General features: G+C 62.0%; 54 protein-coding genes. 27 read left to right on the top strand and 27 right to left on the bottom strand.

The window, feature by feature from the left end:
• Window positions 1-642: 642 nt before the first annotated feature.
• Window positions 643-1470 carry an ABC transporter permease gene (locus tag PQQ52_RS25135; protein WP_408217240.1) on the bottom strand — a complete coding sequence of 276 codons (828 nt, stop codon included), beginning with the start codon at window positions 1468-1470 and terminating at the stop codon, window positions 643-645.
• A 77-nt stretch (window positions 1471-1547) separates the two neighbouring features.
• Window positions 1548-2462, bottom strand: a complete 915-nt coding sequence (gene nodI / locus PQQ52_RS25140; protein WP_408217242.1) for a nodulation factor ABC transporter ATP-binding protein NodI — start codon at window positions 2460-2462, stop codon at window positions 1548-1550.
• Window positions 2463-2748: 286 nt separating this feature from the next.
• Here nodI and PQQ52_RS25145 point away from each other — a divergent pair, with 286 nt between their 5' ends.
• Window positions 2749-3213, top strand: coding sequence for a universal stress protein (locus tag PQQ52_RS25145; RefSeq protein ID WP_074284336.1), 465 nt, complete (start codon window positions 2749-2751; stop codon window positions 3211-3213).
• A gap of 124 nt (window positions 3214-3337) precedes the next feature.
• Here the strand turns inward: PQQ52_RS25145 and PQQ52_RS25150 are convergent, their stop codons facing one another.
• From PQQ52_RS25150 to lexA, 3 genes are all read right to left on the bottom strand, one after another.
• Window positions 3338-3994 (bottom strand): DUF2939 domain-containing protein, encoded by a 657-nt coding sequence (locus PQQ52_RS25150; protein ID WP_408217245.1) that lies wholly within the window; start codon window positions 3992-3994, stop codon window positions 3338-3340.
• Window positions 3995-4155: 161 nt separating this feature from the next.
• Entirely contained in the window at window positions 4156-4500 is a 345-nt protein-coding gene (locus PQQ52_RS25155; RefSeq protein WP_325044081.1) for a hypothetical protein, read from the bottom strand.
• A 59-nt stretch (window positions 4501-4559) separates the two neighbouring features.
• The gene (lexA, locus tag PQQ52_RS25160) at window positions 4560-5210 is read right to left on the bottom strand and encodes a transcriptional repressor LexA (RefSeq protein ID WP_325044082.1); all 651 of its coding nucleotides are present in this window, start codon (window positions 5208-5210) and stop codon (window positions 4560-4562) included.
• Window positions 5211-5525: 315 nt separating this feature from the next.
• Here lexA and PQQ52_RS25165 point away from each other — a divergent pair, with 315 nt between their 5' ends.
• The 6 genes from PQQ52_RS25165 (at window position 5526) to PQQ52_RS25190 (ending at window position 11944) form a co-directional block, all read left to right on the top strand.
• Window positions 5526-6575, top strand: a complete 1050-nt coding sequence (locus PQQ52_RS25165) for a sulfate ABC transporter substrate-binding protein (protein WP_408217248.1) — start codon at window positions 5526-5528, stop codon at window positions 6573-6575.
• 135 nt (window positions 6576-6710) lie between these two features.
• Entirely contained in the window at window positions 6711-7613 is a 903-nt protein-coding gene (gene cysT / locus PQQ52_RS25170) for a sulfate ABC transporter permease subunit CysT (RefSeq protein ID WP_408217250.1), read from the top strand.
• Window positions 7610-8644 carry a sulfate ABC transporter permease subunit CysW gene (gene cysW, locus PQQ52_RS25175; protein WP_408217253.1) on the top strand — a complete coding sequence of 345 codons (1035 nt, stop codon included), beginning with the start codon at window positions 7610-7612 and terminating at the stop codon, window positions 8642-8644. Before cysT ends, cysW begins: the two co-directional genes overlap by 4 nt.
• On the top strand, window positions 8644-9702 hold the full coding sequence (locus tag PQQ52_RS25180) for a sulfate/molybdate ABC transporter ATP-binding protein (protein ID WP_408217255.1): 1059 nt from the start codon (window positions 8644-8646) through the stop codon (window positions 9700-9702). The genes cysW and PQQ52_RS25180 overlap by 1 nt, the downstream gene beginning before the upstream one ends.
• Window positions 9703-9797: 95 nt before the next feature.
• On the top strand, window positions 9798-10724 hold the full coding sequence (locus tag PQQ52_RS25185) for a CysB family HTH-type transcriptional regulator (RefSeq protein WP_408217258.1): 927 nt from the start codon (window positions 9798-9800) through the stop codon (window positions 10722-10724).
• 176 nt (window positions 10725-10900) lie between these two features.
• A complete protein-coding gene (locus PQQ52_RS25190) occupies window positions 10901-11944 on the top strand; it encodes an asparaginase (RefSeq protein WP_408217260.1) in 1044 nt (347 codons plus the stop codon).
• Between the two features lie 158 nt (window positions 11945-12102).
• Here PQQ52_RS25190 and PQQ52_RS25195 read toward each other — a convergent pair whose 3' ends face one another.
• The 4 genes from PQQ52_RS25195 to gcl form a co-directional block, all read right to left on the bottom strand.
• Window positions 12103-12504, bottom strand: coding sequence for a DUF3597 domain-containing protein (locus PQQ52_RS25195; RefSeq protein ID WP_408217262.1), 402 nt, complete (start codon window positions 12502-12504; stop codon window positions 12103-12105).
• 545 nt (window positions 12505-13049) lie between these two features.
• Window positions 13050-13958 carry a 2-hydroxy-3-oxopropionate reductase gene (locus tag PQQ52_RS25200; RefSeq protein WP_408217264.1) on the bottom strand — a complete coding sequence of 303 codons (909 nt, stop codon included), beginning with the start codon at window positions 13956-13958 and terminating at the stop codon, window positions 13050-13052.
• A gap of 95 nt (window positions 13959-14053) precedes the next feature.
• Entirely contained in the window at window positions 14054-14863 is an 810-nt protein-coding gene (gene hyi / locus PQQ52_RS25205; protein WP_408217267.1) for a hydroxypyruvate isomerase, read from the bottom strand.
• Between the two features lie 110 nt (window positions 14864-14973).
• Window positions 14974-16749 carry a glyoxylate carboligase gene (gcl, locus tag PQQ52_RS25210; protein WP_408217270.1) on the bottom strand — a complete coding sequence of 592 codons (1776 nt, stop codon included), beginning with the start codon at window positions 16747-16749 and terminating at the stop codon, window positions 14974-14976.
• 337 nt (window positions 16750-17086) lie between these two features.
• Here gcl and PQQ52_RS25215 point away from each other — a divergent pair, with 337 nt between their 5' ends.
• From PQQ52_RS25215 to PQQ52_RS25260, 10 genes are all read left to right on the top strand, one after another.
• The gene (locus tag PQQ52_RS25215) at window positions 17087-18001 is read left to right on the top strand and encodes a LysR family transcriptional regulator (protein ID WP_408217273.1); all 915 of its coding nucleotides are present in this window, start codon (window positions 17087-17089) and stop codon (window positions 17999-18001) included.
• 183 nt (window positions 18002-18184) lie between these two features.
• Window positions 18185-18934, top strand: a complete 750-nt coding sequence (locus tag PQQ52_RS25220) for an RNA polymerase sigma factor (protein WP_408217275.1) — start codon at window positions 18185-18187, stop codon at window positions 18932-18934.
• On the top strand, window positions 18924-19847 hold the full coding sequence (locus PQQ52_RS25225; RefSeq protein ID WP_408217278.1) for an anti-sigma factor family protein: 924 nt from the start codon (window positions 18924-18926) through the stop codon (window positions 19845-19847). The genes PQQ52_RS25220 and PQQ52_RS25225 overlap by 11 nt, the downstream gene beginning before the upstream one ends.
• 237 nt (window positions 19848-20084) lie before the next feature.
• Window positions 20085-20459, top strand: coding sequence for a 30S ribosomal protein S6 (gene rpsF / locus PQQ52_RS25230; protein ID WP_006048823.1), 375 nt, complete (start codon window positions 20085-20087; stop codon window positions 20457-20459).
• A gap of 51 nt (window positions 20460-20510) precedes the next feature.
• Window positions 20511-20810: a primosomal replication protein N gene (gene priB / locus PQQ52_RS25235; RefSeq protein ID WP_028196682.1), complete on the top strand. Its 300-nt coding sequence runs from the start codon at window positions 20511-20513 to the stop codon at window positions 20808-20810.
• 2 nt (window positions 20811-20812) lie between these two features.
• Window positions 20813-21088, top strand: a complete 276-nt coding sequence (gene rpsR, locus PQQ52_RS25240) for a 30S ribosomal protein S18 (RefSeq protein WP_012432802.1) — start codon at window positions 20813-20815, stop codon at window positions 21086-21088.
• Between the two features lie 27 nt (window positions 21089-21115).
• A complete protein-coding gene (rplI, locus tag PQQ52_RS25245; RefSeq protein WP_408217281.1) occupies window positions 21116-21568 on the top strand; it encodes a 50S ribosomal protein L9 in 453 nt (150 codons plus the stop codon).
• Between the two features lie 135 nt (window positions 21569-21703).
• The gene (locus PQQ52_RS25250) at window positions 21704-23092 is read left to right on the top strand and encodes a replicative DNA helicase (protein WP_408217284.1); all 1389 of its coding nucleotides are present in this window, start codon (window positions 21704-21706) and stop codon (window positions 23090-23092) included.
• A 116-nt stretch (window positions 23093-23208) separates the two neighbouring features.
• Window positions 23209-23835, top strand: a complete 627-nt coding sequence (locus PQQ52_RS25255) for a DUF47 domain-containing protein (RefSeq protein WP_408217287.1) — start codon at window positions 23209-23211, stop codon at window positions 23833-23835.
• The gene (locus PQQ52_RS25260) at window positions 23835-24845 is read left to right on the top strand and encodes an inorganic phosphate transporter (RefSeq protein ID WP_408217290.1); all 1011 of its coding nucleotides are present in this window, start codon (window positions 23835-23837) and stop codon (window positions 24843-24845) included. Before PQQ52_RS25255 ends, PQQ52_RS25260 begins: the two co-directional genes overlap by 1 nt.
• A 159-nt stretch (window positions 24846-25004) precedes the next feature.
• On the opposite strand, the gene PQQ52_RS25265 is transcribed toward PQQ52_RS25260, so the two are convergent.
• From PQQ52_RS25265 to PQQ52_RS25320, 12 genes are all read right to left on the bottom strand, one after another.
• Entirely contained in the window at window positions 25005-25811 is an 807-nt protein-coding gene (locus PQQ52_RS25265) for an SDR family oxidoreductase (RefSeq protein ID WP_408217555.1), read from the bottom strand.
• Between the two features lie 284 nt (window positions 25812-26095).
• A complete protein-coding gene (locus PQQ52_RS25270) occupies window positions 26096-27340 on the bottom strand; it encodes an NlpC/P60 family protein (protein ID WP_408217293.1) in 1245 nt (414 codons plus the stop codon).
• A 205-nt stretch (window positions 27341-27545) separates the two neighbouring features.
• Entirely contained in the window at window positions 27546-29420 is a 1875-nt protein-coding gene (locus PQQ52_RS25275) for a PhoH family protein (RefSeq protein WP_408217296.1), read from the bottom strand.
• A gap of 347 nt (window positions 29421-29767) precedes the next feature.
• Window positions 29768-30229, bottom strand: a complete 462-nt coding sequence (locus tag PQQ52_RS25280; protein WP_408217299.1) for a peroxiredoxin — start codon at window positions 30227-30229, stop codon at window positions 29768-29770.
• Between the two features lie 167 nt (window positions 30230-30396).
• Window positions 30397-31290, bottom strand: coding sequence for a polysaccharide deacetylase family protein (locus PQQ52_RS25285; RefSeq protein WP_408217302.1), 894 nt, complete (start codon window positions 31288-31290; stop codon window positions 30397-30399).
• A gap of 10 nt (window positions 31291-31300) precedes the next feature.
• Window positions 31301-32347, bottom strand: a complete 1047-nt coding sequence (locus PQQ52_RS25290; protein ID WP_097392326.1) for a bifunctional UDP-4-keto-pentose/UDP-xylose synthase — start codon at window positions 32345-32347, stop codon at window positions 31301-31303.
• Window positions 32344-33291: a formyltransferase gene (locus PQQ52_RS25295; RefSeq protein ID WP_408217305.1), complete on the bottom strand. Its 948-nt coding sequence runs from the start codon at window positions 33289-33291 to the stop codon at window positions 32344-32346. The genes PQQ52_RS25290 and PQQ52_RS25295 overlap by 4 nt, the downstream gene beginning before the upstream one ends.
• Window positions 33288-34331 (bottom strand): glycosyltransferase, encoded by a 1044-nt coding sequence (locus PQQ52_RS25300; protein ID WP_408217308.1) that lies wholly within the window; start codon window positions 34329-34331, stop codon window positions 33288-33290. Before PQQ52_RS25300 ends, PQQ52_RS25295 begins: the two co-directional genes overlap by 4 nt.
• A 6-nt stretch (window positions 34332-34337) precedes the next feature.
• A complete protein-coding gene (locus PQQ52_RS25305) occupies window positions 34338-35489 on the bottom strand; it encodes a DegT/DnrJ/EryC1/StrS family aminotransferase (protein WP_408217311.1) in 1152 nt (383 codons plus the stop codon).
• A 257-nt stretch (window positions 35490-35746) separates the two neighbouring features.
• On the bottom strand, window positions 35747-36118 hold the full coding sequence (locus PQQ52_RS25310) for a DMT family transporter (protein WP_408217314.1): 372 nt from the start codon (window positions 36116-36118) through the stop codon (window positions 35747-35749).
• Window positions 36119-36143: 25 nt separating this feature from the next.
• A complete protein-coding gene (locus tag PQQ52_RS25315) occupies window positions 36144-37898 on the bottom strand; it encodes a glycosyltransferase family 39 protein (RefSeq protein WP_408217317.1) in 1755 nt (584 codons plus the stop codon).
• Window positions 37899-38118: 220 nt separating this feature from the next.
• Window positions 38119-38493 carry an Mth938-like domain-containing protein gene (locus PQQ52_RS25320; RefSeq protein WP_408217320.1) on the bottom strand — a complete coding sequence of 125 codons (375 nt, stop codon included), beginning with the start codon at window positions 38491-38493 and terminating at the stop codon, window positions 38119-38121.
• A 582-nt stretch (window positions 38494-39075) separates the two neighbouring features.
• Between PQQ52_RS25320 and PQQ52_RS25325 the strand changes: the two genes are divergently transcribed.
• From PQQ52_RS25325 to PQQ52_RS25350, 6 genes are all read left to right on the top strand, one after another.
• Window positions 39076-40326 (top strand): pyridoxal phosphate-dependent aminotransferase, encoded by a 1251-nt coding sequence (locus PQQ52_RS25325; protein ID WP_408217322.1) that lies wholly within the window; start codon window positions 39076-39078, stop codon window positions 40324-40326.
• 73 nt (window positions 40327-40399) lie between these two features.
• Window positions 40400-41731 (top strand): homoserine dehydrogenase, encoded by a 1332-nt coding sequence (locus PQQ52_RS25330; RefSeq protein WP_408217325.1) that lies wholly within the window; start codon window positions 40400-40402, stop codon window positions 41729-41731.
• A gap of 7 nt (window positions 41732-41738) precedes the next feature.
• Window positions 41739-43190 carry a threonine synthase gene (gene thrC, locus PQQ52_RS25335; RefSeq protein WP_408217327.1) on the top strand — a complete coding sequence of 484 codons (1452 nt, stop codon included), beginning with the start codon at window positions 41739-41741 and terminating at the stop codon, window positions 43188-43190.
• A gap of 544 nt (window positions 43191-43734) precedes the next feature.
• Window positions 43735-44967, top strand: a complete 1233-nt coding sequence (locus PQQ52_RS25340) for a molybdopterin molybdotransferase MoeA (protein ID WP_408217557.1) — start codon at window positions 43735-43737, stop codon at window positions 44965-44967.
• 26 nt (window positions 44968-44993) lie between these two features.
• Window positions 44994-45251: a molybdopterin converting factor subunit 1 gene (gene moaD, locus PQQ52_RS25345; RefSeq protein ID WP_408217329.1), complete on the top strand. Its 258-nt coding sequence runs from the start codon at window positions 44994-44996 to the stop codon at window positions 45249-45251.
• 70 nt (window positions 45252-45321) lie between these two features.
• The gene (locus PQQ52_RS25350; RefSeq protein ID WP_408217332.1) at window positions 45322-45798 is read left to right on the top strand and encodes a molybdenum cofactor biosynthesis protein MoaE; all 477 of its coding nucleotides are present in this window, start codon (window positions 45322-45324) and stop codon (window positions 45796-45798) included.
• A gap of 174 nt (window positions 45799-45972) precedes the next feature.
• Here PQQ52_RS25350 and PQQ52_RS25355 read toward each other — a convergent pair whose 3' ends face one another.
• Window positions 45973-46515, bottom strand: coding sequence for a group III truncated hemoglobin (locus PQQ52_RS25355; protein WP_408217334.1), 543 nt, complete (start codon window positions 46513-46515; stop codon window positions 45973-45975).
• A gap of 304 nt (window positions 46516-46819) precedes the next feature.
• On the opposite strand from PQQ52_RS25355, the gene PQQ52_RS25360 reads away from it, so the two are divergent.
• Both PQQ52_RS25360 and clpB read left to right on the top strand, forming a co-directional pair.
• Window positions 46820-47317 (top strand): Rrf2 family transcriptional regulator, encoded by a 498-nt coding sequence (locus PQQ52_RS25360; RefSeq protein ID WP_408217337.1) that lies wholly within the window; start codon window positions 46820-46822, stop codon window positions 47315-47317.
• 120 nt (window positions 47318-47437) lie between these two features.
• Entirely contained in the window at window positions 47438-50035 is a 2598-nt protein-coding gene (clpB, locus tag PQQ52_RS25365; RefSeq protein WP_408217340.1) for an ATP-dependent chaperone ClpB, read from the top strand.
• A gap of 130 nt (window positions 50036-50165) precedes the next feature.
• Here clpB and PQQ52_RS25370 read toward each other — a convergent pair whose 3' ends face one another.
• Both PQQ52_RS25370 and PQQ52_RS25375 read right to left on the bottom strand, forming a co-directional pair.
• The gene (locus tag PQQ52_RS25370) at window positions 50166-50597 is read right to left on the bottom strand and encodes a YidB family protein (RefSeq protein WP_325045994.1); all 432 of its coding nucleotides are present in this window, start codon (window positions 50595-50597) and stop codon (window positions 50166-50168) included.
• A gap of 173 nt (window positions 50598-50770) precedes the next feature.
• The gene (locus PQQ52_RS25375; protein WP_408217342.1) at window positions 50771-51358 is read right to left on the bottom strand and encodes a ComEA family DNA-binding protein; all 588 of its coding nucleotides are present in this window, start codon (window positions 51356-51358) and stop codon (window positions 50771-50773) included.
• A gap of 312 nt (window positions 51359-51670) precedes the next feature.
• Here PQQ52_RS25375 and PQQ52_RS25380 point away from each other — a divergent pair, with 312 nt between their 5' ends.
• Window positions 51671-52165 carry a MerR family transcriptional regulator gene (locus tag PQQ52_RS25380; protein ID WP_408217345.1) on the top strand — a complete coding sequence of 165 codons (495 nt, stop codon included), beginning with the start codon at window positions 51671-51673 and terminating at the stop codon, window positions 52163-52165.
• Window positions 52117-52545, top strand: a complete 429-nt coding sequence (locus PQQ52_RS25385; RefSeq protein ID WP_408217348.1) for a carboxymuconolactone decarboxylase family protein — start codon at window positions 52117-52119, stop codon at window positions 52543-52545. The genes PQQ52_RS25380 and PQQ52_RS25385 overlap by 49 nt, the downstream gene beginning before the upstream one ends.
• 75 nt (window positions 52546-52620) lie before the next feature.
• Here the strand turns inward: PQQ52_RS25385 and PQQ52_RS25390 are convergent, their stop codons facing one another.
• From PQQ52_RS25390 to PQQ52_RS25400, 3 genes are read right to left on the bottom strand one after another with little or no spacing between them, the layout of a single operon-like run.
• Complete coding sequence (locus PQQ52_RS25390; protein ID WP_408217350.1) at window positions 52621-52839, bottom strand: hypothetical protein; 219 nt, start codon at window positions 52837-52839, stop codon at window positions 52621-52623.
• Between the two features lie 15 nt (window positions 52840-52854).
• Entirely contained in the window at window positions 52855-54234 is a 1380-nt protein-coding gene (locus PQQ52_RS25395) for an MATE family efflux transporter (protein ID WP_408217356.1), read from the bottom strand.
• Between the two features lie 2 nt (window positions 54235-54236).
• Window positions 54237-55994 carry an ArnT family glycosyltransferase gene (locus PQQ52_RS25400; protein WP_408217359.1) on the bottom strand — a complete coding sequence of 586 codons (1758 nt, stop codon included), beginning with the start codon at window positions 55992-55994 and terminating at the stop codon, window positions 54237-54239.
• Window positions 55995-56181 lie beyond the last annotated feature (187 nt).

Here is a 56181-nt window from a genome sequence, read left to right on the forward strand (position 1 = left end):
TGGGTCCCCTGGCTTGGAGGGGGCAGTGGTGCATCTGGAATCCGTGTCTTCGCGCATTCAACTTTGGTGACAAGGGCGTCATACTTCCGGCGGCGCTGCGCGCGCCGATGCGGTACTTCAGTGCATCCTCCGCCGTTTTTACGCCCAATAGTTGGCATTTCGCCGAGGCGAAGCCGATGGCTCCCACGGCGCCTCAACGAAGCCAGTGTTTCCCATGCATACCCATCCGCGACGCACGCAGTGCGGAGTGGGAGCTGATGACGCCTTGGTCCCTGACGCCGAATGTGCGGGGGCACGGATTCCAGATGCACCACTACCGCAACTGTGCGGGGGACCCGCTTAAGAATTAGCGGTGTGAGCCGCTTTCTTTGCTTATCTTTCTTTGCGGCGGCAAAGAAAGTAAGTGCCTGCCCCGCACAGGGGCGAACGCTAATAGACCAATATCAATTCAAGGAAAGGCCAACACCATAAAAACACAGACGAACAAGCACCGCACAGACAAACAAATCAGGAACAGACCAAAAAGCCAGATCAAGAAAAGCCCAACACCGCAGGCATAGAAATAACAAGCGCCGCAAAGCACAAAAAAACCAACTCACCCGCTGCACAAAAAACCGCCAGCCGCAGGCCAGCCCCAAACCCTTATTTCATCATCCTGCGCCGAAACAAAATCGCCGAAACAACAAACCCACCCACCGCATAAGCCACCAGCACGGCAACGTGCAAAACAGCCCCTTCAACAGGCCGCCCAAGCATAGCCGGCCGAATCAGATCGACAGCATGCGCCAAAGGCAAAAGCTCAGTCACGACCCGCGCCGCAGCAGGCAACTGTGAAACAGGAAAGAACACACCAGACAACAGCAACATCGGCGTCAACACCAACGTCTGGTAAAACATAAAGAAGTCATACGACGGCGCGAGCGCCGTCACCACCATCGCAATACTCGCGAAGGCGAGCCCCGTCAGCACGATCACCGGTAACGCCAGCAGCATCGACGGAAAACTCGCATAGCCCAGGCTACCCGCGACCAGCATGATCGCCGCGCCCGATAACATCGATTTGCTCCCCGCCCAGATCACCTCGCCGAGCACGATGTCGCCGAGCGTCAGCGGCGTATGCATGATCGCCTCCCACGTGCGCTGTACATGCATGCGCGAAAAGCCCGAATACATCGACTCGAAACTGGCCGACATCATCACGCTCGATGCCACCGTGCCCGCAGCGAGAAACGCGATATACGACACGCCGTCGACGTGCCCGACCATCAGGCCAAGCCCGAAGCCCAGGCCGAACAGATAGATCATCGGATCGGCAAGATTGCCGAACATCGAAGCAATCGCGAGCTTCCTCCAGACCAGATAGTTGCGGCGCCACACCGCAATCCAGTTCACGGCGTTGGCGGGGAATGCGGCGAACGTTTCCTGCTTCGACGGTGCCTCGCCGTGGGTTTCGTAAGTGCGTGCGTCCATTGCGTGTCTCTTGCCGTGTCCGTTATAGCTGTAGAGGATCTGTAGAGGATTGCGAGCTGAGCCAGGGTCGATTCGCGTCAGTCCTGCATCTCCCGCCCGGTCAGACGCAGGAACACATCTTCCAGATTCGCCGGGCGATGCAGATAGCGCAGATCGGCGCGTTGTTTGAGCCGGGCATGGACCGGCTGGGCGTCGTTCACATAGCAGAAGAGCGTCTCACCGCTGATCTCGGTGCGCTCGACAAGCGGCGCCAATTCATCGCGCAATGCAACCGGATCGGGTCCGAAGATTTCGATCACGTCACAGCCGATCTCGGATGCGATCAACGCGCTCGGCGCGCCTTCGGCGATCTTGCGTCCTTCCTCGATCACGCAGAGGCGATGGCACAGCCGTTCGGCTTCTTCCATGAAGTGCGTGGTGAGCAGGATGGTCTTGCCGCGGGCGAGCAGCGAACGCAGCCGCTCCCAGATCAGATGGCGCGCTTGCGGATCGAGGCCGGTGGTCGGTTCGTCCATGATCAGCACGTCAGGGTCGTTGACGAGTGCGCGAGCCAGCGTGAGGCGCCGCTTCATGCCACCCGACAGCTCGCTCACACGTGCATCCGCCTTGCTCTCGAGGCGCGCGAATTCGAGTAGCGACGGTACCATCTCGCGGCATTGCGCGGCACTCAGACCGAAGTAGCGGCCGAACACCAGCAGGTTTTCGCGGACTGTGAAATCGGGATCGAGATTGTCGAACTGCGGCACTACACCGACACGCGCTCGCGCCACGCATGCGCGGCTGGGAATCGGCTCGCCGCACAGGCGGATCGTGCCGGCGTCCGGCGCGGCGATGCCGAGCAGCATGCGCAACGTGGTGGTTTTGCCCGCGCCGTTCGGGCCGAGCAGGCCGAAACATTCCCCGGCGTTGACATGAAACGACAGCCCGTCAACGACCGTCTTTTCGCCGTAGCTCTTTTTAACCTGCTGGAATTCAATGGCGAGTTCAGACATGGATCGATTGAGGCTCCGGGAAAAGACGCAAATGGCCGGTAAGGTCGCTCATTCTATGGCATCGGCAGGCCGGTGTTGACCGTCGCCGGATGTGCCGGACGGCGTTTCTTGCGCTGCGGCATAGGCTCCCGTGCAATCCAGACTCGACCCGGGCCGGCTTAAACCCGCTCGGAGTCCATCACGCACCTGTTTAGGGCGCACTTAGCGTTTTCCATCCCTTGCAACCTGAATTGCGGCGCACCATGATTCATTCAGACCGCGTTCCTCGCGGGATGGGAGAAAAATCATGGCGAGCTACCAAAAAATCCTGCTGTGCTACGACGGCTCGCGCGAAGGCCGCAAAGCGTTACGTTGCGGCGCCGACCTGGCCTTGGATCTGAAGGCGGAAACACACTTATTGTCAGTGGTCGACATGCGTTCGAGCATTGCACAAAGCGCGGGCCTGCTGACCGATGTGGCCTGTGGCAGTTTCGAAAAAACAGCCCGCGACATCCTGCAGGAAGGGGTGGACTGGCTCACCGAACGCGGCGTGACCGCGCAAGGGCATTTTGCGTTTGGCCATCCGATCGACGAGATCGCTAACCTCGCCAACGAATTGCATGTCGATCTCGTGGTGGTCGGCCACCGTTGCCGCACCGGCCTGTCACGATGGTGGATGGGCGCCGGAAATACGCCGCTGCTCGACCGGATCTCGTGCAGCATTCTGGTGGCATGCTCTTCCGCGCAGGAGCAGCAGCAAGCGGCGGCTTGACGCACCGCGGTGTGCGAGGGCGTGGACCGAGTTGAATGGCCCACGTGGGCCGAACGGTCGCTCGTTCAAAGCGCCCGTTCGGCCAAATCGCGATTCGCTCAAGCTGATAGCGCATGCCAGGCGATCACTGGTTCAGATCGACCGCGGCCAGCTTCCATGTGAACAGACCTTCGCGCCGCAAGATTGCCGAGTAACGCGCGTCACCAGCGCCATGTTGATAGTTGACGACGAACTCATTGAGACCACGATAGCCCGCGGAGGTTTGCGGCGGTTGTGGCGGTGTGGCGTCGTTCCCGTTGTTCGCTGCGCCGTTATTCGTATTGCCGGCAACAGGGGGTTGCGGCGCGGGCGCCGCTGCGCTCGGCGGATTTTCAGCGGCGGGCGGCACCGGCGGCCGTTCGCCCGGGTTGCCGCGCGGCGGCATGCCATTCAGTAGCGCTGCGACGCCGTCGGGTGTTGCATAAGCGTCGACCAGCGGGCCGATCAAGGCCACGCCGATCATTGCGCCAATTGCCGCGAACGGATTGCCGTTGCCATGCGCGTCGAGCCGACGTGTTAACAATCCGGTGACCTGTTGCTTCAGGCTCTCGCGCAATGCGGGAAAGTCGACGTATTCGTTGACGGTTTGCGCATCACGCGCATCCGCCGCGCGCTTGAGGTTGTTTAGCGCCATGTAGGGGGACGCGTAAGCGAACCCCAACATGGCGACCACCACAATCACAATCAAAGTGACGATCAGTGGCCGGGTGGCATTGCGCCTCGTACGTGTTGAATCTGCCATCGAGTGGGACTCTCCATCAGGTGTGATCTAACGTGGACCATGGCCACGCGAAAACGATCCCAGGCGATGCGATATCCGAGAAGTATCCGAGAAGGCGCGGGGCAGGCGAAAAGCCTTTACGTGCGCCGCACTGCTGCAGCGGATTGTCTGTGCCGTGCCGCTTAAGACTCGAACACCGCGCCGTGCACGTTGGCTTCGTCGGCGATGCAGCGATCGATCATGCGGCACACGGCGTCTACCGTGCCGACCATGATCAGCCGCGACGGTCCGTGATAGACGCGCACCGGCGCACGACGTGCCGGTTCAGCCGTATTCAGCCCCGAATTCAACGACACGCGAGCGAAAGCCGGCAGCGAGGAAGGCAAGCTCGATACGCTGGCGGGCTCGTCGAACAGCGATGGAGCGCTGGCCGTGGACGCCTCGATCAGTGAGCAGGGCACCAGCTTGCGCAGGTGGCGCAAACGACCGAACTGGCGAAAAGGCAGCAGGCGGGCAAAGCGTTCCATGAGTCTCTCCAGGCGATTCAACGTTGGGGCAGCTTCGGTTTGGCGGACGAGCGGGGTAGTCAGAACTCACCGGGGCGGATCAGCCCAACGGCGATACCCTCCAGCGCGAACTCCGCACTGCCGGTTTCAACGAAGATGTTTTCGTAATCAGGGTTCTCAGCGATCAGTTCGAGACCGTTCGGGCGGCGCTTCAGCCGCTTGACCGTTACGTCGTCGCCGAGACGCGCGATGATGATCTGGCCGTCGTTGGCTTCGCTTTTCTTCTGCACCGCGAGCAGGTCGCCGTCGAAAATGCCCGCGTCGCGCATGGACAGCCCGCGCACCTTCAGCAGGTAGTCCGGCTTGCTCGAGAACAGCGCCGGGTCGCACGCGTAGTGCTGCGAGATATGTTCCTGCGCGAGGATCGGGCTACCCGCGGCCACCCGGCCGATCAGCGGCAACGACAGTTGCATGATGCTGGCGTGCGGCAGCGTGAACTGGTACGGCGAATCTTCCGGGCCCGTTAGCAGGCGAATGCCACGCGATGCGCCGGCCGCGAGTTCAATCACGCCCTTGCGAGCCAGCGCCCGCAAATGTTCTTCTGCCGAGTTGGCGGAGCTGAAGCCCAGTTCGGCGGCGATCTCCGCGCGGGTAGGCGGAAAGCCGGTGCGTTCGATGGCCCGGCGGATCAGATCGAAAACCTGCTGCTGTCGTGCGGTGAGTTTGGTCATGGGGCCACTGTATGTATGAACAGGTGCCTGTATTTTTATACAGTATTCCGCGCAATTCAAGCTTTACTTTAAGTTCGTGGTCCGGGGCGGCGTTCTGACGCCGTAAACGGACGCTCCAACACCCGTTTTCGTGTCGCAACGCCTTATCCAGCCGTCATTACCACTTTTGCGTATTAAAGAATGAAGAAACATTATTTTTAATGATGAAAGCTCTTCGATAGACTGCCCTTCGAGTTGGCGCTCATGTGCACGTGACCGCGACGTAAAAGAACACCACACGCTGTTTCAGCGGACCACAACGCGGAGAAAGTTGGCATGAACCATCAAGGTACGGGGCTGGCAGGCAGGACCAGAAAATTCGTCGCGGCGCTCGCATTTGGCGCAGTCGGCACGATCACTGCGTTCGGCGTCATGACGCCGGCACATGCGGCCGACGCAACGCTGCTGAACGTGTCGTATGACCCGACCCGCGAGTTGTACCAGGACGTCAACCAGGCATTCGGCAAGGAATGGAAGGCCAAAACGGGCGAGACGATCACGTTCAAACAGTCGCATGGCGGCTCGGGGGCGCAAGCGCGCTCGGTGCTGGACGGTTTGCAGGCGGACGTCGTGACCCTGGCTCTCGCCTACGACATTGACGCGCTGGCCAGCAAGGGTTTGCTCGACAAGGGCTGGCAAAAGCGTTTGCCGGACAACGCCTCGCCGTACACCTCGACGATCGTGTTTCTTGTGCGCAAGGGCAACCCCAAGCACATCAAGGATTGGGACGATCTGATCAAGCCGGGCGTGTCGATCGTCACGCCGAATCCGAAAACCTCGGGCGGCGCCCGCTGGAACTACCTGGCTGCATGGGCCTACGCCGAACATCAGCCGGGCGGCAACGACCAGAAGGCCAAGGAATTCGTCGGCAAACTCTATAAGAATGCCGGCGTGCTGGATTCGGGCGCGCGTGGCGCGACCACCAGCTTCGTGCAACGCGGGATCGGCGACGTGCTGATCGCGTGGGAAAACGAAGCGTTCCTCTCGCTCAAGGAATTCGGGCCGGAGAAGTTTGAAATCGTCGTGCCGTCGGTGAGCATTCTGGCCGAGCCGCCGGTTGCCGTGGTGGACAAGGTGGTCGACAAACACGGCACGCGCAAGCTGGCCGAAGCGTATCTGAACTTCCTGTACAGCGAGCAGGGTCAGGAAATCGCGGCGAAGAACTTCTACCGTCCGCGTTCGAACAAGGTGCCGGCTGAGCTCACTTCGAAGTTTCCCAAGCTGAAGCTGTACACGATCGACGATTCGTTCGGCGGTTGGGCAAACGCACAGAAGACGCACTTTGCCGACGGTGGTGTGTTCGATTCGATCTACTCGCCGCAGTAAGCCGCACATGGTTGGACCCGCGTCGTTAAAACGCGCATGTATCACCCGCCACGAAGCGCGCCCACCGGGCGCGCTTTTTGGCCAGCCAGGCGGCCGAAAAAGAGCCGCCGGCCTCAACCCTGAAGAGTACTCAGCATGACGACGTTGACCTTCCGAAAACCGAGCGCATTGCCCGGTTTTGGCCTGACACTCGGCATCACGGTGGCTTATCTGAGCCTCGTGGTGCTGATTCCGCTGGCGGCGACCTTTCTCAAGACCGCGACGCTCGACTGGAGCCAGTTCGTGCGCGCGGTGAGCTCGCCGCGCGTGCTCGCGTCGTATCGCCTGACGTTTTTCTCGGCCCTCGGCGGCGCGCTGATCAACGCGGTGTTCGGCTTCCTGGTCGCGTGGGTACTGGTGCGCTACACGTTCCCATTCAAACGCATTGTCGACGCGGTGGTCGATCTGCCGTTCGCGCTGCCTACGTCGGTAGCCGGCATTTCGCTCGCGGCCGTGTATGCGGGCAATGGCTGGATCGGGCAGTTTCTCGAACCGCTCGGCATCAAGATCGCCTTTACGCCGGCCGGTGTGCTGATCGCGCTGACGTTTATCGGTTTGCCGTTCGTCGTGCGGACTGTGCAGCCGGTGCTCGAAGAGTTCGAACGTGAGCAGGAAGAGGCCGCTGCGTGCCTCGGCGCTTCGCGCTGGCTGACCTTTCGCCGTGTGGTGCTGCCGGCGGTGTTCCCCGCCTTGCTGACTGGTTTCGCGCTGGCGTTCGCGCGGGCGCTCGGCGAGTATGGGTCGGTGATTTTCATCGCCGGTAACGTGCCGATGAAATCGGAAATCACGTCGCTGCTGATCATTACCAAGCTCGAACAATACGATTACGCCGGTGCGACTGCCATCGCGGTCGTGATGCTGGTGGTGTCGTTTCTGATGCTGTTGTTCATCAATACGCTGCAGTGGTATCTGCAGCGCCGGACGGGTCGTGGCGGCGCGGGTCCTGCGCCTGCAGTCGCCAGCGTGGCGGCGATCGGTGTCGGCGGAGGTGCGCAATGAGCCGCGATTCCGTGAATTCCGTGAAGCGTGCCGGTACGGCCGCGGTTGCCATGGCGCCGCGCGCACCGCTCAATGTTGCGCGCCGGCCCGATCCGGTCACCGAACCGCCCGTCGTGCGCTGGATTCTGATCGGCGTCGCGTTGCTCTTTCTCGCGCTGTTCCTGGTCGTGCCGCTCGTCGCCGTGTTCTATCAGGCCTTGAGCAAGGGCATTGGCTTCTATCTGGAATCGCTTGCCGATCCGGATGCATTGTCGGCCATCAAACTTACCGTGATCACGGCCGCGATTGCGGTGCCGCTGAATCTCGTGTTCGGCCTCGCTGCGTCATGGTGTATCGCCAAGTTCGAGTTCCGCGGCAAGGCGTTGCTGACCACGCTGATCGATCTGCCGTTCTCGGTCTCGCCGGTGATTTCCGGTTTGATCTACGTGCTGATATTCGGCGCGCAGGGCTGGTTCGGCCCATGGCTGCAGGACCACAACGTGCAGATCATCTTCGCGGTGCCGGGCATTGTGCTGGCGACGATCTTCGTCACGTTCCCGTTCGTTGCGCGTGAACTGATTCCGCTGATGCAGGCGCAAGGCAACGATGAAGAAGAAGCCGCGCATGTGCTCGGCGCATCGGGCTGGCAGATCTTTCGCCGCGTCACACTGCCGAACGTCAAATGGGGCCTGCTGTACGGCGTGATTCTGTGTAACGCGCGGGCGATGGGTGAGTTCGGTGCGGTGTCGGTGGTGTCCGGCCACATTCGCGGGCAGACCGACACGATGCCGCTGCACGTCGAAATTCTCTATAACGAATACAACTTCTCGGCGGCTTTCGCCGTGGCGTCGGTACTGGCCTTGTTGGCACTCGTGACGCTCGGTCTGAAGCTGCTCGCCGAGCGCCATATGTCGGCGGAACTGTCGGCCGCGCGCGATGTGCCGGCGTATGCGGGGCCGGTCACGCCGACGTCCGCATCACAGTCCGGCAACGCAACGTATGGTCTGCAGCAACAATCAAAGCAACACGCGCTCAAGCAAGGAGAGCTGTAATGGGTATCACCGTTCGTAACCTGCAAAAGCGCTTCGGAGATTTTGTCGCGCTCGATAATGTTTCGCTCGACTTTCCGCCGGGTGAACTGGTTGCGCTGCTCGGGCCGTCGGGGTGTGGCAAGACCACCTTGCTGCGTGTGATCGCCGGGCTCGAATACGCGGACGGCGGCCAGGTCGTGCTGCAAGGCCAGGACGTCGCAACGGTCGGTGCGCGTGAACGTGAGGTTGGTTTCGTATTCCAGCATTACGCACTGTTCCGTCATATGACGGTGTTCGAGAATGTCGCGTTCGGCCTGCGTGTGAAGCCCCGCAACGAGCGGCCTTCGGAAGCCGTGATCCGCGAGAAGGTGCATGAACTGCTGAAACTCGTGCAACTCGACTGGCTCGCACAACGCTATCCATCGGAACTGTCGGGCGGTCAGCGGCAGCGGATTGCGTTGGCGCGCGCGCTGGCTGTCGAACCTAAGGTGCTGTTGCTCGACGAACCGTTCGGCGCGCTGGATGCGAAGGTACGCAAGGAGTTGCGCAGCTGGCTGCGTCGTTTGCATGACGATCTGCATATCTCGACGATTTTCGTTACGCACGATCAGGAAGAAGCGCTCGAAGTGGCCGATCGTATCGTCGTGTTGAATCGTGGACATGTGGAGCAGGTTGGCAGTCCGCAGGACGTCTACGACCATCCGCAAACCTCGTTCGTCTACGAGTTTCTCGGCGCGGCGAACCGTCTGCATGGCAAGGTGGATGCGAGCGGCTTCGTGGTCGACGGCGCGGCGCTACCGGTCGCGATCAAGGCCGATTTCAGCGGGCCGGCGTTTGCCTATGTGCGGCCGCACGATCTGCAGTTGTATCCTCAAGCGTCTGGCCACCGCGAAGGCATTGTGGTCGACGTGCGGCGCGTGGTGACGCTCGGTGGCTCGGTGCGTGTGGAACTGGCGGGCCGTGAGGGCACGGTGCTCGAGGCGGAGCTCGATCGCGAATCATGGCGCGACCTGCAGCTGGCGATCGGCGATGGCGTGACCGCCGTGCCGCGCGCGTTGCGCGTATTTCCCGCGCAATAAACGATGCGACAGGCAGTGCCATAAGCAGCGCGACAACACTCGGCGTTTCGATCAAACTCTAATAACTCAACTCTGGCTTAACCGGAGATATACAGATGAACTTCCAGCAATTGCGCTTCGTGCGCGAGGCCGTGCGTCAGAACATGAATCTGACTGAGGTGGCGAACGTGTTGTACACGTCGCAGTCGGGCGTATCGAAACAGATCAAGGATCTGGAAGACGAGCTCGGCGTCGATATTTTCATCCGGCGCGGCAAGCGTCTGACGGGCCTCACCGAGCCGGGCAAGGCGGTGCATCAGTTGATCGAGCGGATGTTGCTCGATGCGGAGAATCTGCGCCGCGTCGCGCGCCAGTACGCCGATCAGGACAGTGGCCACCTCGTCGTCGCGACGACTCACACGCAGGCGCGTTACGCGCTGCCGAAGGTGATCCGTCAATTCACCGAGGTGTTCCCGAAGGTGCATCTGGCGTTGCGCCAGGGCAGCCCGCAACAGATTGCGCAGATGATCATCAACGGCGAAGCGGATATCGGTATTTCAACCGAAGCGCTCGACCGCTTCCCGGATATCGTCACGTTCCCGTGCTATTCGTGGCATCACATCGTCGTGGTGCCGAAGGGCCATCCGCTGGTAGGCCGCGAGAATCTGACGCTTGACGAGATCGCCGAATTCCCGATCGTCACGTACGACCAGGACTTCACGGGCCGCTCGCATATCGACCAGGCGTTCGCAAAAGCGGGCGCACTGCCTGACGTCGTGCTGACCGCAATCGATGCCGACGTGATCAAGACTTACGTCGAACTCGGCATGGGCATCGGCATAGTCGCGGCCATGGCCTACGATCCGAAGCGCGACTCGGAACTGGTCGCGCTGGATACGCAGCATCTGTTCGAGGCGAGCACGACGCGGGTCGGTTTGCGCAAGGGTGCATTCCTGCGCGCGTATGCTTACCGGCTGATCGAAATGTTCGCGCCGCAGTTGAACGAAGCGGACATCGCGGCACAACTGCGCGAGGCAGTTTGAAGGAGAGCCGGACCGGCATGGTCGGGCTTTGATCCACGGGTGTAACTCACCCGTGTGGTTCAGCGGTGCGCCGGCTGGCCTGGATCCGCCGTTCGGGCGTCCGGGTAAATCAAAACGAACGGGCATCCGTTTTTTCACGCATGGTGACGTGCGGCGCATCGCTTACAATCGCCGCCATGAACACTTTGACTTCCTCTTCCGCGACGCCTTCCAGCGAAGGCGCAACGCCTCAGCTGCCGCGCATCGCCGTGCTGGCAACCGGCGGCACGATTGCCGGGTCGGCTGCGGACGCCACTAACACGTCCGGGTACCAGGCGGGTGTGGTCGGCGTCGATCAATTACTGGCTGTGGTGCCGGCCTTGTCCACGGTCGCGCGAATCGCGCCTGAACAGATTGCCAGCGTCGACAGTAAAGACATGGCGATGCCGCTCTGGACCACGCTCGCACAACGCATCAACACGCTGCTGGCCGAAGATGACGTCGACGGCGTGGTGGTCACCCACGGTACCGACACACTCGAAGAAACCGCCTATCTGCTGCATCTGACGATCAAGTCGGACAAGCCGGTCGTGCTGACTGCGGCAATGCGGCCAGCATCGGCGCTGTCCGCCGATGGCCCGTTGAATCTGCTGAACGCCGTGACGGTCGCGGCGCACACGAGTTCGCGCGGGCAGGGCGTGCTGGTGGCCTTCAACAACAGGATTCACAGCGCGCGCGACGTGGTCAAGACGAGCACGTACGCCGTCGATGCCTTCCAATCACCGGAAATCGGTGCGCTCGGCTGGGTGCAGGACGGCCGCGTCGAATTCCAGCGCAGCGTGGTGCGCCCGCATACGCTCGCAGCCGAATTTGTGATCGGCGCCAAGTGGCCGCATGTGGAGATTGTCGCGAGCTATGCGGGCGTCTCGCGGATCGCCGTGGATGCGTTGGTGGCGGCCGGCGTGCGCGGTATCGTGGTGGCGGGCACGGGCAACGGCTCGATTCACGCTTCCATGCAACAGGCATTGGCCGATGCGGCCTCGCAAGGCGTGGCGGTGGTGCGTTCGTCGCGCGTGGGCTCAGGCCATGTCATGCGCAACGGCGCAGCTGCGGACGATGCGCTCGGTTTCATCAGCGCGGGTTCGCTGAATCCGTACAAGGCGCGGGTTCTGCTGATGCTCGCACTGGCCGCGGGTGGCACGGGGCCGGTTGCGTTGCAGAAGACTTTCGATACGTACTGATTGATTGAGCGCGGACGGCCCGCTTCAAAGTCAGAACCGTGTCCCGTACATGAAGCTTGAATGACAACGCGGCGCCCAGGTCATCGACCCGAGCGCCGCGTTGTCGTTTCAGCTTAAGGTTTACCGCGATCGCCGGAAACAGGCGACGCGGGCAGGCCTCAGGACGCCAGATCCGGAGGCAGCTTCCCGCCGTTCGCCGCCAGCGCTTGCATCACCTGTTTGTGCAGCCAGATGTTCATGCTCGCCGAATCGTTCGTGTCGCCGGTGTACTTCAGTTCCTGTGCGAGCTGCTTGCGATGATCGAGGCTGCTGTCGACGCCGAGCGCTTTCAGCGTGTCGACGATCGACGTGCGCCAGTTCAGCGTTTGCCCGCTCTCACTGACGAACTGGTCCATGACGACCGCGACGTCGACGTCAGTCAGCGGCGGGGGTGCCGGTGCAGCGTCCGGTGCGGCAGCTTGTGCCGCTGCCGGATCCGGTGTCGGCTCAACCGCAGGCGCAGGCTGGTCGGGCTTCGCTTTGCCGAAGAGCTTGTTTACGATGTCACCAAAGATGCTCATGCTGAATCCTTTGCAGAGGGGTTACCGGCGCAAGCACATTCCGCTCACGGGTTGAATTCTGGTTGCGAATCGGGCGAATGAAACGAAGCACATGTGCTGCGATGATCGGCAAGCCGCACGTGCACGCTGATACCCCAGCAACCAGACTCAACGAGTGTAGGAGAAAAGCGGGGAGGGATGTGTCAAAAAAGGTCGTGCTGCGGGCGCGGAGTTGCAAGCAAATGCAAGCGAACTTGCGAGCACACCCGCAAGGAGACTTGCAAGGAGAGCTGCAAGCAGGCGGCGTGCATGATGCAGCCGCTGCGAGAGATTGGCGGAAAACGCATAAATTTGAAATCCGACAGCCGGACACCCGACGACGACGTCTGACCGACCAAGGCTTCCCCGGCGCCGCCGGGTGCCGCTGCGGACCCCACTTGCCGCTCTCAGCCCAGAGCGGCACGATTTGCTCTTTGCGCCGTGCATACCGCACGACTCAAAGAGCGCCCCACCTGCGATTGTCATGACGTTGATGCTGCAACGACCACGGCAATCTGTAGTGCTGTTTAAGCCGCCTTGGCTTCGCTACCCGGTGCCTGCGCGACTTCGTAATTCGCCATGATTTCCAGCGCGCGCACCATCGCCGAGTGATCCCATGCCTTGCCGCCGTTGGCTGCGCACACGCTGAACAGCTGTTGCGCGCTCGCCGTATGCGGCAGGGCGATACCGAGCTTGCGTGCGCCGTCCAGTGCGAGGTTCAGATCCTTCTGGTGCAGTTCGATGCGGAAGCCCGGATCGAACTTACGCTTGGTCATACGCTCGCCATGCACTTCGAGGATGCGCGACGAAGCGAAGCCGCCCATCAATGCCTTGCGCACACGTTCCGGATCGGCGCCCGAGCGCGAGGCGAACAGCAGTGCTTCAGCCACCGCTTCGATGTTCAGCGCGACGATGATCTGGTTCGCGACCTTGCAGGTTTGCCCCGCGCCGTTGTCGCCGATCAGCGAGATGTTCTTGCCCATCAGGTCGAACAGCGGCTTGGCCAGCGCGAACGCTTTTTCCGGACCGCCGACCATGATCGTCAGCGACGCTTCACGCGCGCCGACTTCGCCGCCGGACACCGGCGCATCGAGGTAGTCGGCGCCGAGGGCGTTGATCTTCTTTGCGAAGGCTTGTGTGTCGAGCGGCGAGATCGAACTCATGTCGATCACCAGCTTGCCCTGCGTGAGGCCGGCGGCGACGCCGTCGTCGGCGAACAGCACGTTGGCGACGTCAGGCGTGTCCGGCACCATGATGATGACGATGTCGGCGGCTTGTGCGACAGCCGTCGAATTGGCGACGACGCTCGCGCTTTTGCTCAGATCTTCCGGCACCGGGTACGCGCCATTCACGAACAGCGTGTGGCCGCCCTTGATGAGGTTGCGCGCCATGTGCGCGCCCATGATGCCGAGGCCGATGAAACCGATCTTTGCCATGTGTCTAAATCTCCAGTGTTGTTTGGGGTCGCCCTGCGGACTTTCTTCAGGGCGTGGTGTGCCTGATTTGATCGATGAGGTGATCAATGAATCGATCAGGCAGCGGCATGGGCTGCGCCGCGGGTTTGCCCGGCCACGCTCTGCACCCAGCCGAGGCCGGCGGCAGTCGTCGTGCGCGGCTTGTATTCGCAGCCGACGTAGCCTTCGTAGCCGAGCGAATCGAGCAGGTCGAACAGGAACGGGTAGTTGATCTCGCCGGTGCCCGGTTCGTTACGGCCGGGGTTGTCGGCAAGCTGAATGTGTGCGATCTGCGGTAGATTCTTTTTGATCGTTGCCGCGAGTTCGCCTTCCATCCGTTGCATGTGATAGATGTCGTATTGCAGGAACAGATTGTCCGAACCCACGGCGCGAATCACGTCAAGGCCTTCGCCCGAACGGTTCAGCGCGAAGCCGGGGATGTCGTATGAATTGCACGGTTCGACCAGCAGCTTGATGCCGGCTTTCTTCAGTTCACCCGCCGCGAAGCGCAGGTTGTCGACGATCGTCGAACGTGCCTTGTCTGCATCGACGCCCGCCGTCGGAATACCCACGAGGCAGTTCAGTTGCGGCACCTTCAGGGCCTTCGCGTATTCGATCGCGCGGCCGACACCTTCCTGAAACTCACTCACGCGATCCGGCAGGCATGCAATGCCGCGTTCGCCCGCTTCCCAGTTGCCCGCAGGCAGGTTGTGCAACACGAGCTTGAGACGGTTCTGTTGCAGACGTTCGCTCAATTCAGCGATCTGATACGGATACGGAAACAGGAATTCGATGGCGTTGAAGCCCGCGTCCGCTGCTGCCGCAAAGCGATCGAGGAACGGGACTTCATTGAACAGCATGGTGAGATTCGCTGCAAATTTCGGCATGGTGCTTTTTGTCTCGCTGGTCGGTCAGTGGAATAACTTCATGAGGCGACTCAGTTGCGTTGAATTGCTACGCTGCTGAATCGCGCTCATCTACTGCAAGGTCAGAATGCTCAGTCGAGCATGCTGATTGCCGTCGGTGCGTCTTGGCGCTTTTCGGCCAGTTCTTCGAACTCGTTGATGGCGTCGATCTCGGTGCCCATCGAAATGTTGGTCACACGTTCGAGGATCACTTCGACGATCACCGGCACGCTGAATTCGGAGAGCATCGATTGCGCTTTCAGCAGCGCCGGCTTCAGTTCTTCCGGCTTGAACACACGGATCGCCTTGCAACCCAAGCCTTCCGCAACCGCGACGTGGTCCACGCCGTAGCCGTTCATTTCCGGCGCGTTGATGTTCTCGAAGCCGAGCTGCACGCAGAAGTCCATATCGAACGCGCGCTGTGCCTGACGGATCAAACCGAGGTACGAGTTGTTCACCACCACGTGCACGTAGGGCAGCTTGAATTGCGCGCCGGCTGCCAGTTCTTCGATCATGAACTGGAAGTCGTAGTCGCCCGAGAGTGCGACGATCTGACGTTGCGGGTCGGCTGCACGCACACCGAGCGCTGCCGGAATCGTCCAGCCGAGCGGGCCTGCCTGGCCGCAGTTGATCCAGTTGCGTGCCTTGTAGACGTGCAGGAATTGCGCACCGGCGATCTGCGACAAACCGATCGTGCTCACGTAGCAGGTATCGCGGCCGAACACCTGGTTCATCTCTTCGTACACGCGCTGCGGCTTCATCGGCACGTTGTCGAAGTGCGTCTTGCGGTGCATCGTCTGCTTGCGTTGCTGGCAATCGGCAACCCATGCGCTGCGATCCTTCAGCTTGCCGGCGACCTTCCATTCCTTCGCCACTTCGACGAACAGTTCGAGCGCGAATTTCGCGTCCGACACGATGCCCAGGTCCGGTCCGAACACGCGGCCGATCTGCGTCGGCTCGATGTCCACATGCACGAACTTACGGCCCTTGGTATAAACCTCGACGCTACCCGTGTGACGGTTCGCCCAGCGGTTGCCGATGCCGAGCACGAAGTCGGAGGCGAGCATGGTCGCGTTGCCGTAGCGGTGCGAGGTTTGCAAGCCGACCATGCCGGCCATCAGCGGATGGTCGTCAGGGATAGCGCCCCACGACATCAGCGTCGGGATCACCGGCACGCCGATGGTTTCTGCGAATTCGACCAGCAGGTCTTCAGCGGCTGCGTTCAGCACGCCGCCACCCGAGACAATCAACGGCTTTTCAGCGTCGTTGAGCATCTTCAGCGCGGCTTCGATCTGCTTGCGCGTTGCTTTGGGCTTGTAGACCGGCAGCGGTTCGTACGTGTCGATGTCGAATTCGATTTCGGCGAGCTGCACATCGATCGGCAGGTCGACCAGCACCGGACCCGGACGGCCCGAGCGCATCAGGTGGAATGCCTGCTGGAACACGCGCGGCACGAGAGCGGGCTCACGCACGGTGACGGCCCACTTGGTGACCGGTTTGGCGATCGATTCGATGTCGACGGCCTGGAAGTCTTCCTTGTACAGACGCGCGCGCGGCGCCTGGCCCGTGATAGCGAGAATAGGAATCGAGTCGGCCTGAGCGGAGTACAAACCGGTGATCATGTCGGTGCCGGCGGGGCCCGACGTGCCGATACACACGCCGATGTTGCCCGGCTGGGCGCGCGTATAGCCTTCGGCCATGTGCGATGCCCCTTCGACGTGACGCGCCAGCACGTGGCTGATGCTGCCTGCCTTGCGCATGGCCGAGTAGAACGGGTTGATTGCTGCGCCCGGAACGCCGAATGCGGTGTTGATGCCTTCTTTTTCGAGCACCAGCACGGCTGCGTCGACGGCTCTCATCTTGGCCATGAATGTCTCCTGAATGTCTTGGGTGGGCGAATGGTTGGCTAACGAATTCGCTGACGGATGTGCAAACCAAAAGGTGTTGATCGAACTGTAGGCCTCACCTAAAGGTTTGATAAGATCAGTCCAGGTCGCTTATTTCGAAACAAAAAGTATGGAATGGCGCGCGGCGTTGAGTAGCTGGACGGGCGGGGTGGGGCGAGAGGCTTTGCGGGCGGCGGGTAGAGAGGCAAGGATCTGGGGCCGGAAGCCGGAAGCCGGAAGCCGGAAGCCGGAAGCCGGAAGCCGGAAGCCGTGAACCCTGGCCTTCGGCCTCGAGGTGCGAGACGCGTAGGAGACAAAAATGGACCGCTTCAAACAGATCGAAACTTTCGTCCGCGTCGCCGATGCGGGCAGTCTCGCGGCGGCCGCGCTGGAGGAGGGCGTGTCGCCGGTGATTCTCGGGCGCCGCATCGACGCGCTGGAAAAACGCCTTGGCGTGAAGCTGATGTACCGCTCGACGCGGCGCCTCGTGGTCAGCGAAGACGGCGCGGCGTTTCTCGAGCGCTGCCGCGGGCTGCTGACCGAATGGGACCAGGCGGAAAACGAACTGAGCGCCGGACGGCGCGCGGTGAACGGCCATCTGATCGTGTCGGCGCCCGCCGCATTCGGGCGCAAGCACGTTGCGCCGCTTGCGCCGCCTTTTCTCGCCGACAAACCCGAATTGCAGGTGTCGTTCAACCTGACCGACCGGGTCGTGGATCTGGTGCGCGAAGGTTATGACCTGTCGATCCGGATCGGCGGCGCGGTCGATCCGAATTTCGTCGCGGTGAAGCTGGCGTCGAACCGGCGCGTGGTGTGCGGCACGCCGGAATATTTCCGCCAATACGGCAAGCCCAAAACGCTCGAAGATCTGCCGCAGCACAACTGCCTGGCGTTCAATCTGCAAGGCGGGCAGAACCGCGGCTGGTACTTCCGCCGTAACGGCAAGCTTGCGACGGTGCGGGTGGGCGGCACGCTCGACTGCAACGACGGCGAGCTGCTGCATCGTTGGGTATCCGAAGGGCTCGGGCTCGGCTGGCGCTCCACGTGGGAGATCCAGCAGCAACTGGCACGCGGTGAGCTGGAAACCGTGCTGGATGAATTCGCGCTGCCCGACTACGACATTCTGGCGGTCTATCCGCAGCAGCGTTATGTGCCCGCCAAGGTGCGCTACTTCATCGACTATCTGAAAGAGGTGTATGCCAGCGAGGATTACTGGAATCGCCCGACTTACTAGCGCGGTAGGGCGTGCCGGTTTTTCGCTCAAACCGCCGTGATCGTGCCGTTCAGCATTTCATGCCGTGATCCGCGGTGCACACGGTCTTTTCTACCTTTTTTGCAGATTCCACGCAGGGGCGGGAATAAACTCGGTCTGTGGCCGGTCATGTTGTGTGAAGACGAGTCACATAGCGTAGCCGCAATGCCCTGGAGGGCCGAGGTGGGTCAACCCGATTCAAATGCCGCTGGCGCGCACGACGACGCGGCGCGTAGCCGCCGTTTTCAGCAACTGGCGCTGCCGCACCTCGACGCCGCGTACAACCTTGCGCGCTGGCTGTGCGGCAACCCCAACGATGCCGACGACGTCGTGCAGGAAGCGTTCCTGCGCGCGTTTCGTTTCTTCGACACGTTCCGTGGCGACTCCGCGCGGCCGTGGCTGCTTGCGATCGTGCGCCGCACCTGGTACACGGAGTGGCGGCGGCGCGCTTCATCGCATGAAGTGGTCGAGTTTGACGACACCATGGACGACGCGACCTTCGACGGCTGGAGCGCGGGTGGCGTCGATCCGCAGACGCTTCTGATCCGCAATGAGGACACGAAGCTCGTGCACGACGCGCTCGCGCAGTTGCCGGTCGAGTACCGGGAGGTGTTGATCCTGCGGGAGCTGGAGGAAATGGGTTATCGCGAGATCGCGATGGTGGCCGATGTGCCGATCGGCACGGTGATGTCGCGGCTCGCCCGGGGCAGGCGCAGGCTGGCCGCACTGCTGACGGCGAAGCAGGCGTCCGGGCATTCGGGCGGGGGCGCCCCGCCGCGAGCCACGACGCCCGGTGCATGTCCGCCCCCCACGGCTTCTGTCACGCCACTTCGGGCGGCCTCTAACGGCCGTCCGCCCAACAACCCCGGTGCAAGCGCCACCGGCTCAGCTCAGGAGACGCCAGATGGACTGTAACGAAGCCCGGCCGCTCCTCGACGCGAACGCCGATCACGAACTGCCCGCGCCGGACGCTCAGCGCGTCCAGCAACACATCGAGAGCTGCGACGCCTGCCGGCGTGAAAGCGAAAACCTGCATGCGCTGAGCGAGTCGCTGCGCACACAGCCTTATCATCGCGCGCCGGATGCCCTGCGGGCGCGGATTCTTGCTGCCCTCCCGGAGGGTGACCCCGTCGCCGACGAGCCCATCGAAGCCCCGCGGACCGCTGCGCAGCCGAGGCCGCAGCTAAACTGGCTGGGGAACTGGCTGAATGGCTGGTGGCGTCCGCAAGCTGCGATGGGGCGGCCGGGCGGCGGCTCAGGCTCAGGGGTAATGATCGGGCAGGGCTGGCTCGTTGCGCTGGTGGTCGCGCTCGGTGCGGTGGCGGTGGGCGTGACAATGAACCAGCATCGTGCGGCGCAAGGCGGCGGGTTCTCCGATGAACTGGTCGAAAGCCACGTGCGGGCGCAAATGTCCGGTCACGACATCGACGTCATTTCGACTGATCGGCACACGGTCAAGCCTTGGTTCAACGGCCGGATCGACTATTCGCCGCCGGTCGAGGACCTCGCGGCGAACGGTTTTCCGCTTGAGGGCGGCCGCCTGGATTACATCGCGCATCAGCGGGTGGCGGTGCTGGTGTACCGCTATCAGAAGCACATTATCGACGTCTATGTGTTTCCGGAGGCGCGCTCCGCCGATGCTGGGCGGGAAGCGGCCGCAGGGTTTTCGATGGCGCAGACCCGTGAGGGTTACTCGCTGGCGCACTGGAACACACAGGGGATGACCTGGTGGGCCGTCACCGACGCCGCGCCGGACGCGCTCAGCGGGCTGGAAACAGCGCTGAAGGCCCGTCTGGCGGGCGGCAGCGAGCAGACCGAGGGGGGCTGAGCGGGCTTCCCGTGTGCGCGATCCCGGCGGATTTTCGCGGGCGCGCATGCGCGGCGGCCCGTCGTAGCTGTCCGCCCGCTTCGTCCTAAACCCTTGAAAACACACCCGATTCGTGCGCTGCATTAACGGGATATCTTGCAACCCGGCCCCAATCGCGTTACACTCTTTGGCTTCTCACTTGCCACACCGGTTCAGACGCCCGGGTGGCTCTAATCCACAAGTCCACAAGGAGTGTGTATGCGTCATTATGAAATCGTCTTTATTGTGCACCCCGATCAGAGCGAGCAAGTGCCCGCCATGATCGAGCGTTACAAGAGCACGATCACCTCGCACGGTGGCCAGATCCACCGTATCGAAGACTGGGGCCGTCGCCAACTGGCCTACATGATCGAGAAACTCGCGAAGGCTCACTACGTCTGCATGAACATCGAATGCGACCAAACCACGCTCGACGAGCTGGAACACGCATTCAAGTTCAACGACGCTGTTCTGCGTCACCTGATCGTCAAGATGAAGAAGGCCGAAACCGGCCCGTCGCCGATGATGAAGGAAGTGCAGCGCGAAGAAGCCAAGAAGTCGGCTGCTACGCAACCGTCCGAAGCGCAGGCTTAAGACACACTATTTAAGCTACCAGACGAAAGCGTCGCTCTCGCCAAAGGCTACATGAATCGGCTGCAACTTACGGCCAGCGTCGTTGAACGCGAACCGGTGCGGTATACCCCCGCCGGCGTTCCGATTGCAGGCTGCACGTTGCACCACCGCACGGAAGTCGTCGAAGCCGGTATTGCCCGGCAAGTCGAACTGACCATGCAGGCGGTAGCCGCAGGTGAGGCGAGCGGTAAGCTGGAAGGCTGTCAGATGGGCGTGGAAACGCTCTTCACAGGCTTTCTGGCGAAAAAGCACCGCAACGCAAGAACGCTGGTATTTCACATCACAGAATTGCAGGACATTGGAAAGGACTGAACATGCCCCGCCCGACTGGTAAGAAATTCGACAAACGTCGTCAGCAACAAAATCCGCTCTTCAAGCGCAAGAAGTTCTGCCGTTTCACGGCCGCTAACGTCGATCACATCGACTACAAAGACCTCGAAACGCTGAAGGACTTCATCGGCGAAAACGGCAAGATCACGCCGGCGCGTCTCACGGGTACGAAGTCGCACTATCAACGCCAGCTGGATACGGCAATCAAGCGCGCACGTTTCCTCGCGCTGGTGCCGTACACCGACCAGCACAAGGCCTAACCCGACGACGCGATAAGGAGTATCCGAATGCAAATTATTCTTCTGGAAAAAGTCGTCAACCTGGGCAACCTGGGCGATATCGTCAAGGTGAAGGACGGTTACGCACGTAACTTCCTGATCCCGAACAAGCAAGCTCGCCGTGCAACGAAGGAAGCCCTGGCTGAATTCGAAGTTCGCCGCGCTGACCTCGAAAAGACCGCAGCTGAAAAGCTGGCTGCCGCTCAAGCTCAAGGCGAAAAGCTGGCAGGCTCGACGGTTCAGATCGGTCAGAAGGCTGGCGTCGACGGCCGTCTGTTCGGCTCGGTGACGAATGCCGACATCGCTGATGCACTGGTCAAGCAAGGCTTCGCAGTGGAAAAGGCGCAAGTGCGTCTGCCGGAAGGCCCGCTGAAGATGGTCGGCGACCACGCTGTTCAGGTCTCGCTGCACACCGACGTGCTCGTCGACGTGACGGTGGCTGTGCTCGGCGAACACGTTTAAGCATCAATAAGCATCTGCCAGGTTGTTGCTGGCAAAAGGCAGGGGCCGGGTGACCGGCCCCTGCCTTTTTTTGTGCCCGCTTTTTTAGTTTTTCCGCCGCCCGCACGCGCTCGATTTACCCGATAATTCCTCTCCATGAACGCACCGTCCAAAGATCCCCAAATCGAGTCGCTGAAAGTCCCGCCGCATTCGATCGAAGCCGAGCAGTCGGTGCTGGGCGGCCTGCTGCTCGACAACGCGGCTTGGGACCGCATCGCCGACTTCCTCTCGCAGAGTGATTTTTACCGATACGACCACCGTATCATCTTCGAGCACATCGGCAAGCTGATCGCGGCAACGCGTCCGGCCGACGTGATTACCGTGTACGAGGCGCTTGGCACCTCGGGCAAGGCGGAGGATGTCGGCGGTCTCGCGTACCTGAACGCGCTGGCGCAGAACACGCCGAGCGCGGCCAATATCCGTCGCTACGCAGAAATCGTGCGCGATCGGGCGGTGCTGCGCCGTCTCGTCTCGGTGGCTGACGAAATCTCGGCGGACGCATTCAATCCGCAAGGCAAGGAAGTCCGCCAGTTGCTAGACGAGGCCGAATCGAAGGTGTTTTCGATTGCCGAAGACGGTGCGCGCGGCACGCAGGGTTTTCTGGAAATCGGCCCGCTGCTCACGCAGGTGGTCGAGCGGATCGACACGCTGTATCACACAGCCAATCCGAGTGACGTGACCGGCACGCCGACGGGCTTCGTCGACCTGGATCGCATGACCTCCGGTATGCATGGCGGCGAGCTGATCATCGTGGCGGGCCGCCCGTCGATGGGTAAAACGGCGTTTTCAATGAACGTCGGCGAATACGTGGCGGTCGAGTACGGCCTGCCGGTGGCGGTGTTCTCCATGGAAATGCCGGGCTCGCAACTCACCATGCGCATGCTGGGCTCGGTTGGCCGGCTCGACCAGCACCGCATGCGGACCGGGCGCCTGACCGACGAGGACTGGCCGAAGCTCACGCACGCGGTGCAGAAGATGAGCGAGGCGCAGATTTTCATCGACGAAACGGGTGGCCTGAACCCGATGGAGCTGCGCTCGCGCGCGCGACGGCTGTCGCGCCAGTGCGGCAAGCTCGGCCTGATCATCATCGACTATTTGCAACTGATGAGCGGCTCGTCGTCGGCGGGCGAGAACCGTGCAACCGAAATCTCGGAAATCTCGCGTTCGCTGAAAAGTCTCGCCAAAGAGCTCGATGTACCCGTGATTGCGTTGTCGCAGCTCAACCGGGGTCTCGAACAGCGTCCGAATAAGCGTCCGATCATGTCCGACTTGCGTGAATCTGGCGCTATCGAGCAGGATGCGGACGTCATCCTGTTCATTTATCGCGATGAGGTCTACAACCCGGACAGCCCGGACAAGGGCACGGCAGAGATCATCATCGGTAAACAACGGAATGGTCCGATCGGTCCTGTTCGGCTCACGTTCCATGGCCAATTCACGAAGTTCGACAATTTTGCCGGCGCGCAGAATTTCTACAGCGAGTAAAGAGATAACTGCTGGGCGTGTTGTAACGACGCTTTCAAAAGTGCGGCATCGATCCCGGAACGGTACAATGTGGCGGTTTTATGTCAGCCATTATGTGACCAATTTTCGGGATCCCAATGTTCGGTCGATTCATGCCCACCGAGGGCAAGTTCTTTGAAATTTTCAATGCACACGCAACGTGCATCGTCTCGGCAAGCCATGAGCTCGAGCTGCTGATCGATAACCTTCAGGACGCCGAGACCCATAAGCAAAACGTGCAGAAAGCCGAAAAGGCCGCTGACAAGCTCACGCACGAAACCATCGACCTGCTGCACAAGACTTTCATCACGCCGCTCGACCGCGACGAGATCCACAAGCTGATCACCACGATGGACGACATCCTCGATCTGATGGAGGACGTTGCCACCGCTATCTCGCTGTACGACGTACAGGCCGTGACCTCCGAAGCGAGCCAGTTGGCGCACATCTGCACGGCCACTTCCGAGCGCGTGCAGTTCGCTGTCAGCCTGCTATCGGACATGAAGCAGGCGAGCCAGATCCTGAAGGCATGCGAGGAAATCGACCGTCTGGAATCGGAAGCCGACCGCGTGCTGCGTTCGGCCATGTCGAAACTTTTCCGCGAAGAAGACAACGTCAAGACGCTGATCAAGCTGAAGGCGATCTACGAATTGCTCGAAACGATCACCGACAAGTGTGAGGACGTGGCGAACATCATCGAAGGCATCGTGCTGGAAAACGCATAATGCAATCGATACAACTCGCTATCTGGGTCGTCGCCGGCCTGGTCGCCGTCGCACTGATTTTCGACTTCATGAACGGCTTCCACGACGCGGCGAATTCGATCGCCACGGTCGTGTCGACCGGCGTGCTGAAGCCGCAGCAGGCCGTGGCCTTCGCGGCGGCGTTCAACGTTATCGCGTATTTCGTGTTCCACCTGAAAGTGGCGCAGACGGTCGGCAAGGGCACGATCGATCCGAATATCGTCGACCACTACGTCATTTTCGGTGCGCTGGTGGGCGCAATCGGCTGGAACATCATCACGTGGCATTACGGTATTCCGTCGAGCTCGTCACATGCGCTGATCGGTGGGCTGGTGGGCGCGGCGCTCGCCAAGTCGGGCTGGGGTTCGCTCAATATCGACGGATTGATGAAGACGGTAGCCTTCATTTTCATCTCGCCGCTGCTCGGTTTCGTACTCGGCTCGTTCTTCATGCTGGCAGTGTCGTGGATCTATTTCCGCACGCCACCGAGCAAGGTGGACAGGCGGTTCCGACGTTTGCAACTGGTCTCGGCAGGCTTGTATAGCCTTGGCCACGGCGGTAACGACGCGCAGAAAACGATCGGCATCATCTGGATGCTGCTGATCGCGACCGGGTACGCTTCGTCGATCGCGGATGCGCCGCCGTTGTGGGTGATCGGCGGCTGCTATCTGTCGATGGGGGTCGGCACGTTGTTCGGCGGCTGGCGGATCGTTCGCACGATGGGCCAAAAGATCACCAAGCTGAAGCCGGTTGGTGGTTTTTGCGCGGAGGCGGGCGGGGCGATCACGCTGTTTACCGCGTCGTGGCTCGGCATTCCGGTGTCCACCACGCATACGATCACTGGCGCGATCGTCGGTGTCGGTGCGACGCAGAAGTTGAGCGCAGTGCGTTGGGGCGTGGCCGGCAATATCGTCTGGGCGTGGATTCTGACGATTCCGGCTTCCGCGGCGCTCTCCGCTGCTGCCTGGTGGCTCGGTCACCGCTTGCTGTAAGCGCGCAGACGGGACGGCAAATCCATACGTCTTTTCAGGATTCGGCTTTCGGGCTTTGGCTTCAAAGCCCGAAAGCCCGAAAAGCTTTAAGTCTGATGCCCTTGAGGCGTGAAGCCTCAACCCCCAAAGCCTCAACCCCAAAGCTGTAAAGCGCGCCGCTCAGATCAGCGGTGTGCTGCCTCCATCCATCGGGACGATTGCGCCCGTCACATAGCTCGCGCGCCGGCTTGCCAGAAACAATGCAACGTCAGCGATTTCCTCCGGTTTTGCATAGCGTCCGAGCGGCACTTTAGCCTGCCCGCGCGCCAACGCGTCCGCGCTTTCGATGCCTTGCTGCGACGCTTCCAGCTTGACCGCTTCCTCGACGCGCTCGGTCAGCGTCGAACCCGGATTGATCGCGTTGATGCGGATGCCGTAGCGCGCGTAGTAATGGGCAAGGCCGACGGTGGCGAGCATCAGTGCGGCATTGGCGGCGCCGCCGGCGATATGGATGTCGCTCGCGATCTTGCCGCCCATGCCGATGATGTTGACGATCGTGCCGGGTGCAGCGCCGTCGCCGGCCTTCACGCGCTCGGCCATGCGCCGCAGCACTTCCTGTTGCGGGTAAATGTAGGGGAAATACTTTGCTTCCATGGTCGCGCGGAACGCATCGGCGTCCAGCGTTTCCGGGTCATAACGACGGGCTGCGCCGGCGCTGTTGATCAGCACGTCGATGGGGCCGACCGCGGTGCTGACTTCCTCGACGATGTCCGCCGCGCTGTGCGGTTCGTGCAGGTCGGCGCGGGTCCGATGGACGTGCAGGCCCTCCTGCCTCAACTGTTCGTAAGCGCGTGCGAGATTGGCGGGGTCGCGTGAAACGATCGCCACTTTCGCCCCCTCCAGCGCAAACGCCCGGGCGCAGGCAAGCCCGATCCCTTTGCTGCCGCCCGTGATCAACACGACCTTGTCTTTCAGCCCGAGATCCATCGTCACCACCCGCTGTCAGAAGAATATCGATGACGATAGCAGATCGGCAGCGCAGCGGGGATGGACTGGCTCGTGGAGCGAGCGCGGCCGCATGGCTAACTTTAGCCTGGCACGGCACGGGTCCTGGGTGACGAGCTACGAGTCACCGGTCGCAGGTCACTTATCACCTGTCACCGTTCGTTGGTCTTTGATCGTCGATTACGGCAACCACGATCCGTGTGCAGCGAGCAGTGAGCACGAAACCGGCTCAGGTAATCGCCGTCGGTCCGCACCGGGCCGCACGGTTAAAAGTTACCGTTGGCGAAACGTGCGATCGGGTCGTCGGTGGTTTGGGTGGGAGCAGGGATGCCACGCGACGCCGTCGAGGCGCGCATGATCTGTACGCTTCCATTCCCATCGGCCTGCTGAGCCTGTTGAGCCTGGCGCGCGGCGACAGAAGCGGGTGGAGGCGGTTCGAATGCGTCGGCAGCGGCATCGATTGGATCAGGCGCACGGGCGGCAGCCGTTGGCGGTTCAGCTCGCACCGCTGCTGTCTGCTGATTCATCGTGCCTGCGGCGGCATCGTACGTACTCGCTTGAGCAGCCTGAACTGGCGACGGAGACACCGCGCCCGCCGCGCGTGCCTGCATCTGCGCGGCGCTCATGCCGGGCGGCGGCGGTTCGAACGGATCAGCTTGTGGCGCCGGCAGCGCAGCCGTGGCTACCGTCGGCTGGACGGTTGCCGTCAGCGGCGCACGGGTGGTCGCCGCGACGCGAGCTGTTTGCTGCGGAGCCGCCGGGTTCTCTGCATAGCCCGAAGCTTGCGGCGCAACGGAGGCGGCCGTATAGCCCGAAGGTCGCGTCGCGGCAGAGTTCGCCGCGTAGCCCGAAGCTTGCGTTGCCACTGAAACCCCGGCATAGGTCGGCGCTGTCTGCGCCACCGGCGCGACACGCTCGGACTGGGGCGCCGCCGCCTGGTAGCTCGGTGTATCGAACGGTGCCGGTGTCGCAGCCGGTGCTGCCACACGACGAATACCGTCGAAACGCTTGGCCCAATAGGGATTGGTCAGATAGTCGAGGCGCACGGTGCCCCCCGTCGACGGTGCGTTGACGAAGCGCAGTTTGCCGACGTAAATGCCGACGTGCGAATGCGCCCGCCCGGTCGTATTGAAGAAAATCAGGTCGCCCGGCGCGATTTCATCCGGTTCGATCGATTCGCCGCGGCCGCTCATATCCGCGGTCGTCCGCGGCAGATTCACGGATGCCGCGCGCGATACCACATAACGAACCAATCCGCTGCAATCGAAGCCGCTATCGGGCGTATTGCCACCCCAGCGGTATGGAATGCCGACCAGACTCATCGCCTGGATTGAGATTTCCTCGCGGCCAATGCTGTGATCCACAAAGTTCGGGAAGCCCGGCGGCGGCGCGTGATAAGCGCCGTTCGTGACCACGACCGATGAACCCGGCCCGCGCGACGTCTTTTGCGGCGCGCCGGCGCAAGCGGCAAGCAGCACAACGGTCAGCAGCGAAAAGGCGAGTCGGCGCATGAAGACGAAAGGAGCGGTAAACGCTCGTTTAATGACGGGCGATTCCCGGATGGTAGCCCGTCGAACCTGGCTCAAGCAACAATTCTTGATAATTTACTTGAAGTTCGTGCGCTAAGTGTTGCCCCTCGGAAACGCGTGCCCAATAAAAAAGCCGCGTCCGGGGTGGCCCGGACGCGGCTTTCAGCTGAAGCTAAAGCATTGAAACTTAAAGGATCTCCGACGCGTAATCCGCGAGACGCGAACGCTCGCCGCGCGCCAGCGTCACATGGCCGCTGTGCGCCCAGCCCTTGAATCGGTCGACCACGTACGTCAGCCCCGAGCTGCCTTCCGTCAGGTAAGGCGTATCGATCTGCGCAATATTGCCGAGACAAATGATCTTCGTGCCGGGACCGGCGCGCGTGACCAGCGTCTTCATCTGCTTCGGCGTCAGGTTTTGCGCCTCGTCGATGATTAGATACTTGTCCACGAACGTACGGCCACGCATGAAGTTCATGCTCTTGACCTTCAGGCGCGAGCGGATCAGTTCCTGAGTCGCGGCGCGGCCCCATTCGCCAGCGGCGTCGTCGGTTTTCTGCAGGACTTCGAGGTTGTCGTCGAATGCACCCATCCATGGCTGCATTTTTTCCTCTTCCGTACCCGGCAGGAAGCCGATGTCCTCACCGACCGGCACCGTGGCGCGCGTCACGATGATCTCGTTGTAGCGCTTGTCGTCGAGCACTTGCGCCAAGCCGGCCGCGAGCGCGACCAGCGTCTTGCCCGTACCGGCCTGACCCAGCAGCGTGACGAAGTCGATCTCCGGATTCATCAACAGATTCAGCGCGAAGTTCTGCTCGCGATTGCGCGCCGTGATGCCCCACACGTTGTTCTTGTGGTGGCCGTAGTCGCGCAAGGTTTGCAGCAGCGCTGTCTTGCCGTTCAGTTCGCGCACCAGCGCATGAAACGCCGGCTCGCCGTTCTGCGGCTCCAGATAGACGAACTCGTTGACCAGCATCGAGGCGCACAGCGGACCCGTCACGCGGTAATACGTGGTGCCGGTTTTGGTGTCCTGCCAGCTCTCCATGCCCTTCGCGTGCCTGGTCCAGAAGTCCTGTGGCAGCGCGCGGATGCCCGAGTACAGCAAATCGCTGTCTTCGAGCACCTGGTCGTTGAAGTAGTCTTCCGCGGGCAGGCCGAGCGCATGCGCCTTGATGCGCATGTTGATGTCTTTCGACACCAGCACGACCTGACGATCCGCGCGGTCGCGCTGCAAAGCGCGTACGACGCCGAGAATCTGGTTGTCGGCCTTGCCTTCCGGAAGACCTTCGACCGGCTCGATGGCGTTGAGCTTGGTCTGGAAGTACAGGCGCCCGGACGCCTCACGGCTGCCGAGGCGCGCAAGCGAAATGCCGTCTGAGATGTTGCCGGCGTTCGCCACTAACGCGTCCAGCGTGCGGCTGACCTGCCGCGCGTTGCGCGCGACCTCGGACATGCCCTTTTTGTGGTTGTCGAGTTCTTCCAACGTCATCATGGGTAGATAGACGTCGTGTTCCTCGAAACGGAACAGGCAGCTTGGGTCATGCATCAGCACGTTTGTGTCGAGCACGAAAAGCTTCTGCATTTCGAGCGGGTCTGCGGCTGCGCCGCGCTTCTTGCTGGTGCCGCGCGTGCTGGGTGCTACGGCTGCGGGCGTGCTTGCGGCCGGGTCTTTCGCGCTGGGCGCGCGCGCGACGACCGGCTGCGATTTGGCTGCGGGCGTAACAACAGCAGCCGGCTCGGCCTGCGGCCGGGCAGCGGGAACCGGTTGCAGCAACGCCGCGGTCTGCTTCGATTTGCGTCCACGCGCCGGTGCAGCTTGCTCAGCGGATGCAGACGCAACAGGGGAAGCCGACGAGGCCGGCACGGTCCGCAACGTGGTCGCGGCATTGGCGGCGTGCGCCATCGGTGTGGCGACATTCGCACGGCCATAATCGGTCGACTCTGCGGATTCCCCTTCGACCGCCTGTTTCTTCGCGGCGGAGCGCGCCGGCGTGGCGGCTTTGGCCTTGTATTCGTCAGGCGGCAGGAGATTGCCGAGCTTGCTGGGGGGGGTAGGCAAAGGCATGGTTTCCCTCGAATTGATCGGGTCACATTTCGTGCGCCGCCTGTCGCATTCTGCCGGTGCCAGTGGGTGCGCACGCAGTTTGCGCCCGGAGGCGCGCATTCGGTTTAGAAATGCCGGTTCGCCTGGTCTTCGATCGGCTCCTTAACGGAAGCACGTGGCCGAATGAACGAACGGCTGCGCGCAATTAAAAAAGCCGCCGCCCCGGCGTACGGGACAAGCGGCTCGCCTTCGGTTATCGCGTTGCGCCTCACGACTTCGACGGAACCGGTAAAAGGGCCGTCAAGTCTGGCGCAGCGACGAAAAGTGTGGGGTGGACAGGCACTCATTGGAACCCAATATAACGCGCCTCAAAGCGCTTGTACAGCCTCCAGAATGTCGTCGACGTGCCCGGGCACTTTCACGCCGCGCCACGCCTGGCGCAACACGCCTTCGGCGTCGATCAGGAACGTGGAGCGTTCGATCCCACGCACTTCTTTGCCATACATTTTCTTCAATTTCATGACGCCGAAGAGCGCGCACAAGGTTTCTTCCGGATCCGAAATCAGCGGAAACGGCAGTTCGAGCTTTGCCTTGAAATTGTCATGGGAGCGCAGGCTGTCGCGCGACACGCCGAGAATTTCCGCGCCGGCTTTCCTGAACTTCGGATACAGATCGCGGAATTGCAGACCTTCGGTCGTGCAGCCCGGCGTGTTGTCTTTCGGATAGAAATACAGCACCACCTTCTTGCCCCGCAGCTTGGACAGCGTGATCTCGCCACCGGTAGCGGGGGCGGTAAAGTCGGGGACGGGTTGGTCGACTGCGATGGGCACGTGGTTCTCCGGTTGTTATGGCCGACGTCACCGTACTTGCACTTGCACTTGCACTTGCAACTGCAGCGGCGTCGGCCTGGCATCGAGGCTTTGGGGGAGATCGACCGGCCACGCGGTGTACGTTCTCGCGACGGTCGGATCGTCAGGGCCGGCTGTAGCTTGGCCAGTCAGGGCTGGACAATCAATTCGCCGGAGCGGCCTGGAATTTCGCCCCACGTAACAGGGTACGATGGCAGCGTGCTGCGGTCCAGCGTGGCGTAGTAATCACCCATGGTCGCGAAGGTGTGGCCTTGCGCGCGCCAGCCTTCCAGCAGCTGTTCGAAAATCGGCGCGAGCTTTTGTCCTTCGAGTTCCGCGTGCAGCGTGAACACCTGATCGTGCGGGTTGTTTTCGGTGTGCTTCAACATCCATGCGGCGACGTTGTGCTCGTCGACACCATCCACGCCCAGCACTTCGTCGAGCGTAGGCAGCGTGGTGGGCATCTGCACGTGCGACAGTTGCCTGCCGCCGATCACCGGCAGATACGGCGAGTGGCCGCGCCCGTCGGACGCGTAGTGCATGCCCCACGCGTCGATCTGCTCAAACGCATGTTCGTTCATCTGCCAGCCCGCCGCGCCGTGCGTGGCAGGCGGCGCGCCGAAGATCGCGACGAAGCGGTTGAAGCTCTTCTGCATCTGCTTCTCGGTCCACTCGCGGTCTTGCGAACGCGCGTTGTCCTGCCAGTACACGTGGTCCCACGTGTGGATGCCACATTCGAAGCCGGCTTCGTGAATCGCGCGCATTTCCGCAGCGGTCTTCACGCCGATGTCCGGCCCGGGCAGCAGCACGCCGTACATCAATTGCTTGATGCCGTAATGTTCGACCACCGACGTGCGCGACACCTTCTTCAGAAAGCCCGGCCGCAATACGCGGCGCATCGCCCAACCGGTATGGTCGGGCCCGAGGCTGAAGAGGAAAGTTGCGCGCGCCTTGAAGCGGTCGAAGATGCGCGCGAGATTCGGCACGCCTTCGCGGGTGCCGCGCAGCGTGTCGACGTCGATCTTCAGGACGATACGAGCCAAGGATCAGGCCTTATTGTTGTTCGACGAGCGCGCGCGCTTCGGCGACGTGGCCACGATACGCTTCGAAAATCTTGCGCAGCGCTTCGTCGAAGGTCGACTTCGGCGCCCAGCCGAGTTCCTGCATCGTGTTGTCGATCTTCGGCACGCGGTTCTGCACGTCCTGGTAGCCCGCACCGTAGTACGCGCCCGAGGATGTTTCGACCAGCTGCACCTTCTTCGCGAGGTCGGCGTATTCCGGGAATTCGGCGGCCAGCGTCAGCATCTTGTGCGCGAGCTCGCGCACCGAGAAGTTGTTGGTCGGATTGCCGATGTTGTAGATCTTGCCCGTGGCGATGCCGTCCTTGTTCTCGATGATCTTCATCAGCGCGCCGATGCCGTCGTCGATATCCGTGAACGCGCGCTTTTGCGCGCCGCCGTCCACGAGGCTGATGTTCTCGCCGCGCACGATGTGGCCGAGGAACTGCGTGACCACGCGCGAGCTGCCTTCCTTCGGCGTGTAGATCGAGTCGAGGCCCGGGCCGATCCAGTTGAACGGACGGAACAACGTGAAGTTCAGGCCTTCCATGCCGTAACCCCAGATCACGCGGTCCATCAACTGCTTCGAGCACGCGTAGATCCAGCGCGGCTTGTTGATCGGACCGTACGACAGTTGCGACTCTTCCGGATCGAACTGCTCGTCCGTGCACATGCCGTAGACCTCGGAGGTCGACGGGAACACGAGGTGCTTGCCGTACTTGACGGCCGAACGCACGATCGGCAGGTTCGCTTCGAAGTCGAGTTCGAACACGCGCAGCGGCTGCTTCACGTACGTGGCGGGCGTGGCGATCGCGACGAGCGGCAGGATCACATCGCACTTCTTGACGTGATACTCGACCCACTCCTTGTTGATCGTGATGTCGCCTTCAAAGAAGTGCATCCGCTCATGGTTGATCAGGTCACCCAGACGTTCGGTCTGCATGTCCATCCCGAAGACTTCCCAATCGGTCGTTTCGAGAATGCGTTTGGACAGGTGATGGCCGATGAAGCCGTTCACACCCAGAATCAGGACTTTTTTCATGAGTAACGGGGAGGTTCGAGGGGAGTTTGGATGAGCCGGGCGAATTCGGCGGGGGTAACGACGGATTCGCTGCCGTCGTGCTGGTGCCGCAATTCGTGGATGGCGATCGAGCGACCGTCGCCGCATATCGCAAAAACGGCATTATCGCTTACGTGCAGGCCCGGGGGCAAATCCGAGCGAAGCGCGCCGGGCGCGGCCAGGCGCGCACGGGCGATGATAAAACGGTGACCTTCGATATCCGTAAACGCGCCGGGATAGGGCGGCGCAACCGCGCGGATCAGGTTGTAGACCTGCTGCGCGGCTTGCGTCCAGTCGATCCGGCCGTCTTCAGGTTTGCGCCCGCCGTAGTAGCTGCCGTGCGACAGATCATTCGGCAGATGCGGCGCTTCGCCCGCCAGCAGAGCCGGGAGCACGCGCCACAGGGTTTGTTCGGCGGCGACCGTGACCTTGTCGAACACTTGCGCGGCAGTGTCGTCGGGCAGGATCGGTACCGGCGTTTGCGCGATGATCGCGCCCGCGTCGGGCTTGGCGGCCATTTCGTGCAGTGTGGCGCCGGTTTCGGTTTCGCCATGGATCACCGCCCAGTTGGTCGGCACGCGGCCACGGTACTTCGGCAGGAGCGAGCCGTGCATGTTGTAAGCGCCCCGTGCGGCGAGTGCCAGCAGGTCGACCGGCAACATGTGGCGGTAGTAGAACGAGAAGATGAAGTCAGGCCGCGCGGCGCTCACCGCGGCACGCAGTTCCGGGCTTTTCGGATCGGCCGGTGTGACGACCGGAATGCCATGCTCGGCCGCGACCGAGGCGACGCTGCCGAACCAGATGTTTTCGGTCGGGCTGTCCTCATGCGTGACGACCAGCGCCACGTCGACGCCGCGCGCGAGCAGCACCTGCAGGCAGCGCACGCCGACGTTGTGATACGCGAATACGACCGCACGCGGCTTCATGGGGTGGGTCCTTGATCGGAGAGCGGCGCGGCTTGCACGGCTTGCACGACTGCCTGACGCGGCGCTTCGGTCACGGTGGTGCCGTCGCGCTGCTCGAGAATCGTCTGCACCAGATAACGCGGACGCGCGCGCACTTGCTGATAGATCCGGCCGATGTATTCACCCAGCAGGCCCAACGCGAAAATGATCACGCCGAGCAGGAAGAAGGTGATAGCGAACAGCGTGAACACACCTTGCACTTCCGCGCCGATGATGAAGCGGCGAATCAGCAGCAGCACGAACAGTGCCGCGGAACCGAGCGACAGGATCACGCCGATGAACGACAGCCATTGCAGCGGCACGACCGAGAAGCCGGTGACCAGGTCGAAATTCAACCGGATCAGGCTGTAAAGCGAGTACTTCGATTCGCCGGCAAACCGCTCTTCGTGCGCGACTTCGATCTCGACCGGATTCTGCGCGAAGGTGTACGCCAGCGCCGGAATGAAGGTGTTGATCTCGCCACAGCGGTTGATCGTGTCGATGATGTGCCGGCTGTACGCGCGCAGCATGCAGCCCTGATCGGTCATCTTGATGCGCGTGATGCGCTCGCGCAGGCGGTTCATCGCGCGCGACGCCTTGCGGCGCCACAAGCTGTCCTGGCGTTGCAGACGGATCGTGCCGACGTAGTCGTAGCCTTCGCGCATCTTGTTGACCAGCTTGGCGATTTCTTCCGGCGGATTCTGCAGGTCGGCGTCGAGCGTGATGACGATCTCGCCGCGCGATTGCTCGAAACCCGCCAGAATCGCCATGTGCTGGCCGTAGTTACCGTTCAGCAGGATCACGCGGGTCGTGTCGGGCCGCGCGCGAAACTGATCGGCGAGCAGGGCGGGGGATTTGTCGCGGCTGCCGTCGTTGATGAAGATCACTTCATAGCCGGTGCCGAGCGCGTCGAGCGCCGGGTAAAGGCGCGCGAACAGCGCGGCCAGCCCGGCTTCCTCGTTGTACACCGGAATGATGATCGACACTTCCGGTGCGACGGCGCGATGTTCCGAATAAATCATTTCCGCTTATTTTCCGTATTGTTCGCAAATTTCGTTGACCGCGCGGCAGACCCGCTCCACGTCGCCTTCGTTCATCAGCGTGAACAGCGGCAGGGTGACCGTGCTGGCGCCGTAACGCTCCGCGTGCGGGAACATGCCTTCCTTGAAGCCGCGTGCGCGGTACAGTGAAAACAGATGAATCGCAGGATAGTGCACGCCCGAGCCGATGCCACGTTCTTTCAGCGCACCCATGAAGCCGGCGCGGTCGACCGACAGCTTGTCGAGCGGCAGCGTGATCAGGAACATGTGCCAGTTGCTGTTCTCAAAATCGGCCAGCGGCAGGCCGATGCCCAGTTTGGCCGCCGCGCCGCCTTCGAAGCCCGCGAAGTACGCGCGCGCCAGTTTCTTGCGCTGCGCAATGAAGCGTTCGAGATGCGGCATCTGGCCAAGGCCGACGCGCGCGGCAACGTCCGTCAGGTTGTACTTGCCGCCGAGCAGATCGCAGTCCATGCCGTCGAAGCCCGTGCGGGTGATGCCCTGCAGACGGTACTTCTGCGCGAGGATGGCTTCTTCCTCGTTGTTCATCACCAGTGCGCCGCCTTCGATCGAAGTCAGATTCTTGTTCGCGTGGAAGCTGAACGAGACGATGTCGCCGAGCTTGCCAATCCGCTCGCCTTTCCACGTCGAACCAAACGCCTGCGCGGCGTCTTCGATCACGCGCAGTTTGTGGGCGCGGGCGATTTCATACAACCGGTCCATGTCCACCGGCAAGCCCGACAGAAAAACCGGAATCATCGCCTTGGTGCGCGGCGTGATGGCCTTTTCCAGCAGATCGAGGTCGATGTTGCGGGTAACCGGATCGATGTCGACGAACACCGGCGTCGCGCCGACTTCGTAGATCACATTGCTGGTCGAGACCCACGAGGCGGGGGTGGTGATGACTTCGTCGCCTTCGCCCACACCGGCGATGCGCAGCCCGATTTCGAGCGTCGCGGTGCCGGAATTGAACGTGCGCACCGGGCGGCCGCCGCAGAACTCGGACAGTGCCGCTTCGAATTTCTGGTTCTGCGGGCCGGTGGTGATCCAGCCGGAGCGGAGCACGTCGACGACGCCCTGGATCGTTTCTTCATCGATCTCGGGTTTGACAAACGGCAAAAACGGGACTGTTGACTGGCTCATGAATGCTTCGCTCGATTGAAAGGGGCGCAACCCGAAGGGCGCGAAGTAAAGCACACACTACGCGCAAACCCAAGGCTACGACTAAAAAAGGGCGCAACCGCCAAGCTTACCGCGGTCAACCTTACGTTTTGCTTAGCCGGAGAGGATGCCCGGCTTACCGCATCTTTTGCAGCCGGCATTTTCGCAGCGCTTGCCCCCGCGCCGGCAATAAACGGTAATAAATCGTGCCCGGCACAGCGTGGCCGGGGACATGGCGCCTAGCTGCGCGCCAGGACGACGACGCCGATCAGGATGACGCCGATCCCAATCAGCTTCTGTACGGACATCACTTCGCCGAATAGATACCACGCCGCGAACGCGTTGACGACGTATCCGAGCGACAACATCGGATAGGCGATCGACACGTCCACCCGCGAAAGTCCGACCACCCATACGCCCACGCTGATTACATAGCAGGCCAGCCCGCCGATGATCGGCGGCTGGGTGGCAAGACGAAAGGCGATGGGCAGGATGTTCGCACGGGTGAATTCGAAGTGTCCAACGGCATTCGTTCCGGCTTTGAGCAGCAACTGCGCGCCGGCGTTCAACGTGACGCCCGCGAGGATACAAAAGAGGGAAATCGGGTTCATCGAACGGTTAGATCCTGAGATGGGGTCATTGTTGTGGTTTTTCTACTGGCGCGGGTGCCGGCGCATGCTGCGCCGCCGCGTCGGATGCGGGCGCGGGCACCGCCACAGGTTTCATCACCACGACCCGGCGTGGGTCGCGTGCGATCACCTGCATCGGCAGCCCTTCTTTGAGCAGCCTGTCATAAGTTGCCGGCGGGATCAGCGCGAGCGCGTAGCGGTCGGTTTTCCAGCGCTCGATCCACGCGTCGACCGAAGGCACCCATTTCTGCGGTTCGACCGATACGCCGAACGCCAGTTCGTCAGGATGTTCGACCATGATCATCGTGTGATCGACGTAGAACGGCAGCGTGTGATCGAGGACGCCGACCGAGTAGAACGGCGTATCGGCTGGCAGCTTTGCGATCTCGGCCTTGATGGCGGGCGCGAGCGGCGCGCCCGAGCTCAGGCGGCCGAACACGTCGTGACCCGTGCCGGCGATCGTGCCGAGCAGCAGCCACGCCGCGCCAAAGCTTGCGATGGCGCCGAGGGTGCCGGCGCGGCTGCGGCGGTTCAGCCACAGCGCGGCCAGTGTGAGCACGAAAGCGACGCCGAGTGCCGCCAGTACCCAGGTGCGGTATTCGACATACAGCTCAGTCGGGTTGCGTGCGTCGCCGAAGCGCGACATGAACAGCGCGGCGAACGCGGCCACGACGAGAAACAGCGCGTAGCCGGCCAGATGGCGGCGCAGTTGGTCGCGTGTGACGAGCGGCAGGTACATGCCGATCAGGAGCGCGATGGGCGGCGCGATGGGCAGCGTGTAGGAGAGCAGCTTCGAGTGCGACGCGCTGAAGAACAGGAAGATGAACGCGCTCCATACCAGCATCATCGTGACCGGCGCGAAGCCGTTCGGCTGGCGCGGCAGGCGCCACGCGTGGCGTACGCTCTGGAAGGTCACCGACAACCAGGGCAGGAAGCCGACCAGCAGCACCGGCACGAAGTAATAGAACGGCCCCGGGCGGTTCTGTTCGGGCGTCAGATAGCGCTTGAACTGTTGGACGATGAAGAAAAAGTTCAGGAATTCCGGGTTGCGCTGCTGCACCAGCACGAACCATGGCGTGACGATCGCGAAAAACACGACCAGCCCGCCGATCAGGTGCAGACGCTTCCACACGGCCCAGTCGCGTGCGGCGATGGTGTACAGCACCAGCACCGCACCCGGCAGAATCAGGCCGACGAGGCCCTTGGACAGCACCGCCAGCGCCATTGCCCCCCAACACACCCACATCCATGCCCGCACGTTGGCGGTCGGCAGGTTGGGGCGCTGGGCAAGCAGCAGCGCGCAGAGCGTTAGCTCCATCCAGAACGACAGGCCCATGTCGAGCGTGTTGAAGTGGCCCATCAGGTTCCAGTAGGGCGACGTGGCCAGCACGATCGCCGCGAATACACCGGTCGCCGCATTGAACACGCGCGCACCGGTGAAGCCGATCAGCAGCACGCCCGCAAAGCCTGTCAGCGCGGTATAGAGCCGCGCCTGCCATTCGCCGATACCGAACCACGCGAACGTGAGCGCGTTCGCCCAGGTTTGCAGCGGCGGCTTTTCGAAATACTTGTAGCCGTTGTAGCGCGGCGTGATCCAGTCGCCGGTGACGAACATCTCGCGGGCCATTTCGGCGTAGCGGCCTTCGTCGCTCGGCAACAGGTGGCGCCAGCCAAGTGGCACGAACCAGATCAGGGCGAGGGCCAGCACCAGCAGCAGGATCATGGTGCGATTGAGCGGTAGCCTGGTGGGCGTATCGTTCATGGAGTTCAACCTTTTTGGCGACGCCGCGTGGGCGGCGAGGCGGTGTTATTTGGAAAGGGCGATCGCCGGCGTGGCGCCAATGGCGCGCAGTGTACGTGATCGGCCTCGACGCGGCCACGGGTGGCGCCGCGCCGGTGGCCGCGTTCCACGGATGCCGTGCGTGGCGGCCTGCGCCTCCACGCCAGCTAAACGCCAACTTCGCGGCGCCCGCGCGGCGCCGCTACGCTTCGATCAGCAATGCGGCCGCGACCTTGCGGCCCTCGGCCATCAGAATGTTGTAGGTGCGGCAGGCGGCCTTGAAGTCCATCGTTTCGACGCCGATGCGTTTGGCGGTGAGCGCGGCGGTCAGGCGCGCATGCGGGAAGCGCAGCCGTTCGCCGCTGCCGAACACGACGACTTCGGGCGCGGCGTCCACCAGCATGGCGAAGTGCTCGGCGCTCAGGTCGTCAAAAGAGGAGACGGGCCAAGCGATGACGGGCGCTTCGGGCAGCACGAGAATGCTGCCCGAATGGCGCACCAGATTGATCTCGACATAGTCGGCGCCGTAGCCGGTGACGGTGTTGAGGGCGCCGCTGGAATCCTGATGTAATTTCAAATTCGTTTTCCGAAGTCGTCGTGAGACATCATGCGTGTTGGCGGCCTGACCGGGCAGAACGGAAGCAGGGCGATTCGACGCGAGTGGGACACGCGAGTGGCACAGCGAGTGACACAGAAGCGGCCGAAAAGGCTTGCCGTTGCGGTTGGTGCATTGCGGAAGTCGGCCAAAATCCGCTAAATTATAACTTTTTAGCCGCCTTGCGGCGCCCCTCGCTCACGTGCCGCCTCATGTGCTGTCATAAGCCGCACTGAGGGCATGGGCGCGGCCCACCGGCTACCTGCCTTGGTTCTGCCCGCTTTTCGTCTACTTTTAGTCTGCTTTTAGTCTGTTTCTCGACTGTTTTTGCCCGTTTTTGGCCCGCTTTGACTGCTTTTTGCCTGCGTTTGCCTGTTTGGCTACTGCGTCGGCAATCCGCCGGACGCGCGCCTGAGCGGCCCGGGAAGTCGGCTCAACCCGTGTCTGGCAGTCCGATCTGTGTCTGGCGGTCGTGCCGCGTCATAATTCCCCGTATCGGTGGACTTGTCCGGGCCGGCGTATTTTCGCCCCCGCTTGTTCGCCCAAGCCCAACAACAGGATGAAGTGCCCGCCGTGAAACCGATTCTCAAATCCAACAAGTTGTTGAATGTCTGCTACGACATTCGCGGGCCCGTCCTCGAACATGCGAAACGGCTTGAAGAAGAAGGCCACCGCATCATCAAGCTGAACATCGGCAATCTCGCGCCGTTCGGCTTCGAAGCGCCGGATGAAATCATCCAGGACATGATCCTGAATCTGCCGGGCTCGTCCGGCTACTCGGATTCCAAGGGTGTGTTCGCCGCGCGCAAGGCGATCATGCATTACACGCAGCAAAAGGGCGTGCATGGCGTCGAACTGGACGACATCTACATCGGCAACGGCGCCTCCGAACTGATCGTGATGGCGCTCCAGGGCCTGCTGAACGACGGCGACGAAGTGCTGCTGCCCGCGCCGGACTATCCGCTGTGGACCGCCGGCGTCAGCCTGTCGGGTGGTACGCCGGTGCACTACATCTGCGACGAATCGAACCGCTGGATGCCTGATCTGGATGACATTCGCGCAAAAATCACGCCGAATACGCGCGCGCTCGTCGTCATCAATCCGAACAACCCCACCGGCGCGCTGTACTCTGACGAACTGTTGCTCGGCCTGATCGAGATCGCGCGTCAGCACGGCCTCGTGATCTTCGCCGACGAGGTCTACGACAAGATTGTCTATGACGGCAAGAAGCACACGTCGATGGCCGCGCTCTCCGAAGACGTGCTCACCGTCACGTTCAACAGCTTGTCGAAAAGCTATCGTTCGTGCGGCTACCGCGCCGGCTGGATGTTCATCTCGGGCTTGACCGCCGGCGAGAACCGTCGCCACGCCAAAGACTACTTCGAAGGGCTCGGCATTCTGGCTTCGATGCGCCTGTGTCCGAACGTGCCCGGCCAGTACGCGATCCAGACCGCACTCGGCGGTTATCAAAGCATTAACGACCTGATCGTGCCGAGCGGGCGCCTGTACAAACAGCGCGAACTCGCGTATGACATGCTGACGGCCATCCCCGGCGTGACTTGCGTGAAGCCCGAGGCGGCGCTGTACATGTTCCCGCGCCTCGATCCGAAGATTTACCCGATCCAGGACGATCAGCAGTTCATTCTCGATCTTCTGCTGGAAGAGCGCGTCCTGCTGGTTCAAGGCACCGGTTTCAACTGGAAGACGCCGGATCACTTCCGCGTCGTGTTCCTGCCGAACGTGGATGACCTCGCGGATTCGATCAACCGGATCGCGCGCTTCCTCGACGGTTACCGCAAACGCCACACGGCTTGAGATGGACGGCGCGCTTCGCGCGCGTTGCCAGCCCCAGTTTCCTTTTACTCACTTACTCGAAAACACACGCTGCATGGAACCGATCAAAGTTGGACTGCTGGGCTTCGGCACGGTAGGCAGCGGCACCTTCACGGTACTGCGCCGCAATCAGGAAGAAATCAAACGCCGCGCGGGCCGTGGCATCGAGATCGCGCGCATTGCCGTGCGCAATCCCGCCAAGGCGACCGCGGCGCTTGGCAGTGAAGCCGGTACGGTGGCGCTGACCGATGATTTCAATGCGGTGGTCGACGATCCGTCGATCGATATCGTGGCGGAAATGATCGGCGGCACGGGCGTGGCACGCGACCTCGTCCTGCGCGCGATCAAAAACCGCAAGCATGTGGTCACGGCCAACAAGGCGCTGCTCGCGGTGCACGGCACGGAGATTTTCGAGGCGGCGCGCGCCAACGGCGTGATGGTGTCGTTCGAAGCGGCCGTGGCGGGCGGCATCCCGATCATCAAGGCATTGCGCGAAGGGCTCACGGCCAATCGCATCCAGTACATCGCCGGCATCATCAACGGCACGACGAACTACATCCTCTCGGAGATGCGCGACCGCGGGCTCGATTTCGCGACCGCATTGAAAGCCGCGCAGGAACTGGGTTACGCCGAAGCCGATCCGACCTTCGACATTGAAGGCGTCGACGCCGCTCACAAGGCGACGATCATGAGCGCGATCGCGTTCGGCGTGCCGGTGCAATTCGACAAGGCGTACGTCGAAGGCATCAGCAAACTGGCTGCAATCGACATCAAATACGCCGAAGAACTCGGCTATCGCATCAAGCTGCTCGGCATTGCGCGCCGCACGGACAAGGGCATCGAATTGCGCGTGCATCCCACGCTGATTCCCGAGAAGCGACTGCTGGCGAACGTGGAAGGTGCGATGAACGCGGTCGTCGTGCATGGCGACGCAGTTGGCTCGACGCTGTACTACGGCAAGGGCGCGGGCGCGGAGCCGACGGCATCCGCGGTGATCGCCGATCTGGTCGATGTGACGCGTCTGCACACGGCGGACCCGGAGCATCGCGTGCCGCATCTGGCGTTCCAGCCGGATAGCCTGTCGAGCACGCCGATCCTGCCGATCGACGAAGTGACGAGCGGCTACTACCTGCGTTTGCGCGTGGCTGACGTGACGGGCGTGCTGGCCGACATCACGCGCATTCTGGCGGATACCGGCATCTCGATCGACGCGCTGCTGCAGAAGGAATCGGAGCAGGTCGACGCGAACGGCAAGGGCGAAACCGACATCATCCTGATTACGCACGAAACGGTTGAAAAACACGTCAACGCGGCGATCAGGACGATCGAAGCGCTGAAGACCGTTGTCTCGCAAGTCACGAAGCTGCGCATGGAAGCGCTGAACTAGGCCGAATATGAACTACCTCTCTACGCGCGGCGCCGGAGCCGGCGAGCGCCATACGTTTTCCGACATTCTGCTGGGCGGGCTCGCGAAAGACGGCGGCCTATACCTGCCGGCCGAATATCCGCGCGTCACGGCGGACGAACTGACACGCTGGCGCACGCTGCCGTACGCGGATCTCGCATTCGAAATCCTGTCGAAATTCAGCGACGACATTCCCGCCGAAGACCTGCGCGCGCTGACGCGCAAGACCTACACGGCCGAGACGTATTGCCACGTGCGCGACGACGAAAGCGCCGCTCAGATCACGCCGTTGAAGACGCTTGGCGTCGAGAACGGCACTACGCTGTCGCTGCTGGAGCTGTCGAACGGTCCGACGCTCGCGTTCAAGGACATGGCGATGCAGTTGATCGGCAACCTGTTCGAATACGCGCTGGCCAAGCACGGCGAGACGCTGAACATTCTCGGCGCGACGTCGGGCGATACCGGCAGCGCAGCGGAGTATGCGATGCGCGGCAAGAAGGGCATCAGCGTCTTCATGCTGTCGCCGCACAAGAAAATGAGCGCGTTCCAGACCGCGCAGATGTACAGCCTGCAGGACCCGAATATTTTCAACATCGCGGTCGAGGGTGTATTCGACGATGCCCAGGATATCGTGAAGGCGGTCTCGAACGACCACGCGTTCAAGGCGAAGTACAAGATCGGCACGGTCAACTCAATCAACTGGGCGCGAGTCGTGGCGCAGGTCGTGTACTACTTCAAGGGCTACTTTACCGCGACGAAGTCGAACGACGAGCGCGTGTCGTTCACGGTACCGTCGGGCAATTTCGGCAATGTGTGTGCGGGTCACATCGCGCGCATGATGGGTTTGCCGATTGAGAAGCTGGTGGTCGCCACGAACGAAAACGACGTGCTGGACGAGTTCTTCCGCACCGGCATTTACCGTGTGCGCAAGGCGGCTGAGACGTATCACACGACCAGCCCGAGCATGGACATTTCGAAGGCCTCGAACTTCGAGCGTTTTGTATTCGACTTGTTGGATCGCGACCCGGCACGCGTGCTGCAACTGTTCCGCGACGTCGAGGAGAAGGGCGGTTTCGACCTCGCGGCGAGCGGCGACTTTGCGCGCGTGAAGGAATTCGGTTTCGTGTCGGGCCGCAGCAGCCACGAGGACCGTGTGGACGCGATTCGCGACGTTTTTGAGCGTTACGACACGATGATTGACACGCACACGGCAGACGGCCTGAAGGTGGCACGCGAGCATTTACAGCCGGGCATCCCGATGATTGTGCTGGAGACGGCGCAACCGATCAAGTTCGGCGAGACGATCCGCGAAGCACTGCTGCGCGAACCGGAGCGCCCGGCGGCGTTTTCGGGTCTGGAACTGCTGCCGCAGCGATTCGAAGTACTGCCGGCGGATGCGCAGCGCGTGAAGGACTTCATCGTCGCAAACACGAGCGAATAACGCCATAAGCACGAGCGCGACAGGCTCGCGCCCGTGCGACGGATGGGGTTATAACGAAGCCATTGGTTTCAAGAAGTACCGCGACGGCGCGCGCAGCGCCGCCGGAAGTATGACGCCCTTGTCACTGACGCCGAATGTGCGAGGGCACGGATTCCAGATGCGCCACTACCGCAACTGTGCGGGGGACCCGCTTAAGAATTAGCGGTGTAAAGCCGCTTTCTTTGCTTATCTTTCTTTGCGGCGGCAAAGAAAGTAAGTGCCGCCCCGCACAGGGGCGACGCTAATAGACCAATAAGAATTCAAGAAAAGACCAATACCGCAGGCGCCCAGAGAACAAGCGCCGCGCAGGCAAACAAATCAGGCAAAATCCAACCCCACACGCACACAGAAAAACCCCCGCCACAAGGCAAAAAACCCGGCCGAAGACAAAAAACCCCACCATAACCCCACGCCGCCACCGGCCACCCCAATCGACCGCTACAATATTCCTTTAAACCCGCGGCTTCGAGACCAGAAGATGTCCACCCCAACGCCCCGCGCTCCGATGCTCTCCACCGCCGAAGCGTTGGCGACCCTGCTCAGCGCAGCGAGCCCGATCACCGGCACGGAATCGATCCCCACGCTAGACGCGCTCAACCGCGTGCTATCGGCTGACGTCATTTCACCGCTAGATGTCCCTCCAATGAACACCAGTTCAATGGACGGGTACGCGATCCGCACCGCGGATTTAACCGCGAACGGCAACCGCCGCTTGCCGGTCTCCCAACGCATTCCAGCCGGCCACGCGCCCGCGCCGTTGACGCCAGGCACGGCTGCCCGCATCTTCACGGGCGCCACGGTGCCGCCGGGCGCGAACGCCATCGTGATGCAGGAGCAAACCGAAGCAGCCGGCAACGAAGTCACGATCCTCCACAGCCCGGCATCCGGCGAATGGATCACGGCCCAAGGCGCGGACATCCGCAGCGGTTCGATCATTCTTCCGGCGGGCACGCGCCTGACGCCGCAGGCATTGGGGCTCGCCGCCTCGGTCGGCTGCGCCGAACTCCAGGTGCACCGCCGCGTAAAAGTCGCCGTGTTCTTCACCGGCGACGAACTGACCATGCCTGGCGAGCCGCTGAAACCTGGCGCGATCTACAACTCGAACCGTTTCACGCTGCGCGGGCTACTGGAAAAACTAGGCTGCGACGTCACCGACTACGGTATCGTCCCCGATAAACTCGACGCTACCCGCGCGACGCTGCGCGAGGCCGCGCAGGCGCACGATCTGATCCTCACTTGCGGCGGCGTGTCGGTCGGCGAGGAAGATCACGTCAAGCCGGCCGTCGAGGCCGAAGGGCGTCTGTCGATGTGGCAGATCGCGATGAAACCCGGCAAGCCGCTCGCGTTCGGCGCGGTGCGCCGTGCTGCGCAGCAGGCCGATGCGGCGACGTCGGCCGAAACCTTCTTCATCGGCCTGCCGGGCAATCCGGTTTCCAGCTTCGCGACCTTTTTGCTGTTCGTTCGCCCGTTCGTCCTGCTGCTGGCCGGTATGCAGACGGTCGCGCCGCGCGTGCTGTCGCTGCGCGCCGATTTCACGCAGAACAAGGCCGACCGTCGCAACGAATTTCTGCGCGCGCGCATCAATGCGGCCGGCGGCCTCGATCTGTTTCCGAATCAGAGCTCGGCTGTACTGACGTCGACCGTATGGGGCGACGGCCTGATCGACAATCCGCCGAACCACGCGATCAGCGTCGGCGAGACCGTGCGTTTCATTCCCTTTTCTGAATTGCTGAACTGAGGCCGGCAACAGCCGGCGGTTTCCCGATGAAGATTCAACTCCGATATTTTGCAAGCGTGCGCGAAGCGCTCGAAACCACCGACGAATCGGTCGATCTGCCAGATGGCATCGCGACTGTCGGCGACGTGCGCGCCTGGTTGCGCGTGCGCGGCGGCATCTGGGCCGACACTCTCGCCGAAGGCCGCGCGCTGCGCATGGCCTGCAATCACGTGATGACCGATGCCGGTACGCGCATCACCGAAGGCTGCGAAGTCGCGTTCTTTCCGCCCGTCACCGGCGGTTGAGCCGCACCGGATCGCCGCTCAACCACGCTCACAACCCGCTAAACCTTGCTAAGCCGCACAGGAGCCTGAGATGCCCGTTCGCGTCCAGACGGAAGATTTCGACCTCACCGCCGAGGTCGCCGCGTTGCGCGCGCGCAATCCGAAAATCGGCGCAGTGGCCTGTTTTGTTGGCACCGTGCGTGATCTGAACGACGGCAGCGCGGTCGAAACGATGGAACTCGAACACTATCCGGGCATGACGGAGAAATCGCTGGAAGCGATCGTCGTGAGCGCGCATGAGCGTTGGACGGGAATCGAGGTGCTGATCGTGCATCGGGTCGGCAAGCTTTATCCGCTCGACCAGATCGTGCTGGTGGCAACCACCGCCGCACATCGGGGCGACGCCTTCGCGTCGTGTGAGTTCGTGATGGACTATCTGAAAACCCAGGCGCCGTTCTGGAAGAAAGAGAAGACCGAAGAGGGCGAGCGTTGGGTCGATGCCCGTATCGCCGACGACGCGGCGCTGGCTCGTTGGGGTGTCGAATCGGGGAATCGGGCTGAGGATTAGCGCGCGTGCTCGTGCCGTCCGTGCGATAGCCTCGCCGAATGGCTAGCATGGAGCAGTGGGGCGCCGAGTTTGTCGCCCTCCTGTAGCCCCGATGCGACCGCTAAACGGCGGCTTGGCGCCCGGCCCTCGCCTGCTGAGCGGGCCAGGCGGGCCTGACACACCAAAGCCAGCGTGTCATTCATCCCGCGCTTTACCAATGATCCGTGTCGGAAACGGCTCGCCGAGCGGGCGCGTGGCGTTGTGTGAATCATCCTGGTCGCGCGGACGCTTCGGCGCGACACGCTCGAGCAAGGCCTGCTGTTCCGCAGGAATCCTGTAGTCCCAGCCGAAGCGGCTCAGCTGCAAGCTCTGCGCGATACGCAGCGCGGGTTCCATGAAACGGACCGCTGCGGCTGGCTCATAGCGCGACTCGACCGTATCCAGAAACAGGTACAGCCAGCGGCTGAAATGCTGCGGCTCGACACCTTCGAGTGGCTGATGCGCCAGTTGCACATTGCCGCGGTACTGCTTCGCGCCCAGCACAAGACTGCCCCAGAACGTGCACATCTTGGGGAGATGGTCGTCCCATCGGCCCGCCAGCGTTGCCTCGAACACGGGGCCAAGCAACGGATCGGCTCTCACCCGGTCGTAAAAGCCGTAGACGAGCTCGCGAATATTCGCCTCGGTAGGCTCGGCGGCGCGCTCAACGGCCAGTGCGGCAGGGAAAGACGGATTCATACAGATTCCAGATAATGCGGTTATTCATCGTGAATCGCCACACAGCGCCACAGGCCGTCAGGAATGACCTCGAACTGCGCCCAAACGAAAGGAAGTAGGCCGCAAACACCCCGCTTTTCGCATAAATGGCCTATGCGAGAAACGTTACCATTACAGCCGAAAGACAAACACCGACTGTCAGTGCAGAATTATAAAATATGCATAACGCCCGCATCTTAAGGCGAAGCGACGGCCCCAAGCAACCCTCGCATCGACGCGGTTATCCCCCGGATCGCGGCTTGCGCTCATCGTGGCACCGGCACTTATGAGACTAACCGACTATACGGATTACTCACTACGCGTCCTCTTGTACCTCGCTGTCCGTGGTGATGGCTTATCGACCATCCAGGACATCTCGGATGCGTACGGCATATCCAAGAACCATTTGATGAAGGTGGTGCAGCAACTCGGCGAACTCGGCTGGGTCGAGACCGTGCGCGGGCGGAATGGCGGCCTGCGGCTCGCCGAACAAACCAGTTCGCTGACCGTGGGCGAGATTGTGCGGGCGACGGAAAGCGACTTCGCCCTGGTTGGTTGCTTTCCCGGCCAGCAAGGTGAGCGCCGGGCCTGTGTCATTACACCGCACTGCCGTCTGCGCGGGGCGCTCGAGGCGGCACGCAACGCGTTCCTCGCCGAACTCGACCGCCATACGATCGGCGAGGTTGCGGAGCCGCATGGCCCGCTGGCCGCGCTGCTTGGTTTAAGCACCGTCATCCCGATCGTGCCGGTCGCGCCTGCTGGCGGCGCTGTACCGCTGTCCTGAAGCCGGCCGGCAAGTTCTCGCGCGTCAAATGTTAAATAGTTGTTGCTGATTGCAAAAAAACGCTTGAAACCTGCGTAAAACGCCTCAATTTGGTGGTAATCGAAAATTGGAGGTCTCTTGATGAGAATCGACAAACTCACCACTAAATTCCAGGAAGCACTGGCCGACGCGCAGAGTTTGGCCGTTGGTCATGAGAATCAATACATTGAACCGGTCCATGTCCTGTCGGCGCTCGTCGCCCAGCAGGATGGTTCGGCGCGTTCGCTGCTCTCGCGTGCCGGCGTGCATGTCCAGGCGCTGCAAACCGCCCTGAACGATGCCATCACGCGCCTGCCGCAAGTGCAGGGCACCGACGGCAACGTGCAGATCGGCCGCGAACTGACCGGCTTGCTGAATCAGGCGGACAAGGAAGCACAAAAACTCAACGACACGTTTATCGCAAGTGAGATGTTCCTGCTCGCGATCGCCGACGACAAAGGCGAGGCCGGCCGTCTCGCGCGTCAGCACGGTCTATCGCGCAAGTCGCTGGAAAGCGCAATCGTGGCGGTCCGCGGCGGTTCGCAGGTGCATAGCCAGGACGCCGAAAGCCAGCGCGAAGCGCTGAAAAAGTACACCGTCGATCTGACCGAGCGCGCGCGGGCGGGCAAGCTCGACCCCGTGATCGGCCGCGACGATGAAATTCGTCGTTCGATCCAGATCCTGCAGCGCCGTACCAAGAATAATCCGGTGCTGATCGGCGAGCCGGGTGTGGGTAAGACCGCAATCGTCGAAGGCCTGGCGCAGCGCATCGTCAACGGCGAAGTGCCGGAAACCCTCAAGGGCAAGCGCGTGCTGTCGTTGGACATGGCGGCCCTGCTGGCCGGCGCGAAATACCGCGGCGAGTTCGAAGAGCGCCTGAAGGCCGTACTGAGCGACATCGCGAAAGACGAAGGTCAGACCATCGTTTTCATCGATGAAATTCATACGATGGTTGGTGCGGGCAAGGCCGAAGGCGCAATGGACGCGGGCAATATGCTCAAGCCGGCGCTGTCGCGCGGCGAGCTGCATTGCGTCGGCGCCACCACGCTCGACGAGTATCGCAAGTACATCGAAAAGGATGCCGCGCTCGAGCGCCGTTTCCAGAAGGTGCTCGTTGACGAACCGTCGGTGGAAGCCACTATCGCGATCCTGCGCGGCCTGCAGGAGAAGTACGAACTGCATCACGGCGTCGACATCACCGACCCGGCGATCGTCGCGGCGGCCGAGCTGTCGCATCGTTACATCACGGATCGTTTCCTGCCGGACAAGGCCATCGATCTGATCGACGAAGCCGCGTCGAAGATCAAGATGGAAATCGATTCGAAGCCGGAAGAAATGGACCGGCTCGACCGTCGCTTGATCCAGCTGAAGATCGAGCGCGAAGCCGTCAAGAAGGAAAAGGACGAAGCGTCGCAAAAGCGTCTGCAACTGATAGAAGAGGAAATCGAGCGCTTGGATCGTGAGTACTCGGACCTCGAAGAAATCTGGACCGCGGAGAAAGCAGCGGTGCAGGGCAGCGCGCAGCTAAAGGAAGATATCGAAAAAACGCGCGCGGAAATAGTCCGTTTGCAGCGTGAAGGCAAGCTCGAGAAGGTCGCCGAGTTGCAGTACGGCAAGCTGCCGGGTCTCGAAGCGCAGTTGAAGGAAGTGACCCAGGCCGAAGCGAAAGAGCAGAGCAACCCGACACGCCCGCGCCTGTTGCGCACGCAAGTGGGCGCAGAGGAAATCGCAGAAGTTGTCTCGCGTTCCACCGGTATTCCGGTGTCGCGCATGATGCAAGGCGAGCGCGAAAAACTGCTACAGATCGAAGAGAAATTGCACGACCGGGTGGTCGGTCAGGACGAAGCGATTACCGCGGTGGCCGATGCGATTCGCCGTTCGCGTGCGGGTCTGGCGGATCCGAACCGGCCGTATGGCTCGTTCCTGTTCCTCGGGCCGACCGGTGTGGGTAAGACCGAGTTGTGCAAGGCGCTGGCGTCGTTCCTGTTCGATTCGGAGGATCATCTGATCCGTATCGACATGAGCGAATTCATGGAGAAGCATAGCGTCGCGCGGTTGATCGGCGCGCCGCCGGGCTATGTCGGTTACGAAGAAGGCGGCTACCTGACCGAAGCCGTGCGCCGCAAGCCGTACAGCGTGATCCTGCTCGACGAAATCGAGAAGGCGCATCCGGACGTGTTCAACGTGCTGCTGCAAGTGCTCGACGACGGCCGCATGACCGACGGCCAGGGCCGTACCGTGGACTTCAAGAACACGGTGATCGTGATGACGTCCAACCTCGGTTCGCAGGTGATCCAGGCGATGGTCGGCGAGCCGCAGGAAGCGGTGAAGGACGCGGTCTGGGAAGAGGTGAAGCTGCACTTCCGGCCTGAGTTTCTGAACCGGATCGACGACGTGGTGGTGTTCCATGCGCTCGACCGTTCGAACATCCAGTCGATCGCGCGGATTCAATTGCAGCGTCTGCATGAACGGCTTGCCAAGCTCGACATGCAACTGGTGGTGTCGGACGCGGCATTGGAGCATGTCGGCAAGGTTGGCTACGATCCACTGTTCGGGGCGCGGCCGTTGAAACGCGCAATCCAGCAGGAGATCGAGAATCCGGTCGCCAAGCTGATTCTGGCCGGCAAGTTCGGTCCGAAGGACGTGATTCCGGTCGAAGTGGAAGACGGCAAGCTGGTGTTCGACCGCGTCGTGCATTAAGCGAAGCGCGTTGGGCTGCGCACGGAACGGCAGTGGTTGGGCCGTTCCTGCCGACGTTAAAAAGCGGCAACGAAGGTGACTTCGTTGCCGCTTTTTTTTGCGTGCTAATGGTGGTGCCGGATAACGCGCCTTACGCGTTGCCCTTGCCGAACAGCGCCGACAGGCCGCCGAGCGCACCGAGCACGGTCGTCGAATTCAGTTTGCCTTCGGCGGGTACTTCGCCTTCTGGCGTCGCTGCGTTGACGACGTGCGGCAGGATCTGCGACAGGAGTCCGGTGACCTGATCCGGCTGTACGCCGGCTTTGGCTGCGAGGTTGGCGACGGTGTCCGAGCCGAGCACGCTATGCAGCGCATCCGGGGTGATCGCCTGGTTCTCGCCGTTGCTGACCCATGACGAAACGACGTCGCCAAGGCCCTTTTCCTTGAAGCTGCTGATCAGTCCGTTCAGGCCACCCGGCTGGTTGTTGACGAATTCCAGCGCGGCTGAAACGAGGGCTTGCTGGCCACCACCGCCTTCAGGCGATTTGCCAACCAGGGAACCGAGTGTGTCGAGTAGGCTCATGACGGTCTCTCTTGAATGCCGACCCGTGTTTAACGAGTCAGCGGGTGAAAACGCCGCGCGGTTGCGCGGCGCCGGTGGAAGGAAGGCGGACGGGAGCAGGGCAGCGCTTATGTGTCTATCACGCGTACATCACGCGACCAGCGCTGCCGTTAGCTGCCGGTGCTCTACCCAGTTTATGCGCCGCCAGAGGCTGCCGCAGCCGATGCGGCCTTGCTCTTCTTCGCCTTCTTCTTCGATGCCTTGGTGCCGGATGCGTCGGCTGGCGCGCTGGCAGCGGCCGCCGTGGCCGGCGCGGAAGCTGACGCCGCGTCGGACGCCGCGGCCTTGCTCTTCTTCTTCGACTTCGACGCCTTGGTGCCGGACGCTGCGGCAGGCGCAGCCGGTGCCGTCGTCGCGGCCGCGGTAGTCGCTGCGGGAGCGGCCGCCGGCGCCGCCTTGGTGCTCGCGGTGCTACTGGATTTCGCGGCAGCCTTGGCGCCCGTAGGCGGTGTGGACGAGCCGTTGATCGTCAGACCGGCGGTTTCGAGATTGGTCACCGATTTGGTGCCGATGCCTTTGACGCGGGTGGCGAGATCATCGGCATCCTTGAACGGGCCGTTCTTGGTGCGTTCATCGATGATCGCTTTCGCATGCACCGGACCGATACCCTTGACCGATTCGAGCGCCGCCTGATCGGCGGAATTCACTTCGACGGCCGCGGCAAATCCGGCCGACAGCGACAAAGCCAAAGCAACGCAAAGCATCAAAAGCTTCTTCAGCATGGCAAGCACTCCATTGAGGGCAAAAAAAGTTAGCCGCTAAGGGACGACTCGGGACGACGCATCCTGTAAGCATTCGCTGCGCTTAAGCATAGAACAAATTGCGCGCCCTTATTTGCAAACGCCGACGATTTATACCGATCGAATCGTGACAAGTAAATCAGGGCGGACAATATTTAAAGATTTTGCCTGGCGATTAAGCCGTTCTGAGTTTATCGATCAATGCGGATCACTGTAAATAATGGCCGCGCAGACAAATGACAGCGCGGCCCACTTGACTTAGAGTGCACTCGAAGTCCTAACCTGAGTTCCGTCATGTCGAAAATGTCAAAAGCACTCACCATCGGCGAGGTCGCCGGAACGATTGGCGTCTCCACGCACACGCTGCGCTACTACGAACAGGCCGGCCTGATTCGGGCGGTCGGGCGCACGCAGGCGGGGCACCGCCTGTATTCGCCGACCGATCTCGACTGGCTGCAGTTCCTGATGCGTCTGAAGGCGACCGGCATGCCGATCGCCGGGATGCAGGCCTTCGCGGCGCTGCGGGCAGAAGGTCAACCGACGATGGGCGAGCGCCGCGACATGCTGGTGGCGCATCGGGATACGGTTTTGGCGCGGATCGCCGAGTTGCAGAGCAATCTCGGCGCGATCATCGACAAAATCGCCTATTACGAGACCGCTGGGGAGCAGTCGCCCGCGAGCACACCGACACGACAGATCGACGAAACCCAATCGCTTTCGCATTCGGAAAAGGACTCACCATGGAACACGCACAAAACGATCGCTACACCCGAGGCTGGAACAAACTGAAGGAAATCGACGGCTCAACCGGCGAGCAGGTGATTGCCGCGCTTGCACCGATCGCGCCGGATTTCGGGCGTTTGCTAATCGAATTCGGCTTCGGCGATATTTACAGCCGGCCGCAACTCGATCTGCGCGCCCGGGAGATCGCGACGATTGCGTCGTTAGCGACGCTTGGCTGCGCGCAACCGCAGTTGAAGGTGCATATCGAGGCGGCATTGAACGTCGGCTGCACGCGCGAGGAGATCGTCGAGGTGTTCATGCAGATGGCGCTCTACGCAGGCTTCCCGGCAGCGCTGAACGCGCTGTTCGCGTCGCGGGAGATTTTCGAGCGGCGTGATCAGGCACTGGCGGAAGAGCCGGCGTCGGAGGAGGCGCAGGTGGGCTAAGACAAGAGAGAAGGGAGGGCGGCTGCTGGCGCAGCCGCTTTTTATAGGGATTAAGACGCAACTAACGGTCAGCCACTACTTATCGCTTCGACAACGCGCCACCGGTGTGGCCTGGAAACCCGGCTGGCATGAGCGGGGCAGACTGCGACAGTCTCGCACGCCGGCTCCTGCGATTCGTTCGAACAAGTTCAGGAGGTTCAGGAGGTTCAGCAGGTTCAGCAGGTTCAGCAGGTTCAGCAGGTTCAGCAGGTTCAGCAGGTTCAGCAGGTTCAGCAGGTTCAGCAGGTCCAACAAGCCGAACAGACCCCATCAAACCGCCGAATCCACCCTGACCACCGTTTCAGCGCGCAAATACCGCTTGCTCACGCCGCGCCAGTACAGCAGCAAACCGATGCCGGCAATCGCCAGGCTCAGCGTATTCGCGACCCAGAAGCCGCGCGCGCCGGTAAGCCATTCCGGCGTAGTACCGAAGACATTGAAGCCGAGCACATAGCCGCCACCGAGCCCCACACCCCATAGCGCAACCGCATAGATAACGGTCGGCACGACCGCCACCTTGTACGCGCGCAGCACGAACGCGGTGGTGATCTGCAATGCATCGAACAGGTGATAGCACACGACGATCAGCACCAGCGGCATCGCTGCCGCCACGACCTGTGCATTCGGCGTATAGCCTTCGATCACGTAAGGCCGCAGCACCAGCACGATTGCGCCATAACAACCGGCGATCGCGACCGCCATCATGATGCCGTGCCGCGACAACGTGCGCGCTGCTTCCGGGCGATGGGCGCCGAGCGCCTGGGCGACCAGCGTCGACGAAGCAATCCCGATCGACAGCGGCGTCATATAGAGCACCGCGCCGATGTTGCCGGCGATCTGGTGGCCGGCAAGTGTCGTCGTGCCGAAGCGCGCAATGAAGAGCGCCATGAACGTGTACGAGGTGACTTCGATCAGGTACGACAGACCCATCGGAATGCCCAGGCGCAGCTGCGCCGCCTGCCGGCGCCAGACTGGCCAGCAGAAGTGCGCAAAGATCGCGAACGGTTTGAACACGTAGACGCGCGTCAGCAGCAGCATCCCAACTACGGCCAGCCCCCAGTTGATCGCGGTGCTGGCGAGCGCGCAACCCGGACCGCCGAGCGCCGGCACGCCGAATCCGCCGAAGATGAACCACGTGTTGAGCGGGAACTTGAGCAGCAGCGCGCCGATTTGCAGAATCATCACGAGCCGCGGTTTGCCGACGGCATTGGTAATCGAGCTGTAGACGCGAAAGGCGAGGCCGGCCGGCAAGCCGAACGCCAGAATCTGCAGGTAGGCGACCGTGCGCTCATGCAATGCTTCGGGCACGCGCGCCAAATGCAGCACGGGCCCCGGAAAATAGAGAATCAGAAAGCCGATCACGGTTAGCGCGAGTGCGAGCCACAGCGCCTGGCGCACTTCTTCGCCGATCTCGATGTAGCGGCGCGCGCCATAGAGTTGCGCGGTGATGGGTTGCAGCGCGGTCAGGATGCCGGTCAGACCGATGTAGACGGAAATATAGATCGACGAGCCAAGGCCGAGTGCGGCGAGATCGACAGCCGAATAGCGGCCGACCATCGCCGTGTCGATCACGCCGAACGCGATGATCGCCAGTTGGCCGATCAACACGGGCCATGCAAGCCCGGCGATTTTCCGTACGTCGGCGAACATGATCAGTCCGGCTTCTTGTGCCAGCTGCGGCGTTTGACGACCGGCGGCTTCGGACGGTCGATCCGCACGTACAGGCGGAAGCGTTCGTCGCGGTCGGCTACGCGACGGCCTTCCCACACCAGCTTCCATACGAAGTCCGACATCGCGCTTGGGTCGCCGAAGTCCTGGGTGTCCTGCCGCAGGATCACGTCGCAATCCTGGTTGAATGAGAAATGCATATCGCCGAAATAGGCGAACGTCGCGATCTGCGCGTTACCGAGGCGCACCGGAGAGATGCAGGTGTAGTCCTCCGGAAGATGGCTCGCGATCTGCTCGGCAACGTCCTTGTAGGTCCGGCTGTAGTTGACGACCGGTAGCCACAGTGTCATTAGCAGCACCCACATTAGCGTTGTGCCGGCGCTCGAGAGCACCACGCTGCGCCACAGGACTTTCGGATGACGGGCCAGGCGCCATTGCACCAGGACGAACCAGCAGATTGTCACGGCGACGGCACACACGAACGACAGGATCTTGAACTGCGGCGCAAAACCCGGGGCGAGACGCGCGAGGTTACGCGCGAGCGGATGCGGAAAGCCGGTCAGCCCGGCTATGTACACCAGCCAGACGAAGCTGCCGAGGATCGTGAAGCTCAGTAACGCGAACCAGTCGATCGCGTTGATCGCACCGCGTTTGAGCGTGGGCAGCGCGAAGGCGGCCAGCACCGCAAGCGGCGGCAGCAGCAGCATGTAAAGTCGGTTCGACTGATGGCTCTGCAACACGACCAGCACCAGCAGCGGCCCAATCACCGACAGGGGAATCGCCACGTGCGGCGCGCGCCGCAGGCCTGACCAACTGAACCACGCCCAGAGCGCCAGCGGCCAGGCCGGCCACGTGAAGAGCGGCAGGTTCTTGAGTGCGTAGGCGGCCACCGAGCCGGGCGGCCCGGCGAACGAAGACAGGCTGACGTGCACCCACTGGTTCAGATACCAGACGGCGTCGTCAGGAAAAGCGGCGAGCGCGGCGATCGGCCACGCAACCGATAGGGCAAGTGCCACCGGCAGACCGGCCAGCAGCAGCCAGCGCGAACGCGCCTCGCGCACGATCAGTGCCATCGCCAGGGTGCCGAGCAACAGCGCGCCAACCAGCACCGGGCTGCTGGCCAAGGCGACGAGGCCGAGCGCCAGGCCCCAGATCAGCGCGCCCTGGATTGGCTTGTCGACCATCCGCACGAGCCCATAGACGAGCATGGCGATGCCGAAGAACTGTGCCAGTTGAGGCGTGGTTTCGTGGCCGCGTTCGGCAAGGCCGAAGCAGGCGAGCAGGATCAGCAGCGCGCCGTCGGCGAGGGTGCGGCCGTAATCGCGCGGCTCCGGCTCGCCGCCGAATGCGTATTTGAACGGCTGTACTTCGGCGCGCCGGCCGAGCAGATAAGCCGCATACCAGACGAACGCACAGGCCGCGCAAAACAGCAGGCCCGTAAACACGCGCGACGCATTGCTCGCGTCGACCCATGGTGCAAGGGCGCGGATCGCGCTGGCACCGAGCCAGTAGCCGAGCGGGCCGTCTTCCGTCATGTACTTGCCGACCAGATTCGGCAGCAGCCAGTCGTGCGCGCTGCCGTTGGCCATTGTCCACATGACGCCGAAGCCGGCTGCGTCCTCGTTCTTCCACGGATCCCGGCCGAACAGGCCGAAGAAGGCGTAGACGATACAGATGGTCAGCAGCAGCCAGCGCGGCAATGCACTGGTCGCGGAGGCAGTGAGGCGAACGACAGGTCTCATGCGGTGTGTGGATATCGGATAGGCGGTGCAGCCAGGACCGGACGGGGTGTCCGGCCGGAATGGCCAATTTGGAGCATCCGGCATTGTAGTCGTGCCGTGCGATGCGCGTCACGGGCGGCAATGGCTCGCAACGTCATTGGGGTTCCTGTAACACGGTGCCGCAACGGGCGGCCTGGTGCTTACAAGC

The organism is Paraburkholderia sediminicola (genome assembly GCF_046030555.1).
Lineage (GTDB): Bacteria > Pseudomonadota > Gammaproteobacteria > Burkholderiales > Burkholderiaceae > Paraburkholderia > Paraburkholderia sediminicola_E.

What these genes read in the sequence shown, in the direction of transcription:
- hyi (WP_408217267.1), bottom strand. Translation starts at nt 14,863, where the DNA reads ATGCCGAAATTTGCAGCGAATCTCACCATGCTGTTCAATGAAGTCCCG.
- PQQ52_RS25150 (WP_408217245.1), bottom strand. Translation starts at nt 3,994, where the DNA reads ATGGCAGATTCAACACGTACGAGGCGCAATGCCACCCGGCCACTGATC.
- PQQ52_RS25270 (WP_408217293.1), bottom strand. Translation starts at nt 27,340, where the DNA reads ATGCGCCGACTCGCCTTTTCGCTGCTGACCGTTGTGCTGCTTGCCGCT.
- moaD (WP_408217329.1), top strand. Translation starts at nt 44,994, where the DNA reads ATGAAGATTCAACTCCGATATTTTGCAAGCGTGCGCGAAGCGCTCGAA.
- PQQ52_RS25200 (WP_408217264.1), bottom strand. Translation starts at nt 13,958, where the DNA reads ATGGCAAAGATCGGTTTCATCGGCCTCGGCATCATGGGCGCGCACATG.
- PQQ52_RS25155 (WP_325044081.1), bottom strand. Translation starts at nt 4,500, where the DNA reads ATGGAACGCTTTGCCCGCCTGCTGCCTTTTCGCCAGTTCGGTCGTTTG.
- PQQ52_RS25220 (WP_408217275.1), top strand. Translation starts at nt 18,185, where the DNA reads ATGCCCTGGAGGGCCGAGGTGGGTCAACCCGATTCAAATGCCGCTGGC.
- PQQ52_RS25265 (WP_408217555.1), bottom strand. Translation starts at nt 25,811, where the DNA reads ATGGATCTCGGGCTGAAAGACAAGGTCGTGTTGATCACGGGCGGCAGC.
- PQQ52_RS25375 (WP_408217342.1), bottom strand. Translation starts at nt 51,358, where the DNA reads ATGCTGAAGAAGCTTTTGATGCTTTGCGTTGCTTTGGCTTTGTCGCTG.
- PQQ52_RS25145 (WP_074284336.1), top strand. Translation starts at nt 2,749, where the DNA reads ATGGCGAGCTACCAAAAAATCCTGCTGTGCTACGACGGCTCGCGCGAA.
- PQQ52_RS25185 (WP_408217258.1), top strand. Translation starts at nt 9,798, where the DNA reads ATGAACTTCCAGCAATTGCGCTTCGTGCGCGAGGCCGTGCGTCAGAAC.
- PQQ52_RS25360 (WP_408217337.1), top strand. Translation starts at nt 46,820, where the DNA reads ATGAGACTAACCGACTATACGGATTACTCACTACGCGTCCTCTTGTAC.
- cysW (WP_408217253.1), top strand. Translation starts at nt 7,610, where the DNA reads ATGAGCCGCGATTCCGTGAATTCCGTGAAGCGTGCCGGTACGGCCGCG.
- PQQ52_RS25350 (WP_408217332.1), top strand. Translation starts at nt 45,322, where the DNA reads ATGCCCGTTCGCGTCCAGACGGAAGATTTCGACCTCACCGCCGAGGTC.
- PQQ52_RS25355 (WP_408217334.1), bottom strand. Translation starts at nt 46,515, where the DNA reads ATGAATCCGTCTTTCCCTGCCGCACTGGCCGTTGAGCGCGCCGCCGAG.
- PQQ52_RS25315 (WP_408217317.1), bottom strand. Translation starts at nt 37,898, where the DNA reads ATGAACGATACGCCCACCAGGCTACCGCTCAATCGCACCATGATCCTG.
- PQQ52_RS25190 (WP_408217260.1), top strand. Translation starts at nt 10,901, where the DNA reads ATGAACACTTTGACTTCCTCTTCCGCGACGCCTTCCAGCGAAGGCGCA.
- PQQ52_RS25340 (WP_408217557.1), top strand. Translation starts at nt 43,735, where the DNA reads ATGCTCTCCACCGCCGAAGCGTTGGCGACCCTGCTCAGCGCAGCGAGC.
- PQQ52_RS25250 (WP_408217284.1), top strand. Translation starts at nt 21,704, where the DNA reads ATGAACGCACCGTCCAAAGATCCCCAAATCGAGTCGCTGAAAGTCCCG.
- rpsR (WP_012432802.1), top strand. Translation starts at nt 20,813, where the DNA reads ATGCCCCGCCCGACTGGTAAGAAATTCGACAAACGTCGTCAGCAACAA.
- PQQ52_RS25135 (WP_408217240.1), bottom strand. Translation starts at nt 1,470, where the DNA reads ATGGACGCACGCACTTACGAAACCCACGGCGAGGCACCGTCGAAGCAG.
- PQQ52_RS25295 (WP_408217305.1), bottom strand. Translation starts at nt 33,291, where the DNA reads ATGAAGCCGCGTGCGGTCGTATTCGCGTATCACAACGTCGGCGTGCGC.
- PQQ52_RS25275 (WP_408217296.1), bottom strand. Translation starts at nt 29,420, where the DNA reads ATGCCTTTGCCTACCCCCCCCAGCAAGCTCGGCAATCTCCTGCCGCCT.
- cysT (WP_408217250.1), top strand. Translation starts at nt 6,711, where the DNA reads ATGACGACGTTGACCTTCCGAAAACCGAGCGCATTGCCCGGTTTTGGC.
- gcl (WP_408217270.1), bottom strand. Translation starts at nt 16,749, where the DNA reads ATGGCCAAGATGAGAGCCGTCGACGCAGCCGTGCTGGTGCTCGAAAAA.
- rpsF (WP_006048823.1), top strand. Translation starts at nt 20,085, where the DNA reads ATGCGTCATTATGAAATCGTCTTTATTGTGCACCCCGATCAGAGCGAG.
- PQQ52_RS25400 (WP_408217359.1), bottom strand. Translation starts at nt 55,994, where the DNA reads ATGAGACCTGTCGTTCGCCTCACTGCCTCCGCGACCAGTGCATTGCCG.
- PQQ52_RS25255 (WP_408217287.1), top strand. Translation starts at nt 23,209, where the DNA reads ATGTTCGGTCGATTCATGCCCACCGAGGGCAAGTTCTTTGAAATTTTC.
- nodI (WP_408217242.1), bottom strand. Translation starts at nt 2,462, where the DNA reads ATGTCTGAACTCGCCATTGAATTCCAGCAGGTTAAAAAGAGCTACGGC.
- PQQ52_RS25225 (WP_408217278.1), top strand. Translation starts at nt 18,924, where the DNA reads ATGGACTGTAACGAAGCCCGGCCGCTCCTCGACGCGAACGCCGATCAC.
- PQQ52_RS25395 (WP_408217356.1), bottom strand. Translation starts at nt 54,234, where the DNA reads ATGTTCGCCGACGTACGGAAAATCGCCGGGCTTGCATGGCCCGTGTTG.
- PQQ52_RS25380 (WP_408217345.1), top strand. Translation starts at nt 51,671, where the DNA reads ATGTCGAAAATGTCAAAAGCACTCACCATCGGCGAGGTCGCCGGAACG.
- priB (WP_028196682.1), top strand. Translation starts at nt 20,511, where the DNA reads ATGAATCGGCTGCAACTTACGGCCAGCGTCGTTGAACGCGAACCGGTG.
- PQQ52_RS25260 (WP_408217290.1), top strand. Translation starts at nt 23,835, where the DNA reads ATGCAATCGATACAACTCGCTATCTGGGTCGTCGCCGGCCTGGTCGCC.
- PQQ52_RS25310 (WP_408217314.1), bottom strand. Translation starts at nt 36,118, where the DNA reads ATGAACCCGATTTCCCTCTTTTGTATCCTCGCGGGCGTCACGTTGAAC.
- rplI (WP_408217281.1), top strand. Translation starts at nt 21,116, where the DNA reads ATGCAAATTATTCTTCTGGAAAAAGTCGTCAACCTGGGCAACCTGGGC.
- PQQ52_RS25330 (WP_408217325.1), top strand. Translation starts at nt 40,400, where the DNA reads ATGGAACCGATCAAAGTTGGACTGCTGGGCTTCGGCACGGTAGGCAGC.
- PQQ52_RS25300 (WP_408217308.1), bottom strand. Translation starts at nt 34,331, where the DNA reads ATGATTTATTCGGAACATCGCGCCGTCGCACCGGAAGTGTCGATCATC.
- PQQ52_RS25370 (WP_325045994.1), bottom strand. Translation starts at nt 50,597, where the DNA reads ATGAGCCTACTCGACACACTCGGTTCCCTGGTTGGCAAATCGCCTGAA.
- PQQ52_RS25180 (WP_408217255.1), top strand. Translation starts at nt 8,644, where the DNA reads ATGGGTATCACCGTTCGTAACCTGCAAAAGCGCTTCGGAGATTTTGTC.
- lexA (WP_325044082.1), bottom strand. Translation starts at nt 5,210, where the DNA reads ATGACCAAACTCACCGCACGACAGCAGCAGGTTTTCGATCTGATCCGC.
- PQQ52_RS25165 (WP_408217248.1), top strand. Translation starts at nt 5,526, where the DNA reads ATGAACCATCAAGGTACGGGGCTGGCAGGCAGGACCAGAAAATTCGTC.
- PQQ52_RS25305 (WP_408217311.1), bottom strand. Translation starts at nt 35,489, where the DNA reads ATGAGCCAGTCAACAGTCCCGTTTTTGCCGTTTGTCAAACCCGAGATC.
- PQQ52_RS25385 (WP_408217348.1), top strand. Translation starts at nt 52,117, where the DNA reads ATGGAACACGCACAAAACGATCGCTACACCCGAGGCTGGAACAAACTG.
- PQQ52_RS25290 (WP_097392326.1), bottom strand. Translation starts at nt 32,347, where the DNA reads ATGAAAAAAGTCCTGATTCTGGGTGTGAACGGCTTCATCGGCCATCAC.
- PQQ52_RS25215 (WP_408217273.1), top strand. Translation starts at nt 17,087, where the DNA reads ATGGACCGCTTCAAACAGATCGAAACTTTCGTCCGCGTCGCCGATGCG.
- thrC (WP_408217327.1), top strand. Translation starts at nt 41,739, where the DNA reads ATGAACTACCTCTCTACGCGCGGCGCCGGAGCCGGCGAGCGCCATACG.
- clpB (WP_408217340.1), top strand. Translation starts at nt 47,438, where the DNA reads ATGAGAATCGACAAACTCACCACTAAATTCCAGGAAGCACTGGCCGAC.
- PQQ52_RS25195 (WP_408217262.1), bottom strand. Translation starts at nt 12,504, where the DNA reads ATGAGCATCTTTGGTGACATCGTAAACAAGCTCTTCGGCAAAGCGAAG.